57 protein-coding genes (2 of these 57 only partly in view) are annotated in these 55774 nt (G+C 63.4%); 35 read left to right on the top strand and 22 right to left on the bottom strand.

Annotated features, from left to right (window positions below):
- A protein-coding gene (locus ACLRGI_RS07825) for an ROK family protein (protein ID WP_419201104.1) crosses the window boundary here: on the top strand, positions 1 to 500 show its end. It extends 655 nt beyond the left edge of the window; the window shows 500 of its 1155 coding nt (coding positions 656–1155); its start codon lies beyond the left edge, outside the window; its stop codon occupies positions 498 to 500.
- 39 nt (positions 501 to 539) lie between these two features.
- On the opposite strand, the gene ACLRGI_RS07820 is transcribed toward ACLRGI_RS07825, so the two are convergent.
- Positions 540 to 2555 carry an outer membrane protein assembly factor BamB family protein gene (locus ACLRGI_RS07820; RefSeq protein WP_419201103.1) on the bottom strand — a complete coding sequence of 672 codons (2016 nt, stop codon included), beginning with the start codon at positions 2553 to 2555 and terminating at the stop codon, positions 540 to 542.
- Positions 2556 to 2782: 227 nt separating this feature from the next.
- Here ACLRGI_RS07820 and ACLRGI_RS07815 point away from each other — a divergent pair, with 227 nt between their 5' ends.
- The 4 genes from ACLRGI_RS07815 to ACLRGI_RS07800 all read left to right on the top strand — a co-directional run bounded on the left by ACLRGI_RS07815 (position 2783) and on the right by ACLRGI_RS07800 (position 5665).
- A complete protein-coding gene (locus tag ACLRGI_RS07815) occupies positions 2783 to 3718 on the top strand; it encodes a formylglycine-generating enzyme family protein (RefSeq protein WP_419201151.1) in 936 nt (311 codons plus the stop codon).
- A 203-nt stretch (positions 3719 to 3921) separates the two neighbouring features.
- On the top strand, positions 3922 to 4326 hold the full coding sequence (locus ACLRGI_RS07810; RefSeq protein WP_419201102.1) for a VOC family protein: 405 nt from the start codon (positions 3922 to 3924) through the stop codon (positions 4324 to 4326).
- Positions 4323 to 4619 (top strand): winged helix-turn-helix transcriptional regulator, encoded by a 297-nt coding sequence (locus ACLRGI_RS07805; protein ID WP_419201101.1) that lies wholly within the window; start codon positions 4323 to 4325, stop codon positions 4617 to 4619. The genes ACLRGI_RS07810 and ACLRGI_RS07805 overlap by 4 nt, the downstream gene beginning before the upstream one ends.
- A 122-nt stretch (positions 4620 to 4741) precedes the next feature.
- Positions 4742 to 5665 carry an alpha/beta fold hydrolase gene (locus tag ACLRGI_RS07800; protein WP_419201100.1) on the top strand — a complete coding sequence of 308 codons (924 nt, stop codon included), beginning with the start codon at positions 4742 to 4744 and terminating at the stop codon, positions 5663 to 5665.
- Between the two features lie 45 nt (positions 5666 to 5710).
- Here ACLRGI_RS07800 and ACLRGI_RS07795 read toward each other — a convergent pair whose 3' ends face one another.
- From ACLRGI_RS07795 to ACLRGI_RS07770, 6 genes are all read right to left on the bottom strand, one after another.
- Positions 5711 to 6319 (bottom strand): Rho termination factor N-terminal domain-containing protein, encoded by a 609-nt coding sequence (locus ACLRGI_RS07795; RefSeq protein WP_419201099.1) that lies wholly within the window; start codon positions 6317 to 6319, stop codon positions 5711 to 5713.
- A gap of 176 nt (positions 6320 to 6495) precedes the next feature.
- Positions 6496 to 6792: a hypothetical protein gene (locus ACLRGI_RS07790; protein WP_419201098.1), complete on the bottom strand. Its 297-nt coding sequence runs from the start codon at positions 6790 to 6792 to the stop codon at positions 6496 to 6498.
- A 641-nt stretch (positions 6793 to 7433) separates the two neighbouring features.
- Positions 7434 to 8456: a glutaminase A gene (gene glsA / locus ACLRGI_RS07785; RefSeq protein ID WP_419201097.1), complete on the bottom strand. Its 1023-nt coding sequence runs from the start codon at positions 8454 to 8456 to the stop codon at positions 7434 to 7436.
- Between the two features lie 1148 nt (positions 8457 to 9604).
- Complete coding sequence (locus ACLRGI_RS07780; protein WP_419201096.1) at positions 9605 to 10372, bottom strand: SCO1664 family protein; 768 nt, start codon at positions 10370 to 10372, stop codon at positions 9605 to 9607.
- Entirely contained in the window at positions 10372 to 10920 is a 549-nt protein-coding gene (locus tag ACLRGI_RS07775; protein WP_419201095.1) for a DUF3090 domain-containing protein, read from the bottom strand. Before ACLRGI_RS07775 ends, ACLRGI_RS07780 begins: the two co-directional genes overlap by 1 nt.
- Before the next feature lie 24 nt (positions 10921 to 10944).
- Positions 10945 to 11637: a histidine phosphatase family protein gene (locus ACLRGI_RS07770; protein WP_419201094.1), complete on the bottom strand. Its 693-nt coding sequence runs from the start codon at positions 11635 to 11637 to the stop codon at positions 10945 to 10947.
- A 121-nt stretch (positions 11638 to 11758) separates the two neighbouring features.
- Here ACLRGI_RS07770 and ACLRGI_RS07765 point away from each other — a divergent pair, with 121 nt between their 5' ends.
- The gene (locus ACLRGI_RS07765; protein ID WP_419201093.1) at positions 11759 to 12793 is read left to right on the top strand and encodes an AAA family ATPase; all 1035 of its coding nucleotides are present in this window, start codon (positions 11759 to 11761) and stop codon (positions 12791 to 12793) included.
- A 61-nt stretch (positions 12794 to 12854) separates the two neighbouring features.
- Here the strand turns inward: ACLRGI_RS07765 and ACLRGI_RS07760 are convergent, their stop codons facing one another.
- Positions 12855 to 13877 carry a DUF808 domain-containing protein gene (locus ACLRGI_RS07760; RefSeq protein WP_419201092.1) on the bottom strand — a complete coding sequence of 341 codons (1023 nt, stop codon included), beginning with the start codon at positions 13875 to 13877 and terminating at the stop codon, positions 12855 to 12857.
- Between the two features lie 437 nt (positions 13878 to 14314).
- On the opposite strand from ACLRGI_RS07760, the gene ACLRGI_RS07755 reads away from it, so the two are divergent.
- Both ACLRGI_RS07755 and ACLRGI_RS07750 read left to right on the top strand, forming a co-directional pair.
- Entirely contained in the window at positions 14315 to 15415 is a 1101-nt protein-coding gene (locus tag ACLRGI_RS07755) for a ferredoxin reductase (RefSeq protein ID WP_419201091.1), read from the top strand.
- 13 nt (positions 15416 to 15428) lie between these two features.
- The gene (locus ACLRGI_RS07750; RefSeq protein ID WP_419201090.1) at positions 15429 to 16592 is read left to right on the top strand and encodes a fatty acid desaturase family protein; all 1164 of its coding nucleotides are present in this window, start codon (positions 15429 to 15431) and stop codon (positions 16590 to 16592) included.
- On the opposite strand, the gene ACLRGI_RS07745 is transcribed toward ACLRGI_RS07750, so the two are convergent.
- The 6 genes from ACLRGI_RS07745 to ACLRGI_RS07720 form a co-directional block, all read right to left on the bottom strand.
- A complete protein-coding gene (locus ACLRGI_RS07745; protein WP_419201089.1) occupies positions 16564 to 17559 on the bottom strand; it encodes a fumarylacetoacetate hydrolase family protein in 996 nt (331 codons plus the stop codon). The genes ACLRGI_RS07750 and ACLRGI_RS07745 overlap by 29 nt on opposite strands.
- 10 nt (positions 17560 to 17569) lie before the next feature.
- Complete coding sequence (locus ACLRGI_RS07740) at positions 17570 to 18646, bottom strand: amidohydrolase family protein (protein WP_419201088.1); 1077 nt, start codon at positions 18644 to 18646, stop codon at positions 17570 to 17572.
- A complete protein-coding gene (locus ACLRGI_RS07735; protein ID WP_419201087.1) occupies positions 18643 to 19767 on the bottom strand; it encodes an FAD-dependent monooxygenase in 1125 nt (374 codons plus the stop codon). Before ACLRGI_RS07735 ends, ACLRGI_RS07740 begins: the two co-directional genes overlap by 4 nt.
- 78 nt (positions 19768 to 19845) lie before the next feature.
- The gene (locus tag ACLRGI_RS07730) at positions 19846 to 20805 is read right to left on the bottom strand and encodes a cyclase family protein (RefSeq protein WP_419201150.1); all 960 of its coding nucleotides are present in this window, start codon (positions 20803 to 20805) and stop codon (positions 19846 to 19848) included.
- Positions 20806 to 20849: 44 nt separating this feature from the next.
- Positions 20850 to 21791, bottom strand: coding sequence for a fumarylacetoacetate hydrolase family protein (locus ACLRGI_RS07725; RefSeq protein ID WP_419201086.1), 942 nt, complete (start codon positions 21789 to 21791; stop codon positions 20850 to 20852).
- A gap of 4 nt (positions 21792 to 21795) precedes the next feature.
- A complete protein-coding gene (locus tag ACLRGI_RS07720) occupies positions 21796 to 22815 on the bottom strand; it encodes a VOC family protein (protein ID WP_419201085.1) in 1020 nt (339 codons plus the stop codon).
- 278 nt (positions 22816 to 23093) lie between these two features.
- On the opposite strand from ACLRGI_RS07720, the gene ACLRGI_RS07715 reads away from it, so the two are divergent.
- Both ACLRGI_RS07715 and ACLRGI_RS07710 read left to right on the top strand, forming a co-directional pair.
- Positions 23094 to 24308 carry an MFS transporter gene (locus tag ACLRGI_RS07715; RefSeq protein WP_419201084.1) on the top strand — a complete coding sequence of 405 codons (1215 nt, stop codon included), beginning with the start codon at positions 23094 to 23096 and terminating at the stop codon, positions 24306 to 24308.
- A gap of 29 nt (positions 24309 to 24337) precedes the next feature.
- Positions 24338 to 25294, top strand: coding sequence for a LysR family transcriptional regulator (locus ACLRGI_RS07710; RefSeq protein WP_419201083.1), 957 nt, complete (start codon positions 24338 to 24340; stop codon positions 25292 to 25294).
- 8 nt (positions 25295 to 25302) lie between these two features.
- On the opposite strand, the gene ACLRGI_RS07705 is transcribed toward ACLRGI_RS07710, so the two are convergent.
- Positions 25303 to 26082, bottom strand: coding sequence for a type 1 glutamine amidotransferase domain-containing protein (locus ACLRGI_RS07705; RefSeq protein ID WP_419201081.1), 780 nt, complete (start codon positions 26080 to 26082; stop codon positions 25303 to 25305).
- A 72-nt stretch (positions 26083 to 26154) separates the two neighbouring features.
- Here ACLRGI_RS07705 and ACLRGI_RS07700 point away from each other — a divergent pair, with 72 nt between their 5' ends.
- The 11 genes from ACLRGI_RS07700 to ACLRGI_RS07650 all read left to right on the top strand — a co-directional run bounded on the left by ACLRGI_RS07700 (position 26155) and on the right by ACLRGI_RS07650 (position 37988).
- Entirely contained in the window at positions 26155 to 26283 is a 129-nt protein-coding gene (locus tag ACLRGI_RS07700) for a hypothetical protein (protein ID WP_419201080.1), read from the top strand.
- A 223-nt stretch (positions 26284 to 26506) separates the two neighbouring features.
- Positions 26507 to 27571: a LacI family DNA-binding transcriptional regulator gene (locus tag ACLRGI_RS07695; protein WP_419201079.1), complete on the top strand. Its 1065-nt coding sequence runs from the start codon at positions 26507 to 26509 to the stop codon at positions 27569 to 27571.
- Between the two features lie 79 nt (positions 27572 to 27650).
- Positions 27651 to 29324 (top strand): ABC transporter substrate-binding protein, encoded by a 1674-nt coding sequence (locus ACLRGI_RS07690; protein WP_419201078.1) that lies wholly within the window; start codon positions 27651 to 27653, stop codon positions 29322 to 29324.
- A 134-nt stretch (positions 29325 to 29458) separates the two neighbouring features.
- The gene (locus ACLRGI_RS07685) at positions 29459 to 30436 is read left to right on the top strand and encodes an ABC transporter permease (protein ID WP_419201077.1); all 978 of its coding nucleotides are present in this window, start codon (positions 29459 to 29461) and stop codon (positions 30434 to 30436) included.
- A gap of 10 nt (positions 30437 to 30446) precedes the next feature.
- The gene (locus tag ACLRGI_RS07680; RefSeq protein WP_419201076.1) at positions 30447 to 31385 is read left to right on the top strand and encodes an ABC transporter permease; all 939 of its coding nucleotides are present in this window, start codon (positions 30447 to 30449) and stop codon (positions 31383 to 31385) included.
- Positions 31382 to 32344: an ABC transporter ATP-binding protein gene (locus tag ACLRGI_RS07675; protein WP_419201075.1), complete on the top strand. Its 963-nt coding sequence runs from the start codon at positions 31382 to 31384 to the stop codon at positions 32342 to 32344. The genes ACLRGI_RS07680 and ACLRGI_RS07675 overlap by 4 nt, the downstream gene beginning before the upstream one ends.
- Positions 32341 to 33435: an ATP-binding cassette domain-containing protein gene (locus ACLRGI_RS07670; protein WP_419201074.1), complete on the top strand. Its 1095-nt coding sequence runs from the start codon at positions 32341 to 32343 to the stop codon at positions 33433 to 33435. Before ACLRGI_RS07675 ends, ACLRGI_RS07670 begins: the two co-directional genes overlap by 4 nt.
- Complete coding sequence (locus ACLRGI_RS07665) at positions 33432 to 34982, top strand: glycoside hydrolase family 32 protein (RefSeq protein WP_419201073.1); 1551 nt, start codon at positions 33432 to 33434, stop codon at positions 34980 to 34982. Before ACLRGI_RS07670 ends, ACLRGI_RS07665 begins: the two co-directional genes overlap by 4 nt.
- 146 nt (positions 34983 to 35128) lie before the next feature.
- A complete protein-coding gene (locus tag ACLRGI_RS07660) occupies positions 35129 to 36553 on the top strand; it encodes a glycoside hydrolase family 32 protein (protein WP_419201149.1) in 1425 nt (474 codons plus the stop codon).
- Between the two features lie 29 nt (positions 36554 to 36582).
- The gene (locus tag ACLRGI_RS07655; RefSeq protein ID WP_419201072.1) at positions 36583 to 37527 is read left to right on the top strand and encodes a carbohydrate kinase family protein; all 945 of its coding nucleotides are present in this window, start codon (positions 36583 to 36585) and stop codon (positions 37525 to 37527) included.
- 227 nt (positions 37528 to 37754) lie between these two features.
- Positions 37755 to 37988 carry a hypothetical protein gene (locus ACLRGI_RS07650; protein ID WP_419201071.1) on the top strand — a complete coding sequence of 78 codons (234 nt, stop codon included), beginning with the start codon at positions 37755 to 37757 and terminating at the stop codon, positions 37986 to 37988.
- A 668-nt stretch (positions 37989 to 38656) separates the two neighbouring features.
- On the opposite strand, the gene ACLRGI_RS07645 is transcribed toward ACLRGI_RS07650, so the two are convergent.
- Positions 38657 to 40231 (bottom strand): multicopper oxidase family protein, encoded by a 1575-nt coding sequence (locus ACLRGI_RS07645; protein WP_419201070.1) that lies wholly within the window; start codon positions 40229 to 40231, stop codon positions 38657 to 38659.
- A gap of 430 nt (positions 40232 to 40661) precedes the next feature.
- Complete coding sequence (locus ACLRGI_RS07640; protein ID WP_419201069.1) at positions 40662 to 40880, bottom strand: hypothetical protein; 219 nt, start codon at positions 40878 to 40880, stop codon at positions 40662 to 40664.
- Positions 40881 to 41084: 204 nt separating this feature from the next.
- On the opposite strand from ACLRGI_RS07640, the gene ACLRGI_RS07635 reads away from it, so the two are divergent.
- The 6 genes from ACLRGI_RS07635 to ACLRGI_RS07610 all read left to right on the top strand — a co-directional run bounded on the left by ACLRGI_RS07635 (position 41085) and on the right by ACLRGI_RS07610 (position 46192).
- Positions 41085 to 42326 carry an NAD(P)/FAD-dependent oxidoreductase gene (locus ACLRGI_RS07635; protein WP_419201068.1) on the top strand — a complete coding sequence of 414 codons (1242 nt, stop codon included), beginning with the start codon at positions 41085 to 41087 and terminating at the stop codon, positions 42324 to 42326.
- A 151-nt stretch (positions 42327 to 42477) separates the two neighbouring features.
- The gene (locus ACLRGI_RS07630) at positions 42478 to 42759 is read left to right on the top strand and encodes a metal-sensitive transcriptional regulator (RefSeq protein ID WP_419201148.1); all 282 of its coding nucleotides are present in this window, start codon (positions 42478 to 42480) and stop codon (positions 42757 to 42759) included.
- A 23-nt stretch (positions 42760 to 42782) separates the two neighbouring features.
- Positions 42783 to 43121, top strand: a complete 339-nt coding sequence (locus tag ACLRGI_RS07625) for a heavy-metal-associated domain-containing protein (protein WP_419201067.1) — start codon at positions 42783 to 42785, stop codon at positions 43119 to 43121.
- 35 nt (positions 43122 to 43156) lie between these two features.
- Positions 43157 to 45442 carry a heavy metal translocating P-type ATPase gene (locus ACLRGI_RS07620; RefSeq protein WP_419201066.1) on the top strand — a complete coding sequence of 762 codons (2286 nt, stop codon included), beginning with the start codon at positions 43157 to 43159 and terminating at the stop codon, positions 45440 to 45442.
- Positions 45439 to 45834 (top strand): hypothetical protein, encoded by a 396-nt coding sequence (locus ACLRGI_RS07615; RefSeq protein WP_419201065.1) that lies wholly within the window; start codon positions 45439 to 45441, stop codon positions 45832 to 45834. The genes ACLRGI_RS07620 and ACLRGI_RS07615 overlap by 4 nt, the downstream gene beginning before the upstream one ends.
- A gap of 46 nt (positions 45835 to 45880) precedes the next feature.
- Complete coding sequence (locus ACLRGI_RS07610) at positions 45881 to 46192, top strand: hypothetical protein (protein WP_419201064.1); 312 nt, start codon at positions 45881 to 45883, stop codon at positions 46190 to 46192.
- A gap of 12 nt (positions 46193 to 46204) precedes the next feature.
- Here ACLRGI_RS07610 and ACLRGI_RS07605 read toward each other — a convergent pair whose 3' ends face one another.
- The gene (locus tag ACLRGI_RS07605) at positions 46205 to 46597 is read right to left on the bottom strand and encodes a hypothetical protein (protein ID WP_419201063.1); all 393 of its coding nucleotides are present in this window, start codon (positions 46595 to 46597) and stop codon (positions 46205 to 46207) included.
- Positions 46598 to 46847: 250 nt separating this feature from the next.
- On the opposite strand from ACLRGI_RS07605, the gene ACLRGI_RS07600 reads away from it, so the two are divergent.
- The 6 genes from ACLRGI_RS07600 to ACLRGI_RS07575 all read left to right on the top strand — a co-directional run bounded on the left by ACLRGI_RS07600 (position 46848) and on the right by ACLRGI_RS07575 (position 53151).
- Positions 46848 to 47912 (top strand): hypothetical protein, encoded by a 1065-nt coding sequence (locus ACLRGI_RS07600; protein WP_419201062.1) that lies wholly within the window; start codon positions 46848 to 46850, stop codon positions 47910 to 47912.
- A gap of 234 nt (positions 47913 to 48146) precedes the next feature.
- On the top strand, positions 48147 to 50300 hold the full coding sequence (locus tag ACLRGI_RS07595) for a heavy metal translocating P-type ATPase (RefSeq protein ID WP_419201061.1): 2154 nt from the start codon (positions 48147 to 48149) through the stop codon (positions 50298 to 50300).
- 82 nt (positions 50301 to 50382) lie between these two features.
- The gene (locus ACLRGI_RS07590) at positions 50383 to 50874 is read left to right on the top strand and encodes a hypothetical protein (RefSeq protein ID WP_419201060.1); all 492 of its coding nucleotides are present in this window, start codon (positions 50383 to 50385) and stop codon (positions 50872 to 50874) included.
- A gap of 143 nt (positions 50875 to 51017) precedes the next feature.
- Positions 51018 to 51662 (top strand): DUF305 domain-containing protein, encoded by a 645-nt coding sequence (locus ACLRGI_RS07585; RefSeq protein WP_419201059.1) that lies wholly within the window; start codon positions 51018 to 51020, stop codon positions 51660 to 51662.
- Between the two features lie 82 nt (positions 51663 to 51744).
- Positions 51745 to 52617, top strand: coding sequence for a F510_1955 family glycosylhydrolase (locus tag ACLRGI_RS07580; RefSeq protein WP_419201058.1), 873 nt, complete (start codon positions 51745 to 51747; stop codon positions 52615 to 52617).
- Positions 52618 to 52740: 123 nt separating this feature from the next.
- Positions 52741 to 53151, top strand: coding sequence for a four-helix bundle copper-binding protein (locus ACLRGI_RS07575; protein ID WP_419201057.1), 411 nt, complete (start codon positions 52741 to 52743; stop codon positions 53149 to 53151).
- A gap of 62 nt (positions 53152 to 53213) precedes the next feature.
- Here ACLRGI_RS07575 and ACLRGI_RS07570 read toward each other — a convergent pair whose 3' ends face one another.
- Positions 53214 to 53789, bottom strand: a complete 576-nt coding sequence (locus ACLRGI_RS07570) for a TetR/AcrR family transcriptional regulator (RefSeq protein ID WP_419201056.1) — start codon at positions 53787 to 53789, stop codon at positions 53214 to 53216.
- Positions 53790 to 53897: 108 nt separating this feature from the next.
- Between ACLRGI_RS07570 and ACLRGI_RS07565 the strand changes: the two genes are divergently transcribed.
- Complete coding sequence (locus ACLRGI_RS07565; protein ID WP_419201055.1) at positions 53898 to 54149, top strand: hypothetical protein; 252 nt, start codon at positions 53898 to 53900, stop codon at positions 54147 to 54149.
- A complete protein-coding gene (locus ACLRGI_RS07560) occupies positions 54130 to 54672 on the top strand; it encodes a DUF2269 domain-containing protein (RefSeq protein ID WP_419201053.1) in 543 nt (180 codons plus the stop codon). Before ACLRGI_RS07565 ends, ACLRGI_RS07560 begins: the two co-directional genes overlap by 20 nt.
- Positions 54673 to 55015: 343 nt before the next feature.
- Here ACLRGI_RS07560 and merB read toward each other — a convergent pair whose 3' ends face one another.
- The 3 genes in view from merB to merA are tightly spaced (at most 34 nt apart) and all read right to left on the bottom strand, a layout consistent with a single transcriptional unit that may run on beyond the window.
- The gene (merB, locus tag ACLRGI_RS07555) at positions 55016 to 55390 is read right to left on the bottom strand and encodes an organomercurial lyase (RefSeq protein WP_419201052.1); all 375 of its coding nucleotides are present in this window, start codon (positions 55388 to 55390) and stop codon (positions 55016 to 55018) included.
- The gene (locus ACLRGI_RS07550) at positions 55323 to 55685 is read right to left on the bottom strand and encodes a hypothetical protein (RefSeq protein WP_419201051.1); all 363 of its coding nucleotides are present in this window, start codon (positions 55683 to 55685) and stop codon (positions 55323 to 55325) included. The genes merB and ACLRGI_RS07550 overlap by 68 nt, the downstream gene beginning before the upstream one ends.
- A 34-nt stretch (positions 55686 to 55719) precedes the next feature.
- Positions 55720 to 55774, bottom strand: partial view of a mercury(II) reductase gene (gene merA / locus ACLRGI_RS07545; RefSeq protein WP_419201050.1) — the final stretch only. The gene runs 1376 nt beyond the window's last position; only the last 55 of its 1431 coding nucleotides appear in the window; its start codon lies beyond the right edge, outside the window; it ends in the stop codon at positions 55720 to 55722.

The raw sequence follows: 55774 nt of genomic DNA, 5'->3' as shown, positions 1-55774 counted from the left end.
CCGTCGTGGTTGAAGGCCGTATACAGCGCGGCTTCAACGGATCCGCTGGAGGCTTTGCCCACGCCCGTTCGCTTACGAGTAGCGAGGCCCCCAGGGAGTGCCACTGCGGGGCCGAAGATTGTTTTGAGACGCGCAGCAGTCTCTGGGGCATGCGCCAGGAACTTCAGCGACGAGGCCTTCAACGCGAAGTAGACCCCGACGCGGATTCGGACGTCATCGCTGACGCCGCATTGCACTTGGGCATCGGTATGGCCAATACAGCCAAGGTCCTTGGACCGCAGCAGGTGGTGGTGGCCTTCGCCCCGGAAGCAAATATAGGAAAATTTGCTGAGTTGAGCGGAGGGGCCTTCCAGCACCAGTATGCACATTCCAATACTCCCTCTCCGCTGCTGACCAACGCCATTGTGGATCATGAGGCCTTGGCCAGGGGTGCTGCCTGTTCGGTCATGGCGAGCCTGTTCTCCGCACGGGAATCCCAACCCAACGCTGAGTCGGCATAGGGCCGGAGCAGGACTGCGTACCTGCTCCGGCCTGGCCAACTACGCCGTCTCGATGCGGATGAGGTTCCTTTCCCGCATTGTGTACAGATCTCCGTGTTCATCCGCGCTGATGTGGGGCTGTCCGCCGTACCAGGCGCCGTTCACGTCGGCCAACAGGGTTGTTAGTTCAAAGGTCTTGGGGTCGATCTCGTAGACGGCCTTGCTTGAGACGCCGTAGACCCTTCCGTTGGCTGTTACAAGATTCGACCTCTTGCTGGCCGCGTCAGAGATGTCCGCGCTATGGACGATCCGACGTCGTGGAATATCGATAACCCTTAACGCGCCATCGTTCAGGGCCACGTAGAGATGACGGCCCCGGACGGCCATTCCGGTGACAGGTGCGGTGTGCTGAGGATCCAGCCGCCACAAAACCGTGCCCGTCATCGGGGCGATGGCGGCAATCTCGCCGGCGGGCCCTGTTCCTCCAGTTCCGCCACCAATGTAGGCAATCCCGTCTCGGCAAGTAACGGCGGGGACAGACTGGCCTGGCCCCAGAGGATGCTCGTGCACCAGAATGTCATCTGAGACGGGGTTGTAGACCCCAAGGCAGCTGCCACCGTTCGCGTCGGCGAGGGCTGCGACGAGGACTCTTCTGTTGTGGTCGTCCCACGCGACACATTCGGGCCGATTGAACTGCGCGGGCAACGGGGCCATCTGCGCGGGGTCTGCATCTTTGCCAGGATCATAGCCCCAGAGGCCGAGGCCGCTGTACTGGCCCATCCACAGTTTGCCGTTCGCCCAGGCCGCATCCTTGGTCTCTCCAGGCGCCACCAGGTTGATGACTTCCTTGCCGGTGAGGGAATGCCGGGCTATGGCGCCGTTTGCTGCAACGTAGGCGTAGCCCCCGCCAGCGGTAACGCTCATGGCCAGTTGGGCTTCGCTGGGCGCCCCCGCTGAAATCAGGTCTGTGCGTTCGGTGGTACCGGATGTTGGATCTATGGCGGCAACGAACCCGTAGGCTGAGACCGCGTTCAACCGGTTGTCAGACCAGCCCATTCCCCACACCTCGCCCAGATCAACGTCATTGGTCAGAAGCGGCGATACTTCCATCGTGGCCAGATCGCAGACCCTTGCGTCGCCGGCCTGTGCCATGAAATAGAGACGGTCCTCGTGGACGTGCATGGCTTTGGTTGTTACCCCGTCATGCGAAGCCACTTTGTAGGAAGACGGGTTCGCTACATCGATGACCGCCACGTGTGAAGCGGAGGCCCCGCCGACCGTACCGACGATCAGTCTGTCGCCGTCCAGTCGCAACTCGCGGACAGTGTCGTCGCCGGCAAGTTCGGGCGGAAGTATCGATGTGAAGGTTCCGGTAGCCCGGTTGTAGGCGGCCAGCGCGGCCTTGCTTGCCTGACCGCCACCCAGGGTGTTTCCAGTTCCGAAGTAGACGTGGGTGGCAGTGGCCGCGATGGCCCTGGCGCCCGTGGCAGTAGGAACGGGGATGCCCAAAGGAGTAATTAGTCCCGAAGCCGGGTCAAACTGCCACAGATTCCCTCCCGGTTCACGGCCGCCAAAGAAGACCATTCCATCAGGTGCTACGTCCAGTGCCCATACTCGGACTTCGCCTGCCCGTCCCAGTGCTTCGGCCGGTGACGTGGGATTCTCCAGGTCCCAGCGGTACAGCGTAGGAAGGTTGCCTGCAGCGTTCTCAGTCCCGAAATAGAGGTACCTCCCGGTGGGGTCGGCGCAGAGGGCCTGCGTTGACCTGCCGTCCGGGGCCTGTGTTTGACCTGTGACCCTACGAGACGGCACGTGGTAGGCGATTACGTACATGGGCTCGAGGTTTCCGGATCCGATGTAGATCATGTCACCGAATTGGTATGCGCTCTTTGAACCGAATTGGACTACTCCCGGACCGAGGTCTGTCACTCGAGGGCTGGTGGGTGCGGCATTCGCCGGGGAGGGGCCGCTCAGTTCCATGACGGAGAGACCCGTAGTCGCCAGCCCGGCGACGACGCTGAACTGGAGCAGGTTTCGTCGGCTCAGTGCTTGGGAAGTGTGGGTAGGTTTCGTCAAAACACTCCTGACGTTGAGTTTCATCCAGATGGGGGTGTGTTCACCGGGCTCTCTTGGCGAGTCCGATGTGAGTATTTCAGTCATTGACTAAAATATCTAGGGCGGGTTCAATAACACTCAACAACTAGTTGGCAAGAGGAAGTGACGCAGTGAAGAGTGAGGCAGTGAAGAGTTGCTGCGCCCCTGAGGGGCGTCTTGCCCAAGTCGTGAGCCGCCAATCCTTGACGATGGAGCGCACGGGAGTACCCGGTCCAAGGCTTTTTTCCGGGGTTAGTGCGCCGGGCTCCCGTCTTCAGTGCGACGTCGGGATCCCCGCGGGTACCTTCGCCATGGGCGACTCTTTCAATGAGGGCTATGCGGACGACGGTGAGTCGCCTGTGCACGAAGTGGCCGTCTCACAATTCCGGATCAGCGCTACCGCCGTGACCAATGAAGAGTTCGCCGAGTTCGTCGATGCCACCGGTTATCGCACAGAGTCGGAAACCTACGGAACCTCAGCGGTGTTCCATCTTGCCGTGAAAGCAGACGCCTACGACGTCCTCAACCGCGTCAGCAACGTTCCGTGGTGGCTGAACGTCCGGGGAGCCGACTGGGCGCACCCGGCAGGACCCCTATCGAGCTGGGCAGACATCACTGACCATCCTGTTACCCATGTGTCGCACAACGATGCCTTGGCATACTGCCGATGGGCCGGCCGCCGCCTGCCCACGGAAGCCGAGTGGGAATATGCGGCCCGCGGCGGGCTGACCGGGCAGCGCTATCCCTGGGGCAATGATCTGCACAACGACGCGCCCGGCCAAGCCGCTCATAACTGCAACATCTGGCAGGGGGATTTCCCTTCCCGCAACACGATCGACGACGGCTACCTCACCACGGCGCCGGCGAAATCATTCCGTCCCAACGGATACGGACTGTACCAAACCAGCGGAAATGCCTGGGAGTGGTGCAGCGACTGGTTCCTGCCCAAGTACTACAAGACGTGCCTGGGGCAAGGAACGGTGGACAACCCACAAGGGCCAACGATTGGCCGGGGCAGGGTGATGCGTGGCGGCTCGTACCTCTGCCACGACTCCTACTGCAACCGTTACCGCCTTGCAGCACGGAGCTCAAACACACCGGAGTCAGCCAGCGCCAACTTAGGGTTCAGGACTGTGGCGCTCTAGTTCCTACGTGTAGTCACGGATGACGGGGGAGCATCGCCCATAGCAGTGACCCACTGTTTCGCTGATGGAATGCAAGACCGTGCCTGCGAGGAAGGCGAAGGGGACTTGCATCACCGTGCATGTGGAATCGGCATCGGGGGTGTGATTTGGCCGGAGCCGGCCAAACCCTTGACGTGGCACTTGCATTTTGCAAGTATGGCGGCATGAGCCTGTTTATCACCTGCCCCGTTGATAACGTCGAGCGCGCGACTGCCTTCTATACGGCCCTCGGCTGGACCCTCAACACCGAAATGTCCGACCACAACGTCTCATGTTTCGCGATCGCGCCCGAGCAGTACGTCATGCTCGGCAGCCGCGAGATGTACGCGGGCGTCGGCGCCGACGAGGAGCTGGTCGGCGGGCCCGGGACCCCCTCGAAAGTCACGGTCTCATTCGACCTGGGCAGCCGGGAGGCAGTCGATGAACTCACCGAACGCGCCGGCGCCGCCGGCGGGCGGATCGGTGACACCGACGACTACCCCTTCATGTACCAGCGCCAATTCGACGACCCCGACGGCTACCACTACTCGCCTTTCTGGATGAAGCCGGACGCCGATCCGACCACGTGAGCAACCTCGCCGCGGCCCTCGACGTCGTCGGAGCGCGGTGGGCCCTGCTCATCGTGGAGCGGCTGCTCGACGGACCACAGCGTTACGGCGATCTACAACGCGACCTCGGAGTGCCCACCAATATACTCGCGACCCGACTGCGCGAGCTCGAGACCGCCGGCGTACTGTCCCGACTGCCACTCCGGCACAACACCAGGGCCTACGCGCTGACCGATAGAGGGCTCGCCTTGCGCGAGGCGATCGCCGCGCTGGCACGCTGGGGCGGCGAGGAGCGGCCTGGGAGCGGCAGTTAATTCTGATACGCTCCGGCCAGCTCTCGGGCAGAAGAAGCGCCAGCGCCAGCCTCGAAGACGGCAGCTTGTGCAGGCTCGCCGTGTCCCCGAAGCCCGGTTATGGCACGGTTCTGAGGGCGTAAGTGCTTCACTGGATTATGACCTTGGGTGAACTGCGCACCACGATGACCGAAGACCTCGAAATTGCATATTACGACGACGGCCCGGCGGACGGAGCAGTCGCGGTACTTCTCCACGGATTCCCTTATGACGTGCCCAGCTTCGAGGCAGTTGTCCCGTTATTGGCGGAGCAGGGGATCCGCTCAATAACTCCGTACCTGCGGGGCTATGGTGGTACCAGGTTCCGTAAGAACACGACGCTTCGCTCCGGCCAGCAAGCGGCCATCGGACAAGATCTGCTCAATCTCATCGATGCCCTTGAACTGCAGCCTCCGGTGGTCGCCGGGTATGACTGGGGCGGCCGGGCGGCCTGTATTGCCTCGGCCGTGCGCCCCGAAGGCATAGCGGGTCTCGTGACTGTGGGAGGCTATGCAATCCAGGACATCGCCTCATCGGTGGAGCCGGCGGCCCCGATAGACGAATACCGGGACTGGTACCAGTGGTACTTCAACATCGATCGCGGGCGCGCAGGGCTCCAGGCAAACCGCGACGAATTGTGCCGCCTGCTCTGGCAATTGTGGTCACCTGAATGGGCGGAGGCCGGCGATGCATACGCCTCCAGCAGTCCCAGCCTGCACAACCCGGACTTCGTTGATGTGGCGTTACATTCCTATCGCCATCGCCATCGTGCCGCGGATGGTGACGACCGATTCAACGAGCTCGAAGCATTTCTCGCGAAATCGCCGCCCATCTTGGTACCAACCATTTCGCTCGACGCCCTGGCCGACGGGTTCGGGCCGGACGACTCTGATCGGGACCGGCAGCATTTCGCTGGTCCTTTCGAAATCCGCCGGCTACCGGGAGTAGGCCACAACGTGCCTCAAGAGGCACCGCGGGCGTTCGCTAAGGCTGTCGCCGACCTTCTCCTACCTGCTTCGCGTCCTTAGGCCCGTAGGTCCGTCGAGTGCCAGTGCTAGTGCCTGGGCTGGTCCCTACGCGTCTTCCCGGTCCGGGTTTTCCAGCCGGAAGAAGTTCGATTGGTTTCCGTCGGAGCGTTGTTCCTGATAGATGAAGTTCAGGCGGCGTGCGTCGAAAGTGTTAAACCATTCTTCCCAGCTGACGCGCCGGAGGTTGCTGTCTTTGTCTTGGAAATCTATGCGCAGTACTCCCAAGTGATCGCCGTGTTCAGTGCCTTCAACGGTTGCAGGAACCCCGCCTCGTTCCTCCGCCCACTGCTTGATGACTTCGTGATGTGTTGTTACCAGGCTCCTGCCTTCCCGCTCGGGCTCGTCCTCGGGGGAGGTGACCTCCTGTGAATACTTCAACGAGCTGGACGACGCCTCGCCGGTCCGGATCTTGCCACCGTCCGGTCCGGCGCCGACCGGGTCAGGTTCGGAGGTTGCGCCACCCTCGCTTTGCTGTCCTCCGGAAGAGCGTGCTTCGGCAACTTCCCGCACCAGCTCCTCCTTGCGCATGTTGGAAACGCCACTGATGTTCTCCTCCCGGGCTTCCTGGCGGAGCTCATCCACCTTCATTTCACGCAGCTCGGTCTCGCTAACGCCGGGCGTGTTGGGCGTCTGGTTGCCAGGTTTCTCGCTCATTGTCACTCCTTCATTGGGAACGTGATATTTGTAAGGTTACTTATTGTTTATTCATTTATGAAGATGCCGTCAAGATCCACCCGCCTGCCGATCCGGTTAACTGACCGTGCCCGCCGAGCACTTCAAATGGGCCGCCCGGAGTGCTTCCTAATGGCTGGTGACTCCTTTGGTGGACTTCAGCCGTGCTGGGATCCAGCGGTCCGCGGCGATGCCTGTGACCAGCGAATAGATGGATTTGTGGAGTACGTCCACGAGCTGCTCCTGGCGACTCCGCCGCGGATACCGGTTGCTGACCAGATGCCGCGGAGTGACCCCAGCAGGAGCCCGGTTCCCCAGTGCATGAGATGGTTCCAGAGCACAGGCTTGTCCCGCTGCGTCGGGTTATTTCCCAGGAGAGTCAGCAGGGGTCGGGCGGGCACATAGGAATCCTTGCGCTGCGTGAGGGCCTGCTCGGCCTTCTCTCCGACAGTCATGATCGCCACCCCGGCCAAGCCGCATAATGCGCCTTTAGAGGCCGCCATCAGAAGGGTACTGCCTCGTTTCCGGTCGATCATAAGGTGCTCCCGTCGTCGTTCCGTTGATTACAGGCTTCCGTCGAGCGTCGCCACGACGTTTCGCTGCGGCGACCCCTTCGGCCCTCTCAGCAGCTTCGGCCCCATATGAACCAGCGGCCAAAACCCCATTGCGGTGTTGAAGCTGCCGCGGACCTTCGAAAGGTCGGCGTCCATGATTCTGCCCCCGTCCCGTCGACGTCGCGTCTCGAGAGACATTGCTGCTGGTAACGAACCTGCAGATTGCTTGGGATTATCCCCGTTGTAGTAGGGGTGCCCACTTTTGAGATCGCGAAACGTTCTGATCGTTGTGATGCCCAGGAGATCCTTCACTTGCCACTAGTGATGGATCCTGTCGGCCGCCCTTAGAGGTGGCGCATGATCGGCAGCGTCCCTGATGCGGTTGTGGTCTGTCGAAACCCTGCCGCACTATCCGACCCAGGGGGTTGGGGATTTCGTGTGGGCGGTACTTAGGCAGCTTGGTGGGCGGGATACCGAAATCCTGGACTATTCCGCCCAGGGAGACCGGCCGGGCGGCGACGTTGAAGGACAGGAGGACTTGGCTAGAAGACTTTCGGGGACCTTTCGCTTGTTGCATGCGCTTGGGAAGCGAAAATGTTCAGGCCGAGTACCCGTGACAGGTAAGCGGTGGCTTGCTGGCCGCGGACGCTGTTTCCCGCCGAGTCGAGGCGGGGCGAGAAGGCCCCGATGCCGGCTTTGCCGGGTGAGACCGTAAGCAGTCCACCGGACACTCCGGACTTTCCCGGGAGCCCGATTTCGAACAGCCATTCCCCGGACCGTTCATAGAGTCCGTTCGCGGCAAGGATGGCGAGGGTGTCCCGGCATACCTCCGCGGAGACAACCCGTTCACCGGTCACCGGATTCACACCGCCATCGGCAAGTGTGGCTCCCATGACGGCGAGGTCACGGGCACGGACCCGCAACGAGCATTGCTTGGTATAAACATCCACGACGTCGAGCGGGTCGCGGTCCATTCTGCCGTAACTTTCCAGGAGCCGGGCAATAGCACGGTTGCGGGTATTCGTAGCAGTCCCGGAGCGGTAGACCTCCTCATCCAGCACCAGGTCACGGCCCGCGAAGGCGGACAATCCCGAGTGGATGGCAGCCCACTGCTCCTCAGGGGTGGTGCCCGGCATGAGGGCCGTGGTGGCCAATGCTCCTGCGTTGACCATGGGGTTCATGGGATGGCCGTCGTTGAGTTCGATCGCCATCACCGAGTTGAACGCCAGGCCGGTATTGTTCACCCCCACCAGGTCTGCCACGGCAGCATGCCCGAGTTCCCCGCACACCAAGGCGTAGACGAATGCCTTTGAAATGGACTGGATGGAGAACTCCACATTGGCATCGCCCGCCATATGCACTCCACCATCGACTTCCACCACGCAGACGCCGAACAGTTCAGGGTCCGCCCGGGCAAGAACTGGAATGTAATCCGCCACCGCACCGTCTTGGCAGGCGCGGTTCCGTTCATGGGAAGCGATTACCAGCGAATCAACCTGTTCCCATCCGGGCAATACTCCCGTGGAGACCGACTGTTCCACGCCCTCAATGTTCGAATCCAACACCACTACCCCCAAAAGATTGTTCGTCAGTTTCGCGCAGAGTCGTCTGTCTTGGGTGAACGCAGGTAGCTACCGGCCCTCTGGAGTCCTCCCATTGGCGGCGGGTCGACGGTCCTTTTGTTGCACCTCGACAGGACCCTTATCTGAGCCATGCGGTCAGTCTAAGCCTGGATGCAGCGCACGACGGCGGGTGGTTCCCGCCGTCGTCCGCTCTATTCTTGTTTCTGCTCGGATACGTCCTCATTCGAAGTGGCGCGATTACGCCGGCTTCGCCTCCGCTTCCGAAGGGGAGTTCCCGACCACGGGCCAGCCCGTCAGCAGGTGTATTTGTAGAGGGCGTAGGTAAAGTGCCCGTCCAGTTGGAAGTCGGTGTTGCCTCCGCTGTCCACGCCAGCTTCGGCCACCCGTCCTGCGCGCAGGATCGGTTCAAGTTTCAGTTGCTTGCCCTAAGTTTCCACTGCCGGTAGGGCTGTTCGGATTCCGGGTTGTGTTCCTCGAGTATCAACAAGTACCCGGAATGATCAGATGTTATGGACTGGAAACCTGTCCTCGAGGCGTCGTTCGGCTCGTCACCGAGGGGCAGGACATGGCCGGACAGGATTTCGCTTTGAACTTCTCTATATCGGGGAACGATGCGGGCCCAGTGTGTTAACGGACTCCTCATCCAGCCCCGTCTGTTCCATCCATGCGAGGCGATTGGCGAACAAGGTTAGGGCCAGTACATATTCGAGCCCGCAAACACCGGGAGCCAGGGGATCGTCGGGGTACAGATCCTTGTTTCTTTGGACATTGAGGAACTCCGCTTGCAGCCGGTAAGTGGGGTAGTACCGCGACAGCATCCAGATTTTTCGCAACGTGCGGTGGGGATAGTAGTTCGGCCAGCCTGCGAATTTCCCAGTGAAACGGTTAACAAGGAACAAGGAACAAGGAACAAGGAACAAGAAACAAGGAACCAGGAACCATACTGCAGTTGGCCGAAGTAACCGCTCCGGATTCCCGCTGTGACATCCATATTGAAGAAAACACCGCCGTTGGTGCCGGCAAGCACCCGCTGCATCAATCTGGTGAGGTTCTCTTCGCCGATCTTGGAGGTGAACTCCATCCCATCGAGCATCAGCTTGAGCTAACGAGGATCCGTCGAGTAAATTGCGCTAGAACAGCGGCCAAGGCACCGCTGGCATCTCACCGCTCGGAGCGGGGAATCGCCCTTCCAGGCGCAGTCGGGCGCAGCGTGTGGCGATCGATTCGATTTCTTCGACGCTGAGCAGGTCCGCCAGGTTTCGGCCCAGCCCACCGTTCAGTCCTTCGGTGACACGATCTATACCATCGCGTTCCTCGGCGGTAAGGGGGTCTCCCAGCCATCCCCACAGCACCGTACGCAGCTTGTGGTCACTGTGAAAGGTCAGCCCATGGTCCACGCCGTGCCGGTGTCCGTCAGTCATGGCAAGAATGTGGTTGCCTTTGCGGTCCGCGTTGTTGACCACCATATCGAACACTGCCATCCGTCTGAGCGCCGGCGAGTCTTCGTGAACCAGGGCTACCATCTGCCCGTCCTCGTCTTGTCCTTCCAGAACTTGTTTCCAGCCCTTTTCCGGAACCTGGTTCGTTGCGATCAGGTTCACGGCGGTTTGGACGGGATCCTGCTCTTGCCAGAGCTGCACCATTCCTTCTCCGAAAGGGCCATCGCGCAGCCAAGTGCGTGGCACGATGTCCCAGCCGCAGACCTGCGAGACCATGTACGCGGCTACTTCCCTGCGGGCAAGGGTGCCGTGGGGAAAATCCCACAGCGGACTTTCGCCTGCTATCGGCTTGTAGACGACTTCCACCTCGCCGATGCTGCCCAGGAACGTAGCGTTTGAAGCCGTCGTGATACGGCCGGTGAGCGTCAGCTCGGCGGTCATCAGGTCCGGGGTTGGCATCAGACCTCGGGAAGGGTGCAGGTGTGCCCGTCCGCGTCTATGGGGTAACCGCAGAGCGAGCACGTCGGACGCCCTGCCCCAAGGATCTCGCGGGTGCGCTTGGCGAATGCTCGGGCGGTGCCCACCGGCATTCGCACCAGCAGCATCTCCGGCACGTTTGCGGCGTCGTCATCAAGCCCCTCGTCATCAACATCGGCATCGGCAATGGGGTAGGCCTCAATGACAACCTGGGCCGTGGTTGGATCCCAACCCAAGCTCAAGGCACCGGCTCGGAACTGCTCCTGAACGCCCTCAAGGGGGTCGTTGTCCACCAGCTCAATGGGAGTGCTCGTGGGGACACTGAACGGGTTGCCGTCAACGGTGATCAGTTGGTCGAGAACTTCGTCGATCTTCTCCGCGAGCAGAGCCGACTGCTGCTTCTCCAGGGCAATACTTACGATCTGTTTCCCTGCGCGCACCTGCAGATAGAACGTGCGCGCCCCGGGAAGGCCAATGGTGCCAACTACAACCCGATCCGGCCAGGCAAACTCGTGAACACGTGTAGGCATGTCAGTATTTTAGGCACATAAGGTTCATGGCGCTTTTTGCCCTGCACCGCCGCCCACGGGTGCATCGCCGGAGTGGATGCCGTTCGAGAGCCACGACAGATCACCCGCGTCCGTGTTCGTTGCATAAACGGTCGGCCTATCAGTGCCGTAGCGCACGATCGATACGGAGGCCGGACCCACGCTAATACGCTGGAACAGGTCAAGGTGCATACCGAGCGCGTCCGCGAGGACCGACTTGATAATGTCACCGTGACTAACTGCTGCCCACACAGCCCCCGGCCCGTACTCGGCTTCGAAGGCTGCATCGTGGCGTCGAATGGCCGCCACCGCCCTGGCCTGCATTGCAGCCATGGATTCACCACCGGGAAACACGACGGCGGATGGTTGCGATTGCACCACCGGCCACAAATCCTCAGTGGCGAGATCGGCGAGCATGCGGCCCTGCCACTGGCCGTAATCGCACTCGGTGAGATCCATGTCCACAGGCGCGTAAGGCGAGCCGGCTTGCTGGTCGAGGATGAACTGAGTGGTTTGCCGGCAACGCTCAAGAGGGCTCGATACCACCCCGACCAAGGGCACGGCTGCGAGCCGCCCTGCCATCAACGCCGCCTGTTCGCGCCCGACCTCATCCAGGCTCACGCCGTCAGACCGACCGGCCAGTAGCCCGGTGGCATTGGCTGTGGTGCGGCCGTGCCGCACGAGAATCACTGTCGCCATCCATCCAGCCTAACCACCAGCACGACGGCTGCGGGAACCAGGCCGCGTCCGGCGTCGAACCAGATGACCCGGACTCCATAAAATCTGCCGTGGTTAGAAAGCAGGGGACTACAGTGGATGTATGGCTGCAAGCCGGAATCCGCTTGATGACCTCCGCGAAACCGTAGGCCATCTGGCCAATCAGCTCAAGCTGTCAGGCTCGGAACGTGTAGATGACCTGATGGGCGATCTTGTCGGTGCCAGGCCAGGGCCGGCCCGGCCGCTTTCCGAGGTGCAGGCCGAGCTCGATGCTCTGGTGGGACTGGAAACCGTGAAGGAACAAGTACGGGCCCTCGTCGCATTGCTCCAAGTCCAGGCTCGCCGTAAGGCGCACGGCCTGCCGGAGGTGGCCACATCCCAGCATCTGGTGTTCCTCGGAAACCCTGGCACGGGCAAGACGACCGTGGCGCGACTCCTCGCCGAGATGTACCGCGCTGTCGGTTTGCTGCAGAAGGGCCACCTCATTGAGGTCGATCGTTCAGGCCTGGTAGGTCAATACGTCGGAGCCACCGCCATAAAGACGGACCGGGTGATCCGGCGTGCGCTGGACGGTGTCCTGTTCATCGACGAGGCCTACGCGCTGGCCCCGGAAGACGGCCGGATGGACTTCGGCCCCGAAGCGATTGAGGTCCTGCTCAAACGGATGGAAGACCACCGTCACCGCCTGGTCGTCATCGTGGCAGGGTACCCGCGGCTGATGGAATCCTTCTTGCTCTCGAACCCCGGACTACGCTCCCGGTTCGCCCGCGAGATAACTTTTCCTGATTACTCAGTGGACGAACTCCAGACGATCTTCCACCAGATGCTGGCCCAGCACGAGTACACGCTGGAGCCAGGTGCGGACCAGATGCTGCGTCGCATCCTCACCGGGCTCCATGCCGGCGAGGACTCCGGCAACGCGCGGTTCGCACGCACCCTCTTCGAGCAGGCGCTCAACCGCCAGGCGCTGCGTCTCTCGCTCGACGAGGAACACAGTCTCGACGCCCTTGATCGTGAGGCCGTCATGACGCTCACCGCGGATGACATCGTCGAGGCCGCGTTGGCCCTGGGCGAGGAGCCGGAGGACGAGCCGACGCCGGAACCGGACCGGCAACGCTGGTGGCGCTGGTTGGCCTGACCCAAGACTCCAACGCGCCCTTCCGGATGAAGCCAGGGCGATGTGCTCATGGTCAGGCCTGCTAGGAAGCTGGGTGATCATTACCTTTCGGCGGCCGATGCCCCGCGGTGGCGGCGCGGACGTCACCCTCCTCGTGACTTTCCTTCTTCTTGCCGAACGGCAGCACCTTCAGCAAGGGATGCAGAACGAGCATGATGACCAGGCCCCAGACTGCTCCGAGAATTGCTGAGCATAACGTGTTCACGAGCCAGGTGAGGAAGCCGCCCACCACGGGGATTCCTGCGAAGGGTGATTCAAGTATATGAACCAGGTCGTAGGGGCCGTGCCAGCCGAGGTCGTATGCACCTTGCAACATGATGTGGCCACCAACCCACAGCATCGCGATGGTCCCGATGAGGGTGATTGCGGCCAGTACAGCCGGCATTCCCTTGACGAGTAGACGGCCGAAGCGCTGCGATCCCGCGGACGCCTTGGTGGTCAGATGGAGGCCGATGTCGTCCATCTTGACGATGAGTCCGACGGCGCCGTACACGATAACCGTAATCGCGATCGCTACGACCACGAGGATGAACGCCCGGACCCACAGCGACTCGTCGGCTACCTCGTTCATGGCGATGACCATGATCTCGCAGGACAGGATGAAGTCGGTGGTGATGGCACCCTTGGTAACCTTTGCCTCCGCTTCGGGGCCCCGTTCGACAGCCGGCGCCTTCTCTGTGGCGGCATGGCCGCGGAGCTTGTGCCAGACCTTTTCGGCGCCCTCGTAGCAGAGGTAGGTACCGCCGAGCATAAGGATGAACGGAATGATTCCCGGAACGAAGGCGCTGACGAGCAATAATGCCGGCAGGATGATCACGAGTTTGTTCCGCAGCGAGCCCCAGAAGATGCGCTTGATCATGGGCAGCTCGCGGGACGGGTCCGCCCCGGAAACGTACTGGGGAGTGACGGCGGTGTCGTCGATTACCACGCCGGCGGCTTTGGCCCCGGCCTTGGCGGCTCCTGCGGCGATGTCGTCCACGGAGGCGGCCGCTATGCGGGCCAGGGCTGCGACGTCGTCCAGCAGTGCGACGAGACCCCCGCTCACAGAGCGACCCCGTACTGCTCACAGGCGGACAACTGCGTCTGGATATCTGGGGTGAGGCGCGTGAATGGCATGCTTGGAGTATATGTCGGACGGGACAACGGACAGGAGCGTGACGGCTGTAGAGGGACGATCCCAGCGCAAGGCAGCGCGGAATCACTGATTGCGGGTTTGCGTGGAATCCGGTGGGCGTATTACTGTCTTGCTACTGAAACCGGCAGGGGAAGCGGGAGCCCGGACGAGGAACGAATCACCGCTGAGCGTTCCAACCTTCCCGTCTGATGCCCGTTGAGAGCCCCCTTTCGAGGGGCTTTCCCGCTTTCCAGTGATAGCCCAGGGGCCAAGGGGCATCGTAAGTGTGCTTATGATATTTGAAAGTTCGGATGTCCGGACAGATGCGGCCGGGGTCTTCGTTCTCGGTCGTTGAGAGGAGTAGCCCCATGGTCAGCTTTCGGCCCCTGGCCCGCATAGCTTCAGTTTTGACCAGCCCGCTTGCGCCGGAGGACGTCCTTGCGCTGTTCAACCCGGTCTATTCGTCTCGTCAGTTACGTGGAGTCGTCACTAAGGTAGTCCAGGAGACAGCCCAATCAGCCACTATTTTCTTCCGGCCCGGCCGCGGTTGGCATGCCCACCTCGCCGGTCAGTGGGCGCGCATAGGGGTTGAACTCAACGGGGTCCGCCAATGGCGGTCCTATTCGCTGAGTGCACCGGCAGGTAAGGATCCGGCCATCACGGTCTCTGACGTTGGAGCCGTGTCCGGGACCTTGGTTCGTAACACGAAGGTGGGTGACGTCCTCTTCCTTGCGCCGCCTCAGGGCGATTTTGTCCTCCCCGAGCATCCCCGGTCACTTCTGATGCTCACTGCGGGAAGCGGCATCACACCCGTCATGTCAATGATTCGGACACTTGTCCCAAGCCGCCCCGACGCAGACGTTGTTCTGATCCATTCTTCCCGCGATGAAGGCGACAGCATCTTTCGTGAGGAACTGGCTGAACTTGCTGACCAGTTTTCCAACTTCCGCCTGGTGCAGTGGCACACCAGCGGCCGTGGCCGCATGAACTTCACGTCCACGGCCGTTCTGGAAGAAGTCTGCCCGGACTGGCGGAAGAGGGCAGCCTATGCGTGCGGCCCTGAGTCCTTCCTGAATGATGCCGAAGCCATGTGGAACGAAGCTGCGTTGACTGCTGCCGCCACTTCAGGGAAGGAGCCCGATGGTGGAACGGGGCACGGTTCGCTCACCATCGAACGGTTCAGCACCGAACTCCTGGGGGGTGAAGGCAGTGAAGGCGGTCTTGTCACGTTCGAAGCTTCCGATCGCGAGGTCCAGGCCGATGGCGGGGTCCCCATCCTCGACGCCGGTGAGGATGCAGGGGTGCTGATGCCCAGCGGGTGCCGCATGGGCATTTGTCACAGCTGCCTGACCCCCTTGCTCGCCGGAAAAGTGCGCGACCTGCGCACCGGTGAGATCCATGGGGCACCCGGGGAACTGATCCAAACCTGTGTCTCGGCAGCCGCCGGGCCAGTCAACCTCGAAATCTGAGGAGCACAACCGCATGTCAGCAGTTTCAACCGAAAGCTCCACCGCCGCCGTCGTAGGGTCCACGACACGTCCCGGCGCCCTTGCCGAGGCGGGCAGCCCTACGGTGCGGCCACCGGCGGCCGCCCACCTGAGCGACGAGCAAGTGGCTGAACTGGGCCGTGAGCTCGATGCTATCCGCGACGAAATCCTCGCCAAGCGGGGCTCCAGCGACGCCGCCTACATCAGGCGCATGATCAAGATCCAACGAGGTTTGGAAATCTCCGGTCGTGCCGCGCTGCTGGTAGGCAGGAACAAAGCCGCTTGGGTCACCGGAACGACGCTTCTCAGCGTGGCCAAGATCCTGGAGAACATGGAACTTGGCCACAACATCCTCCACGGCCAGTGGGACTGGATGCGTGACCCGGATATCCACTCAACCACCTGGGAGTGGGACTTCGTTACCCCGTCGCGTTCCTGGCAGCACACCCACAATGACCTTCACCACCGCTGGACCAACGTGGTTGGCAAGGACCGCGACGTCGGTTACAACCTTCTGCGCATGGACCCCGATCAGGAGTGGAAGCCCTTCAACCTGGGCAATCCGCTCTACAACGCCTTGCTCGCGCCCGTTTTCGAATGGGGCATAGCCATCTACGACCTGGAGATCCCCGAGTACAAGGAAGGCCTGAAGTCCAAGGAGGCCATGAACAAGGACCTCAAAGCGCTGGGCCGGAAGGCGCTCAAACAGTTCGCCAAGGACTATGCGGCCACTCCTGCCCTGGCCATGCTTACAGGTTCCGGGAAGCAAGCCCTCTACGGCACGCTTACTGCCAACGCCGTCCGCAACGTCTGGGCCCACGCCGTCATCTTCTGCGGCCACTTTCCCGAAGGAACGGATACGTTCACCGAGGAAATGGTGGAAGGCGAAACCCGCGGCGACTGGTACGTCCGCCAAATGATCGGATCCGCCAACATCTCCGGGCCACGGTTCATGCATCTCATGACGGGAAACCTTTCCCACCAGATTGAGCACCACCTCTTCCCGGATCTTCCCTCCAACCGTTACGCGGAAATTGCCCCCAAAGTCCGTGACATCTGCGAACGTTATGGCCTGAAGTACACCACGGGGCCGTTGCTCAAACAGGTGGGTTCCGCGTGGGCCAAGGTCTTCAAGCTGGCGCTGCCCCCAAAGCAGTAGAGTCCACACGTCGGTTCCGCGCGGGAACCCTGGTCACAGCTTCACGGCGCTGACCCACGGTGTTCTCAATGCTTCCGATGCCCTCCACGGTCATCCGAACAATGTCGCCGGTCTTCAGCGGCTGGGGAGTCTTGGAACCGTTGCGTCCCCAGAGCTCAGCCAGGCAGCCGCTGCCGCACGTTCCGGAGCCCAGGACATCTCCCGGCCGCACCACCGAGTCCTGGGATGCGTAGGCTACGAGTTCGGCGAACGGCCAGCCCATGTTGGACAGAAGATCCTGACCGATAGCTTCGCCGTTCACCTCGACAGACATGGAGATGGGAAGGAAGCCTTCCTCATCGTGCAGGTGCTCGAACTCGTCGGCCGTCACGATCCACGGACCCAAGGTGTTGGCGAAGTCCTTACCCTTGCACGGACCCAGGCTGACCTTCATTTCCCGCCGCTGAAGGTCTCGTGCCGACCAGTCGTTAAGCACGGTGTAGCCGAAGATGTGACGGTGCGCATCGGCGGCCGACAGGTTCCTGCCGTCACTCCCCGGAACATGCCCGACGACGGCGGCTACTTCCGTTTCGAAGTCGAGTTCGCTGCAACCTGCCGGAATGCCGATCACCTCGCCCGTGCCGGTCACGGTATGAGGATTGGTGAAGTAGAACGTGGGTGCCTCGTACCATTCGGCCACAACGCCGGCCACGCCGTCGATGCTCTTCCGGACGCCTTCCACATGTTCCTCGAACGCCACGAAGTCCCGGATGGTGGCCGGAGCCAGCGGTGCCAGCAACTGCACTTCGAAGAGGGCTATGGAAGGCGCCGCGCGGACAGTTTCCGCAGCGATTTCCAATGTTCTTCCCAGCCCGGCATCCAAGAGCTGGTTGACGGTATGTCCCTTGGGCATCGGGAAGCAATTGCCGCCGTCCACGAACCCCGCGCGGATACCGCCGTCGTGCTTCCAGCGGGCGATTCTGACCATGTCTTCGTCCTTAAGCGGTGGGGTGGGCTGCGAGGGCTGCCGCAGCGGTGATGCCGAGGGCCGCAGCGTTGCCGGCGAGGATCCTGGCCGCGTCGGCTGAGGAGAGAGCAACTGCGCGGACTTCATCGACAGGGTCCTCGGAGCCCATGTCGAACGGGTAGTCCGAGCCGAGGAGCACTTGCCCGGATCCCGCCACCTCCACCAGGGCGCTAAGCTCGCGGGGACTGTGCACCAGGGAGTCGAAGAAGATCCTCTGAAGATAGGACGACGGCGGTTCGGCGCACCTCTGCGCCTCGGGACGAACCTTCCAGGCGTGGTCCGATCGGCCAATGGTGGTGGGCAAGTAGCCACCACCATGCGCGGCGAGGATCTTCAGATCCGGGTGCCGGTCCAGGACCCCGCTGAAGATCAGGTGGGAGAGTGCTACGGCGTTCTCAGCGGGTTGGGAGACGGTGTTGGCCAGGTAAAAGCGATCCAGTCGCTCATCCAGGGAGCAGCCGAACGGATGCAGGAATACCAGGGCGCCCAGTTCCTCGGCGCGTTTCCAGAACGGTTCCAGCCGGGAATCGGAGAGTTCCACCGTGCTGCGTCCGGGGTCTCCTGGAGTGGCAGCGAAGGACCCGATCTCCACGCCCAACAGGCCGCAGTCAAGAACGGCATGTTCCAGGGCTCCGACCATAAGCTCCGGGTGCTGCAACGGAACCAAGCCCAGGCCGTTCAACCGTTCAGGCGCCTGCTGCACAACATCGCGGACTGCCTCGTTGGACTGCCTGGCAAGCTGGAACGCGAGCTCTTCACCGGCGAAATAGTAGAAGTGCGACGGTGAAGGCGAGACGAGCTGCACGTCCACTCCTTGACTGTCCATATCCGCCAGCCGTTGTTCAATGTCGGTGAGCCGGGACCAGCGCTCTTTGATCATGAGGCCGGAGTTGGCCATGGACTCCGGCCCGTTTCGCCGGACTTCCAGGGCCTGCAGATCTGCGAATCCGTTTGGATCGTTTTCGGCCACCAACTGCTGGAGTGCGGGAATGAGGACATGGGCGTGGACATCCACAGTAGGGTTTTGGCCCTCGGAGACGTTGTTCATGCGGGTTCCTTCAGCAGGGTGGAGAGTGAGTTCATGAGGCCCGGGACGTCCGCGTCCCGGACGCCGTCCAGCATCCACTGGCCCAACTGGACGGACGCTTTCACCACTGCCGTTGCCCTGTCCAGGCGACGGTCCTGGAACTCCTTCCACAGGGTCTCAGTGACGTGGTCCGCGGAGATCAGCAGCTCCGCGAGTACAGCCGCATCTTCCAACGCCATGGCGGCACCCTGGGCAACAGTGGGCGGACAACTGTGTGCTGCATCGCCGATCACGACGGTGCGCCCGCGGTTCCAAGGGCCCTCCACCAGATGCGAGGTGAACCACGTGTAGTTGATGCGGGCGCCATGGTCCAGGTTGGATCGGATCTCGTTCCAAGGGCCGCCGTAGGCTGAGGCGAGCTCGGCCATCACCCTGGGACCATCCCCGTGATTGCGTTCCTGGGCTTTCTCCACAAGGTAGGCGTAGATGGTGTCAGGTCCCGTGGGGCAGTATCCGGCGATGAAACACGGCCCACCGTAGGTGAGGTCCGTCCTGACCACTTCCTGGGGCCGCTCTACGAAGGCCCGCCAGATGCCCATGCCGGTGGGTTGGGGCTCCACCTCTATGCCGATGGCCTTGCGGACAGCTGAGTGAAGTCCGTCGGCGCCGACGAGAAGGTCATAGCGTGAGCTGCCGCCGTCGGCCGTGACGACGGTGACGTTGCCGCCGTCGTCCGCTATCTCTGTGACCGTCTTGCCGTAGCTGATCCGGGCACCGGCGGTTTTGGCGCGTTCACGAAGGATGGCCGTTAAGTCGGGCCGGTACATGCCCAGCGTGGCCGGGAGGTCTTCACCACCGGTTTTGATGTCCTCCAGCACCGCCAGGACGGTTCCATCGGGATTCGGCGCCCGAAGGCCGAGGGTGCTGAACCCATAGCCTTTCGCTTCCACCTGTTCCCAAACGCCGAGTGTTCGCAGGATGCGCAGGGCGTTTCCTTGCAAGGTGATTCCTGACCCCAGGGTTTGCGGTTCGGCGGCTTTCTCCAGGATTTCCACCTCGACGCCGGCATCGGCCAGAAGAATGGCGGCGGCCAGCCCCGCAGCTCCTGCTCCTACGATTCCGACCCTCTGTACTGCTGCCATCTCTGACTCCTTTGTGGTGACGGCGTTACTGCCTATTGTGCTGCCTTTTGGGGGACGTGCCGGGTTTTAGGGGACGTGCTAGCGAACAGCAATGGGATTGACCGGGGAACCAACAGCCCCGGTGATGGGAAGCGGGGCGGCGGTAAGCATGAAGTCGTACCTGCCATCGGACGCGCACGCCTGAGCCAAGGCATCGGGATCCCACATCTCGCCCAGGAACAACCCGAGGTTGGGAATGGCGATTTGGTGAAGGGGCTGGAAAGCCCCGTCGAACTCATTGGGCCGAACCTCGAATCCCCACGTGTCCGTGGCAATCCCGGAGATTTCCGAAGCGTACAGCCACGATGCCGTGGTGAAGGAAAGACCCGGCGCGGAACCGCCCGCATAGTCACCCCAGCCTTCGCGGCGGACCCGCGTGTACTGGCCTGTGCGAATCACCACGATGTCACCTCGGCGTACTGCCGAGCTGTTGCCCTGACGTTCAATGGTCAGTTCCAAGTGCTCGGGGGTGATGGCGAAACCATCGGGCAATTCTCCGTCAGTGCGTCCAAGCTCGGGGCCAAGTGCACGACCCACATCCAGCAAGACACCACGGGTGACGATTTTGGCTGCGGCGGTTTCGATCCCTGTCACGAGATCGCCCTCGGATGTTACGACGTCGCCGGCTGCCCGGCCGTTCCAGGCTTTGCCACGATCAAAGATATGGCCCAGCCCGTCCCATTGCGTGGAGCACTGCAGGGGCATGGCGATCACGTCATCAGCCCCGCCGAACCCGTGGGGGAATCCCTGGTTGCCGCGCTCCGCGTCCACTCCGGTGTCGGTCATGGTGTGGACGGGGTTGGTGCGGCGACGCCACCCTTTTTGCGGGCCGTTGGTGTCGAAGGGTTGGGACAACGAGAAGGCCTCGCCGGATTTCACCAGCGACGCCGCCTCCACCCGCTTGTTATCGTCAATGAAATTCAGGGTGCCAAGGACATCGTTCTCACCCCAGCGGCCCCAGTTGTTGTACTGTTCGGCAGCAGCAGTGATGCTGGCCATGGGGTCCGCTCGCTGAATCAGTGGCGCGTCCACGGCGTCGGTGGTCACTGTTCGTCCTTGCAACGAATGAGCTGGGTGCCCAATCCGGTGATGGTGCCCTCCATGACGTCGCCGTCCTCCAGGAGCCTGCCCCAGTGCTGGCCGTTCCCTGAGGGGCTGCCGGTCAGCACCAGATCGCCTGGCCGCAGCGGCATGATTTGGGACGCTTCGCTGACCAGCTTGGCAACGCCGAAGATCATGTCCTGCGTGGACTCATCCTGCATGGCCTTGCCGTTGAGCTTTAGCGTGACCTGGACGTCCTGGGGGTCGCCAAAGAACTTGGACGGCACCAACAGGGGACCGGTGGGCAGGAAACCGGGGGCGTTCTTGGCCCTGTACCAGTCCGAACCGATGGCCGGCATGTCCTTGCGGAAGACGTACTCCCGGGTGGTGATGTCGTTGACCATGGTGTAGCCGAAGACGTGCTCAAGGGCTTCCTCGGGGCTGACACGGAAAGCTTCCTTGCCGATCACGGCGGCGAGTTCCAACTCCCAGTCGTGGGACTTGCTGTAACCCGGCAGGGTGAGGTCCTCCGTGGCTGAGGCGATGGCTGTGGGGAGCCCGATGAAGAAGTACGGCGTTCCCTGGCCGGCCCGCTGGTCCATCATGGCCGCCGTCCTGGCCCGCACCTCTTCCGCGTCCTGGCCTGCTTCCCGGTGTGCCACGGCAAGGTCAATGACGTGCTTGCGGTAGTTGGCTCCGGTCTGCAGCACCTGGGCGGGTTCCACGGGTGCCAGGACCTCGACGTCGGCGAGCGCCAGGCCTGCCCGCTCACCGGCTGTGGCGGCAATCTGATCAAGCTCGTCCTCTGTGGTTGCCCAGTGCTGGATCAGGGAGTTGATGTCACTGTCCAGTGGCAGGACACGGTCCCCCAGCAGCAGGCCTGCCTTGGCTTTGCTGTCGCCGGGTTCCTGGAAGCGAATGAGGGCGTATGTCGTGTTTGCCATTGACCTAGCCCCGACCCTGCTTTGCGTAGGGGTTAAGGAGTGCTTCCTTCATTTCGGCGGAGGCACCTTCTTCGGTGGCCGTGAAGCCTTCGGCCGGCGGGAAGGATTCTGTCATGGAGTGCGGCATGGCACCGTTCTTGTAGAAGTTGTTGGAACCTTCCGAAGGCTTCCAGGTGTTGGCGTCCCAATCCGGGACATAGTTGCGGTAGCCGCCGGAGTTCAGTTCCACACGCAGGCCTGAAGGGTCGCGGAAGTAGAGGAAGTTCTGTTCGCCCACGCCGTGGATGGACGGTCCGTATTCCATGGGGGTTCCGTTTTCCATCATGACGTCAGCGGTGCGGAGCAGGTCTTCGGTGGCGTCCACCCAGAAGGCTATGTGGTTGACGCGGCCAGCGCGCTTGGAGGTGTCAAGGACGACGCCGAGGTCGTGCGATTTTTCGTTGGTGGTCAGTACTGAGAAGACCGTGATGGGTGCTTCGTCCAGGTCGACGAAGGCCATGACGCGGAAGCCCAGAGCCTCGTTGTACCACTTGGCGAATCCCCGGACGTCAGAGGAAGCTACCGTGACGTGGTCCAGGAAGCGGGGGGCGGCTGCGTGGCTGCTGCGGCGCTCGGGGCGGTCCGGGTAGGTGGATTCGAAGCCGGGCTCTGCAACGAACTTCTCCACGTCGTAGAAGAGGCGCATGTGGTGGCCGTAAGGACCGGTGAACTCGAAAGCCTTGCCGAAGCCGTGTCCGCCGGGTGTCCATGTGCCCTGTACCCCCGTTGATTCAACGCGGGCAGCTGCAGCCTCCAGTGCGGCCTGGGAGTTGGTGCGCCAAGCCATGCGGCCAAGCGTTGCCTCCGCACCTTCGGTGATCACCAGGCTATAGCGGTAGTAGTCGCCCCAGCAGCGCAGGTACACGTTGCCATCCACGCGGTCGATGACGCGCATACCGAACTTTTCCTCATAGAAACGTGCCGAGGCTTCGACGTCCGGAGTGGTGATCTCGAGGTGGGCAAGATGGGAGAGGGGAGTTTCCACGATGAATTCCTTCTGGGTGCTCTGGTTGCTCGGACAGTATCTGCAGGTCCTGTAACCACCATGAGCCACATCACGTATTTGGAGAAGGGCAATTACGTGATAGCAACTATCCGTCAAGCAAATACGTGCCGGGTGCCCTGAAAGGTATCGACCGGACAAATACCTGCTATACCAAAGCAGCTATTCTCCACCTGCAGAGCCCTTGCCACAGTGAATGGAGTCCCTCCCGGCGCTTCCGCCATCCTCGGGGATGATCTTCAAAGGCGAAGGAACACCAAATGAGCACCATAGATCCAGCTGCAACCCGGACCAGTCCGCCAACTGTCAGCCGAACTGCCGGAAAAACCCAAGCGGCTTTGCTGGTGGCGGGAAGTTGCATGCCCGTCCTGGGCGCTGTACTACTGGCCCCCGTCCTCCCCACACTGAACCAGGTCTTCGCCGACACCGCCGGAGTGGCCATCCTGGTTCCCTTGGTCCTTACCCTGCCTGCCCTGTTCGTGGCATTGTTTTCCCCACTGGCCGGATACGTGGCTGATCGCGTGGGGCGCAAGCAACTCCTGATCATCGCGATGCTGGCGTACGCCCTCTTCGGCACCGCCCCCCTGTGGTTGGACTCCCTGGGCGCCATTGCATTATCGCGAGTAGGCGTGGGTATTGCCGAAGCGGCCATCATGACCTGTTGCACCACCCTGATCACCGACTACTACGCTGGCCAGCAGAGAAACAAGTACCTGGGGCTCCAGACCATGGTCAGTGCTTTGGCGGCCACTGCTTTCTTTGCACTGGGCGGAGCTTTGGGCAGCATCAGCTGGAGAACGCCGTTCTGGCTGTATGCCGTCAGTGCCGTTTTGATGGTCCCCATGATTTTCAAACTCTGGGAGCCGGCCAAGAGCCAAGCGCATGGCCCAATGGCGACGAAGCAGCCGGTGCCTTGGCGGCAGATTGGTGCGCCGGCCGCGGTGACGCTGTTCGGGGGCATCGTGTTTTACGCGTTGATCGTCCATTTGCCCTACGTCATCACCGGGCTCGGTGTAACCGATAGCGGGCTCATCGGTGCTGCTGCCGCCATCGCCTCGTTGGCCACTGCAGCAGGTGCCATCTCCTTCCGTTACCTCGCAAAGCTGGGTACCCGGAAACTGCTGGCGGGTGCTTTCGGTCTTGCCGCCGTCGGGCTCTGCCTGGTTTCCGTGGCCGGCAGCGTTCCCGTGGCGATACTGGGCGCCGTGGTGGCCAGCGCCGGAACCGGTGTGCTGCTGCCCACGCTCCTGACGTGGGCGGTCAACGGCCTGGAGTTCTCCCAGCGCGGCCGCGGCACCGGCATCTGGACCGGAACCTTGTTCATCGGCCAGTTCCTGACGCCTATTGTCCTTGGTGCAACCGCTGCCGCCTTGGGGAACCTGGCCCTCGCGCTTGGGGCCTTGGGCCTGGCATGTGCGCTCGCGCTGCTGCTGGTCCTGGTCCGCGGTCCGAGGTTTGTGAGCGTCTCCCGCTAAAGTCTTCGGCTGCTGGATAACCTAGGGGCATGAAGAACCTGGACCTTAACCTGCTGCCACAACTCCAGGTTCTGCTGGAGCTGCGCAATGTTTCCCGGGCGGCCGAACGGCTCCAGCTCAGCCAGCCGGCCACGAGTGCTGCGATGGCCAGGCTGAGGAGGCATTTCGACGACGAACTTCTGGTCCGTACCGGACGCAGCTATGAGCTCACTCCTTTCGCGCAATCCTTGGTCCCGCTGGTTGATGAAGCCATGCTTCACATCCAGCGGGCCACGCGCGTCCGGTCCGGCTTTGATGCCGCAACGAGTGAACGTGAGTTTGTGATTGCAGCATCGGACTATGCGGCGGCACTTATTGTGGGTCCCTTGCGCGGGATCTTGCAGCAGGAGGCGCCGCAGGTGATGGTGGATTTCGTCCCCACGTCCGGACTGCAGGGAACCATGGCCGAGTATTCCAGGATGGACCTGCTGGTGGGACCCACTGGCTACAAGATGCAGGGGGAGAGCAAACAGCTCTTCCGGGACAGTTTCGTGGTGGTTGCCGATGCCCGAAACCCGCTTCTTCGCCTGCCCCGGTTGACGTTGCAGGACCTGGTTGGGGTGCCGCACGCTGTTGGGTATTTTGGCGAAGGAATCAGCACGCCGGCCGACAAACTATTTGAGTCCCGGGGCGTTCGACGACGGGTCGCGGCCGTGGTGGCCGGCTTCCTTTCACTGCCGCTTCTGGTAGAGGGCACCGACCTCGTGGCACTGGTTCCCCGGATGCTGGCCTCAAGGGCCCGGCGCGGTGCGGACATCGAGGTTCTGGAGTTCGCCGGAGAGCTGGAAGCGGCGCTCGTGGAAGCGATGTACTGGCATCCTTCCCAGACTGAAGATCCCGCCAACCTATGGCTCCGTTCCGTGGTGCAGCGCGCCTGTTCACAGCTCCATGAGATCTTTCCCGTGACGGCGCATCCGGTGACGGTGTCGGCAGGTCTCAGCGCCTAACCGGTGGACTAATGTTCGGTGTCCGCCGCTGCCTTCTGTTTGGCGGATTTTTCCGCGTCCTTCTCAGCGCGCAGGGACTCCGCCTCGTGCTGCTCGTCGGCCTTTTCCTGGTGGATGACTTGGGCGAAGAGCTTCTCCATCTCCTTGGCTACACCTGCAGCCGAGGCAGGGTTCTGGCCCGTGACCAGCCGGTCGTCAACGGCCACCTTTTCCTCGAAGACGCCCGCAGAGACGTGGCGCGCTCCTTGTTCCTCCAAGCGGTCTGCCAGGAAGAAGGGAATCACTTTGTCCTTTCCGGCAGCCACTTCCTCGTCATTGGTGAAGGCTGCCACGTCCCGACCCTGGACCAGGCGGAACCCGTTCTCCAATTCCACATTCAGAAGCCCTGCTGGACCGTGGCAGACCGCGCCAACCAAGCCGCCGGCGTCGTAAACGCTGGCCACCAGGCGCTGTAATCCTTCGCTGTCCGGGAAATCCCACATGGTGCCGTGACCTCCCACGAGGTAGACGGCATCGTACTGTCCGGGATCAACGACGTCCACGCGCGCCGTGTTGTACAGTCCGGCGCGAGTGGTCTCGTCCTTGGTGAAGGCAACCTGGATGGGATCGTCGGTGTCTACCTCGTCGCTGGGAGGCTGGCCGCCCTTGATGGAGGCGAAATCGACAAAATGCCCTGAGTCTTTGAAGACCTTCCAGGGATGTGCGGCCTCGGCCACGTTGTAGCCGGTCTTCTCTCCCGTATCACCGAGCTCGGACACGCTGGTCAGTACCATGAGGATTTTCTTCATGAAGTGCTCCTTTCGTCCAAAGTCCACACTACGCCCCGCCATTTCCAGCCCCACCCCACCTATGCTTGGCTCATGTCTACTGATGAAGAGAAGGACCCGCCCGTACCAGCGGATGTGGAGGGCAAGATCCCCAAAAAGGTACACGACACCCAGAGCACCGAAGCGCAAGAAGGATCCGTCGAAGAGCCCCGGGAAAATTAGCTGCCCCGGGAGCGCTGTTCCGGGCGTTCCCGGGTCCGGGCACACCTGTTGACAGACCTGAAGTAACGCGGGTAACCTAAGTCACATGCCCAGCAAGTAACGCGCGTTACCAATGGTGTTTCCTGCCGCATAGCCAGACAAGCCGACTAACCATTCAAGCCGCCTAACCAGACAAAGAGCGTCTGGCAACATGCGGATCAACCAAGAACACCCGGAGCATTCAATGGCGAAAACCACCCCTGGCGAGGCCGTACCCGTACGGCGGGGAGTCACCATGAAGGACGTCGCAAAACATGCCGGCGTCTCCCGAACTGCAGTGTCGTTTGTACTGAGCAACCGGGAAAACGCCAGCATTTCCGAGGAAACCCGCACCCGGATAGCTGACGCCGTGCAGGAATTGGGCTACCGCCCCAATGCCGGCGCCCGCGCGCTGGCCTCCCGGCGCAGTGATTGGTACGGGATCGTGACGGAGATCGTTACGGCGCCGTTCGCCGTCGACATCATCAAAGGTGCCCAGGATCAAGCCTGGCTTGACCGCCGGTTCCTGCTCATCGCGCCCTCCGACCAGGCCGATGCCGTAGGACCCAACAAGGGCCTGGAAGATGCGGCAACGGAAAAGCTGCTGGAACAACGAGTGGAAGGACTTCTTTACGCAGCGACCTTTCACCGGGGGGTGCGCGTTCCACCGAGTGCCAACGAAGTACCAACCGTCTTGATCAACTGCTTTGACGCGGACGGCAAGCTTCCCTCGATCGTCCCTGACGAGCGTGGGGGTGGCCGGGTAGCCGTGGAGCGCTTGCTCCAAGCCGGCCACACCCGGATCGGGGTCATCAACCTTGACCCGGTTATTCCGGCTGCAGTAGGGCGATTGGAAGGTGCACGCGAAGCACTGGCCGCCGCTGGACTGGAGCTGGACCCGGAACTGGTGGTGTCCGGATACGCAACGGCCGACGGCGGCTACGAAGCCGCTTGCCGGATCCTGGACCGGTATCCACCCAAGGACAGGCCAACGGCACTGTTCTGCCTCAATGACCGCATGGCGATGGGCGCTTACGACGCCATCAAGGAACGGGGCCTGACCATCCCCGGGGACATCGCCGTGATCGGCTTCGACAACCAGGAACTCATCGCGGCCTACCTACGGCCAAAGCTGACTACGGTTGCCTTGCCATTCGAAAAAATGGGCGCCTTGGGCGTCCAAACGCTCACCGCACTAACAGCAGGACAGCCGATCCTTGCCGACCAGCAATTGGTCGACTGTCCGCTGCTAGAACGCTCTTCGGTCTGACCGCGAAATCAACGTCGAAGAGCAACCCCTCACCCACCCCTTCACCTTGGACGATGAAGATAGGAAAGAGATAACCATCATGACACAACCCCGATACTTCCGGGCTGCCCGGATGACGGCGGCAAGCCTTGCCATAGGCGCAATGCTGCTCACCGGCTGCACCGCCAATGTCACCAAGACAAGCACGTCAGACGCCGGCGCGAATGCCAGCGCATTCCTCACCATCCCGCGTGAGGACATGGGCACGTTCGTGCAGAACTTCAACCCGTTCGCCCCCACGGTGAACCCCATGGTTCAGCAGTCGATATACGAGTCCCTCCTGATCTTCAACCCGGCCAAGGGAGACACGGTGCCGTGGCTTGCTACCGAATGGAAGGCAGCGGAGGACGGCAAGTCGGTCACTTTCACCCTTCGTGACGGTGTGAAGTGGTCTGACGGTCAGCCCTTCGTGGCTGACGATGTCGCCTATACTTTCGAGCTCCAGAAGAAGATCAAGGGCGGCTTCGAGTATCTGGACACCGTCACCGCCGAGGGTAACAAAGTCACCTTCAACTTCAACAAGCCGTGGTCGCCGGCCCTTTACGACGTCGGTCAGCTCATCATCCTGCCCAAGCACATCTGGTCTGCGTTGCCGGACCCCGAAAAGGACGCGAACGCCAAGCCCGTGGGCACCGGACCCTACACCGAGGTGGACAGTTTCCAGGCCCAGTCCTTCGTGCTGACGAAGAACCCCAACTACTGGCAGCCGGAAAAGCAGAAGATCGCCGGAATCAAGATGCTCGCCTTTGCGGGAAACGACGGCGCCAACCTGGCCGCCGCGAACGGCGACGTGGACTGGGCTCCGCAGTACATCCCGAACATAGAAAAGACCTTCGTCTCCAAAGACAAGGAACGCCGCCGGTACTGGTTCCCGGCTACCGGCGCCATGATTAACTGGCAGCTCAACACCACCAAAGCTCCGTTCAACGATGTTGATGTCCGCAAAGCATTGAGCATGGCCGTGGACCGCGACCAGGTTACCAAGATCGGCATGAGCGGCTATGCCAAGCCAGCGGACTGCACCGGACTCTCCGGCAACTATGAGAAGTGGAAGAACGCCGCAGTCAAGGACAACTGCACCTGGACCAACCGTGATGTCCAGAAGGCCAACGAGCTCTTGGACAAGGCCGGTTATGCCAAGGGAGCGGACGGGAAGCGCACGCTCAAGGACGGTAAGCCCTTCGAATTCAAGATCTCCGTAGGTGCGACGTCTTCTGACTGGCTGTCCGTGGCCAACGTCATTTCCCAGAACCTGGCCGAGGTTGGAGTCACTGCCAAGGTTGAGTCTCCGGACTGGGCCGCAGTTGTTGCCGGCTATGAGACAGGTGACTTCGACTCCGGCATCGTGTGGAGCGCCAACGATCCCAGCCCGTACAAGTACTTCAACACTTCCATGGGTACAGCCACTGTGAAGCCAGTGGGCACCAAGACGTTCGATAACTACCACCGCTTCGGCGACACGAAAGCCGATGCCCTGCTTGCCGACTTCGCCGCAGAAAGTGATGAGTCCAAGCAAAAGGACCTGGTCAACAAGCTGCAGGAAGAGTACAACGACGTCGCACCGCTGGTACCCCTGTTCTCCGGCCCTGAATGGGGTGCGTTCAACGACACCCGCTTCACCGGATGGCCCACCGAGGAGAACCCTTACGCTACGCTCTCGGTCCGTTCACCCACCACGGTGCTGGTGCTGACAACGCTGGAACCGCGCAAGTAGCGATTCCCGCTGGGGCCCCTTTCCGGCCCCGACACCGCACGCCGCCCGGCGGCATTGGCCGATCGGCAAAAATCCGCCGGGCGTGCCGTCCTTACTTTCCGCAATTCCCGCAATTTCCCGAATGGAGGGAAACCGTGCGCTTCATCCTGCGCCGCCTGGGTTTCTACCTGATCGCCTTCTGGGCATCCATCACCCTCAATTTCCTGCTCCCGCGCTTCATGCCCGGAGACCCCGTCTCCCGCATGTTCGCCCGCTCCCAGGACCGAATGCAGCCCGAACAAATCGAGGCCCTGCGCAAGCTGCTGGGTGTTGACGACCGGCCCATTTGGGAGCAATACATCGACTATCTGCACAACATCTTCACCGGGCAGATGGGTGTATCCATCTCCCGTTTCCCCACCCCGGTCACCGAGGTCATCTCCTCGCAAATCGGTTGGACGCTCCTGCTGGGTGGAACGGCGCTGGTAACTGCCGCCGTCGTGGGTAACCTGCTGGGCATCCTGGCCGCCTGGCGGCGTGGCGGCGCGATCGACTCCGCGCTTCCGCCGGTGTTGGTTTTCATCGGCTCGTTCCCGTACTTCTGGCTTGCCATGGGTGCGCTGTATTTGTTCGGCGTGGTGCTCGGTTGGTTCCCCATCCGGCATGCGTTCACTGACGGTTTGGAGCCTGCATTTACTTGGGAGTTCATCGGCGACGTCGGTGCCCACCTTGTGCTGCCGGCGCTGACGATCGTGCTGGTTTCCATCGGTGGCTGGATGCTGGGCATGCGCAACACCATGATCGCCACGAACTCCGAGGACTACATCACCATGGCCGAAGCCAAGGGACTCCGTCCGGGCCGCATCATGCTCCGGTACGCAGCACGCAATGCCATGCTTCCCTCGGTCACGAGCTTCGGTATGGGGCTGGGTTTCGTGGTGGGTGGTGCGCTGCTTACTGAGGTGGTGTTCGCCTATCCCGGCGTCGGCTACCAACTCCTCAACGCCGTCCAAGGCCTCGACTATCCGCTCATGCAGGGCTTGTTCCTGACCATTACCGCCGCTGTGCTGCTTGCCAACTTCCTGGTGGACATCCTCTACGTCCGCCTCGACCCGCGCGTGCGCAGCAACTAGAGGACTGATCATGACAACCGCACTTCTGAAGCAGCCCACTCCAACTCCGGCTCTCCGCAAGCCCAACGGCAGCTTCGTCCACGGGCTCCTCAGCAACAAGAAAGCCCTGACGGGCATGACCGTGATGTTGATCTTCATTGCACTGGCACTGCTGGCGCCGGTGCTGTTCCCCGGCGACCCGTCGAGGATCACGGCGATGGCCTCCCTGGAACCATCAGCCGAGCACTGGCTGGGCACCACAGCCAAGGGACAGGACGTGCTCGCATTGACCATCCATGGCTCCCGGAGTTCACTGTTTGTAGGGCTGACCGTAGGCATTGCGTCTACGTTCATCGGCATCCTGGTGGGCCTGGCCTCCGCCTACTTCGGCAAATTCATTGACGAAGCCCTATCCCTGGTCACCAATGTCTTCCTGCTCCTGCCCGGCCTGCCGCTGCTGGTCATCCTGGCCGCGTTCCTTCCTCCAGGCCTCGGCACGGTCATCTTGGTACTCGTAGTCACAGGATGGGCCGGTTCAGCCCGTGTCCTGCGCTCACAGGCCTTGTCCATCCGCTCGAAGGACTTCGTGGCCGCGGCCGTGGTGTCCGGCGAACGGGCGGGCCGGATCATGTTCCGCGAAATCCTGCCCAACATGGCCTCGATCGTCATGGGCACCCTGCTGGCCTGCGTCATTTATGGAATCGGCGCGCAAGCGGGCCTGGAATTCCTGGGTCTGGGCGATGTCAGCACGGTCTCCTGGGGCAACAACCTCTTTTGGGCCGGCAACGAAGGCGCGCTGCTGACCGGCAGTTGGTGGGTCTTCGTACCCTCAGGCGTGTGCATCGCCCTGGTCGCTTTCGCCCTGGCCCTCATCAACTACGCCGTGGACGAGGTCACCAACCCGCGGCTGCGGAAAATCAAGACGCCTAAGACAACACCCCTGAATACTGAAAGGAGCGCCGACAAATGACCATCTCGCAAGTTTCCTTCGGTTCCCACCAGCCCGTCCTGGACATCAAGGACCTCACCGTCAAGTACATCGGCGATACCCGCTCCACCACCGCGGTGGACCGCGTTTCCTTCAGCATCGGCACCGGAGAGGTATTCGGCCTGGCGGGGGAGTCCGGCTGTGGGAAGTCCACTATTGCCAACTCGATCATGAGGCTCCTGAAGGACCCCGCAAGGATTGCAGGCGGCAGCATCTCCTTCGGCGGCGAGGACGTTCTGGCCATGAGCCCGGAAGAGCTGCGGCGCTTCCGTTGGCAGGACGTGGCGATGGTCTTCCAGTCGGCCATGAACTCGCTCAATCCGGTGCTGACCATCGGCGAACAAATCGTAGACATCTTCACGACGCACGCCGGCTACTCACGCAAGGAGTCCATGCGGCGGGCCGGTGAGCTGCTGGAACTGGTAAGGATCGACCCCGCACGGCTCAAGTCCTATCCGCACCAGCTCTCCGGCGGCATGCGCCAGCGTGCCGTGATTGCCATGGCCGTAGCACTCAGACCGTCTCTGTTGATCCTGGACGAACCCACCACCGCCCTGGACGTGGTGGTGCAGCAGGAGATCATGGCGCAGATCAAGGAACTTCAGCGTGAGCTCGGCTTCTCCGTCCTGTTCATCACCCACGATATGTCCCTCATGGTGGAACTGTCCCACCGTATGGCCGTGATGTACGGCGGCCGGATGGTGGAGACCGCGAAAGCCCAGGACGTCTACGCCAACCCCCGGCACCCTTACACCCAGGCCCTCATGGGCGCGTTCCCGCCGCTCAGCGGTCCACGCGTTCCGTTGACGGGACTGCCCGACGGCGTGAAGTTCCGGAACATTCCGGATCTCGCGGAGGTGGCACCCGGCCATTTTGTGTCCCCGTTCGGTGGCGACGTCCCTGAGACTGATCCAGCAAAATTGGAAGGAGCTGCACGATGAGCCGCTCACTCATGACGCCATCGGCCGTGGCCGGCACCGGCACTCCCGCACTTGAGATCCGCGGCCTGGGGAAGTCCTTTCCCGTTGGCGGGCTTTTCTCCCGCGATTCCGTCCGTGCCCTGCATGGCGTCAACCTGACCATTGGCCGCGGTGAAATCGTGGCTCTCGTAGGGGAGTCCGGTTCCGGCAAGAGTACCTTGGCGCGCTGTGTCGCCCGGCTCGAAAAGCCGAGCTCCGGCGCGATCCTGATCGACGGCGTCGACATCCTCAAAAGAGACCGGTTCCATGCCTCACGCGCCTTCCGCTCACAACTGCAGATGGTGTTCCAAGACCCCTTCGGTTCACTAAACCCGGCCCACAGGATGGACCATTTCCTGCGACGCTCGCTGGCCATCCACGGCAAGAGCGGCGGCTCCGGGGAAGAGACCCAGCGGCGGCTCGCAGAACTCATGACCACTGTTGGACTGCAGGCCGATATGTTGAACTCCTATCCGCACGAGCTCTCCGGCGGCCAGCGCCAACGCGTTGCCATAGCCCGTGCGCTCGCCGTTGAGCCGCAGGTCATCCTGGCAGACGAGCCTACTTCCATGCTTGACGTTTCCGTCCGGATCGGCGTGCTGAACCTGATGCGCAAGCTCCGCGACGAGCAGGGCATCTCCATGCTCTACATCACCCACGACCTCGCGTCCGCCCGCTATTTGGCAGACCGGACCGCGGTCATGTTCGCCGGTGAACTCGTTGAGGAAGGAGAGTCCTTGGACCTCTTGGCCAATCCTGCGCACCCCTACACGCAACTGCTGGTTTCTGCAGTACCGGACCCCGCCCGGGCAGGCTCCTATGATCCCGTCCGCAGGGCAGAACTCCGGCAGGCGGTGTTGGCCTCGACGCACTGCGCTTTCGACGGCGATCCGAACCAGGCCTGTTCGGCCCAAGCACCTGTCCGCCACCAAGTGGGTGACCCCGCAAACCGTCACTGGGTGCGCTGCCACCTTTACCGACCGTGGGCCGCTGCCAGTGGCCACGCCCTGGCGAGTGAACCCATCGAATCCAGCCACCCGGCGTCGAACGCTCAAGAAGAGGCCTCCGCATGACTGAACTTACACATCCGCTGGCCACCGTTCCGCGGGGCGAGCTGCTGTCCCGAGCAGAGGCGGACCCGCTTCGCCCACGATTCCATTTCGTCTCGCCGGCAGGCTGGCTCAATGACCCTAACGGCGTCAGTCAGTGGAACGGCACGTACCATCTCTTTTACCAATACAACCCTGAGGGTGCTTTCCACCATCGCATCAAGTGGGGCCACGCCACCAGCACCGACCTCGTCACCTGGACGGACCAGCCTGTCGCCTTGGAACCTTCCGATGGGCCGGACGCCGATGGCTGCTGGTCGGGGGTGTTGGTGAATGACGCCGGCACGCCCACGTTGGTCTACTCGGGACGACTCGATGGCAGGGAGCTGCCGTGCGTCGCTGTAGGCTCCCCGGACCTGTCCAGCTGGACCAAGGATCCCGGAAACCCTGTTATTGCTGCCCCGCCCCTTGGAGTGGAGATCACTGCATACCGTGACCACTGCGTATGGCGCGAAGGAAGCAAATGGCGGCAGTTGGTGGGTTCAGGCATTCGTCACCGCGGCGGTACGGCGTTCCTTTATGAGTCCTCAGATCTGCGTTCTTGGGACTACATCGGCCCCTTGCTCATCGGCGATGCTTCCCAGGGCGATCCTTCAGACACAGACTGGACCGGGACCATGTGGGAATGCGTTGACCTGTTCCGGGCGGGAGCAGGATCACTGGGATCGGCGCCTGCTGAGGATTCGCCGGACGTGCTGGTCTTCTCAGCATGGGACGACGGTGAAACCCGCCACCCGCTGTACTGGACCGGCCGCTACGCCGGGGATACCTTCGAGCCGGAGGCGCTGCACAGCTTGGACTACGGTGGCCGCTTCTTCTACGCACCGCAGTCTTTCGAGGACGAGTCCGGCCGCCGGGTCATGTTCGGCTGGATGCAGGAAGGCCGCAGTGACGCAGCGATGGTCGAGGCCGGCTGGTCGGGTGTCATGAGCTTGCCGCGCCTGACCACCCTGGCCAATGACGGGACCTTGGAGTTCGCGCCGGTCCCCGAAATCGACAAGCTGCGCAGGAACCACGTCAGCGTGCCGGCCCAGGCGCTGGAGAGCGTAGGGCAAACCGTGAATACCGGTGTATCAGGCAACCAGCTGGACCTTGAGCTGGAGGTGCACCTCGCGGCGGGCTCGGAGGTGCGGTTGGGCGTGCTGGCCTCCACCGATGGTGCTGAGGAGACGGCAATCGTGCTGAGCCGGGCAGCTGACGGAACCCCCACCGGCACTCTTCGCCTGGACCGTACGCGCAGCAGCCTCAACCCTGGCGTGGATGTGGAGGACAAGTCCGGACCAGTTCCCATGCCCGACGGACGGGTTCGCCTGCGCGTCCTGGTGGACCGTTCCGCCGTCGAAATCTTCGCCAACGGGAAGCCGCTCACGGCCCGTCTCTACCCCACCCTCGGCGGCGAGCGCGTCACGCTGGGTGCCACTGCAGGTTCGGTGCGGCTCCTGTCTTTTGATGCTTGGACCATGGCTGGGGTGCTCGAAGAGAGCCGCAGCCTCCTGCCTAAAAGGAAGTGAAAAACTTGGAAAAATCACCATCAGTCTCACGCCGCGGACTTCTGACCGGCGCCGGTGCGGTTGCCCTCGGCGGTTCCATAGCGCTGTCCGGCCCCGCTGTCCCCGCCACGGCGACAAGTGGTTTGCCTTCGAAAGGATCATCCCGGATGCGCCCGGTCTATCACTTCAGCGTGACCGACAACTGGAAGAACGATCCCCAGCGCCCCATTTACCTCGATGGCGAGTACCACTACTACTACTTGTACAACGCTGACTACATCAATGGTGGTGGAGGCACGTCCTGGCGCCGGGCTACCACCACCGATCACGTCGCCTTCCGGGACCGCGGCGTCGCCATCCCGAAGTTCAGCAACGGCAACGGTGACTGCTGGTCCGGATGTTTGGTAGTTGATGAGGAAAATACTGCGGGATACGGTGCGGGCGCGGTCATTGCCCTTGTGACCCAGGCCCCGGAAGGCCGTCAGGCGCAGTATCTCTGGTATTCAACGGACAGGGGTCGCTCTTTCAAACCCGGCGGTGATGCTCCCGTACTGCCTAACCCGGGGGTGCACGATTTCCGTGATCCCAAAGTAATTTGGGATCACGACCGCGGCCGGTGGTTCATGGCCAATGCGGAGGGGCAGAAGCTGGGTTTCTACACCTCCGCGGACCTGCGGTCCTGGCAGCGTGTTGGCGAATTCCTTCGCAGCGATTTAGGGCTCTTGGAGTGCCCTGACCTTTTCCGGATGACGGCCGACGACGGCACCCCGCATTGGGTCCTGGGCACCAGTGCGAACGGCAAGGGCCGCGGACTGCCTGCAACGTATGCCTATTGGATCGGAACCTTCGACGGCAGTTCCTTCACCCCTCACCGTCCCGAGCCGGAATGGCTCGATTACGGCTTCGATTTCTACGCCGCAGTGACCTACCCGCATCACGACGCATCAGGTACAGAGGACCCGACCCTCCGCCGGGCGATCGGTTGGGCAAATTTCTGGGACTACCCCCACAACACTCCCACCCTTGCCACTGAGGGCTACAACGGCGATGACATGATCGTCCGCGATATCCGGCTGAAGGGAAGTAATGGCGCCTATTACCTCGCCTCCGCGCCCACGTCCGGATTGGGGGGCCACGTAAAGCGCACACATCGCCTTGGAGATGTGGCCGTTGCAGGCACTCACGATCTGAAGGTCCGATCGAACGCCTACGACCTTAGCTGTGAGGTGGTGTGGGATCCTGCCGCGCCCCCGGCTAACCTCGGGCTGGAGGTCTGCCGTGCGCCAAGTGGCGGCAGGCATGTCGCTGCGGGGGCCTTCCTGCGAGGCCCGTTCACATATCTCAACCGGCGCCCCACGATCAACCCCACCGCAGGCGAAACCCAAACCCCGATGGACCCCTCCACCGGGCGTCTCACTCTGCGCGTCCTGGTGGATCGCGCCAGCGTGGAGATGTTCGTCGGGGATGGGCGTGTGGTGCACTCGCACCGCGTTTTCCCCCTTGAAGGCGATGACGGCATCCGCCTCTACTCCCATGAGGGAGCGGCCACGTTCCGGAACCTGACCATCCGTGAACTCAACGTCACGCCATAACCCGCTTCCTCACTAACGGGAGATATCCAATGAATTACCCAATATCCGCGTCAAACCAGACGCGTTCAGCGCTTGACGTCATGGTGGTCGGCGAAGCGCTGATCGACGTCGTGAGTGCAGACGGCCGGCGGGCGGAGTATCCCGGCGGGTCCCCGGCCAACGTCGCATACGGTCTTGCCCGGCTCGGCGTAAACACCGGACTACTCACGGCCATAGGCCCGGACGCCTGGGGTAGTCGCCTTGAGGATCATCTTGGCAACGCAGGAGTTCGGGTCCTGCCGGGCTCCCGGTCCCTCACCCGTACGGCGTCGGCAACGGCGACCCTCGCGCCGGACGGCTCCGCGCACTACGACTTCGACATCGTCTGGGATCTGGCGCCGCAAACCCCTTACTGCTTCCCGAAAATACTTCACACCGGCTCCATTGCCACTTTCCTGGATCCGGGCGCCGGCGTGGTGAAGTCCCTGCTGCAACAAGCCCACAGGCACTGCGTGGTCACGTACGATCCGAACATCAGGCCCGCCCTTCTTGGGAGCCACAGGGAAGCGACATCGATCTTCGAGGAGCTGGTGACCTTCACCGACGTCGTCAAACTCAGCTCCGAGGATGCGCAGTGGCTGTATCCGGGAAAGAGCGTTGATGAGACGGCCGCGCACATTCTCGGGTTGGGTGCGGGCCTGGCAGTGGTCACCCTGGGCTCAGAAGGTTCCTACTTCAGCACTGCGGGCTTCGACGCCGGCATCCCAGCCGCCGCAGCCAAGGTTGCAGACACCATCGGCGCCGGAGACGCTTTCATGTCAGCGCTTATTTTTGGATTGTTGAACCGCGGAACGGAAGGGTTCCCGCCGGCCGTTCTCGAACAACTTGGGCGTACTGCAGCTGCGGCCGCGGCGATCACTGTCCAGCGCCCGGGGGCAAACCCGCCAAGCCTGGCGGAGCTGAACGCCGTGCTGGAAAGTCAGCGGGTTGGATGAGGAACAGACGCCACCGCGGCACCTGCGGGCCGGCCGGGGCTGTCCCGCGCTGGGGGCGGGCGTTGCCGTCAGGCTTCGGGGTCGCCCAGACATTCGTCGATGCAGTACGCCGTGCAGGCCGGAAAAGTTTTCCCCTTCAATCCCTTTCGTAGATTGTTGACAATTGATAAGCTCGCTTCACGTCTTCCTTTCATCCCCAAGCCCGCCAAGCGAACGAAGGACATCTCGTGAAGAATCGACGTCTTGCTGCCTCCACCCCGGACCGCTTTGCGACGGCCAGTACGGGTCACCACTGCCCGAAAACGGGATGGTGGTCTCTGGAGCGGAAGGAAGAGGCGACCACGTTCATCACCGAGGGCCAGGTGATGCCAGCCGTGGGCGGAGTGCCGACCGTGTGGATTCTGCGTGAGACAGCCAACTATGGCCACGCAGGCGTAACGTCGTTGCCTGCGGCGTCCTAGAAGATCATCCGCACGTCATCGACTCATCCGCACGTCATCGACGATGCCCGGATCGCGTCTTGATGGAACACCATCACATCCGGCGGCACCTGCACTCCGGGCACCGAATCCTTAATGGCGATGGTTGGAGCTGCCGTCCGCCATGCCGGCGGACACGAATGATCAGCGTTTTGGAATCGACCTCGCAGCTTTTACTCCCACTGCGTCCGAACGCACTCTTCCTTCACCTCGAAGACTTCGGCGAGGTGAGAAGCTACGTTGATCGCGATGAGGCAACCCGAGGGTTTCTCCTTTGGAGCTCCTTGCCCGGCGGCGTGGACCAAACCTGAAATTGCGTTAGCTCGGGTGGCTTGTGAAAAAGGAAAATATCCGACGTTGAGCTTCGGCACTGGGGGCGGCATAGTTTTTAAGGCGTGTCACGAGTCTTTCTCAGGCTCGACTGACGTTCTCTGACCGCCGTGGCTGTTTTCCCCTGCCGCATCAGCCTTTGAGCAGGTGTTCTGGATACTTCGCCGGCCACTTTCAACGGCCGTGGGCCACGTACCGGTCCCGATGCCCGGTCTCTGGGCAGTGCGTAGAGGCCGCTGGTCACCGGCCGGAGTTTGAAGGCACTGATCGTCGGGACGGTATGAAGAAATCCGTGATGGCTGAAGGTCGTGGGGTGTGTGTCACTTGAGGTAGGAGAAGAGGGCCATCATGCCGCGTTCGGCGTGGTAGGCGTTGTGGCAGTGGGCGAGCCATTGGCCGGGGTTGTCGGCGTCAAAAATCACGGTGACCGTTTGTTTGGGCCGGACGATGACGGTGTCCTTACGGGCTCCTTCCGGGCCGATCTGGAAGGTGTGTCCGTGAAGGTGCATCGGGTGCCACATGTCGGTGTCGTTGGTGAACTTCACCTCGACGCGTTCACCTGTCTTGAGCTCGAAGGAGGGGTGTTCGAAGGGTTTGGTCATATCGAAACGGTTGCCGTTAATACCCCAGTCGTATTTGTCCATGCCGCCGGTGAGTTTGAGTTCGTGGGTGCGGTCAGGGGTCCTGGCCTTTAGGGTTACCGCCGGGTCAGCCTTGAGTTGCCCGCCGTCGAGGACCGTTCCGTCCAGTTCGTTGGGCAGCACGGCCGGCAGGGGCTGTTTGCCCGTACCGGTGCTGATGAAGCCCAGGGCCTGCCCGGTTTTTCCCTCGGGCAGCGCCAGTACGGGTGTGTAGCCTTCCCGGACCATCAGCAGCGCGTCGATGCGTTCGCCCATGCCCAGCACGACGGCGTCGACGTCCTGGTGCTGGACGGGGAACCCGTCGGTGTGCGTGAGGGTGAGTTTCTGCCCGGGGATCCCGACACGGTAAGCCGTGTCCCCGGCGGCGTTGATGATCCGGAGCCTGATCATGTCCCCGGCCTTCACTGCCAGGATCTCTGCCTGTTCGGGGGCTTTGCCGTTGAACAGGTGCAGCGGGTAGCTCACGTCGCCGGCGTCCCCGCCAAGGAAATCGCTCCTGGATCCCATCAGCATGTGCTTCATCCCTGTATCCGTGGACCCGGATGATGGTGCGGGGGAGGAACCCATTGAGGAATGGTCCATGCCGGACATGCTGCCCCCACCGGACATGTTCATCCCCTGGGAAAGTTCTTTCAGGACGTCCTCGGGGGTGCCCGTGATGCCGTCCAGCCAGTCATCCAGGACGATCACCCATTCCCGGTCGTACTTGAGCGGTTCCTGCGGGTCTTCCACGATCAGGGCGCCGTAGAGGGCGCGTTCGCGTTGCATGTCCAGGTGCGAATGGTACCAGTAGGTGCCGGGGTGGGAGAGCTTGAAGTCGTAGGTGAATGCTGCTCCGGCGGCGATGGGGTCCTGTGTGATGTGCTGGACGCCGTCCTGGTCGTTGCGCAGGGCCAGTCCGTGCCAGTGGACGGCGGTCTGCTCTTTCAGTGCGTTATCCAGGGTGACCGTCAGTTTGTCGCCGGCCTTGGCCCGGATCGTGGGGGCGACAAGATTGCCGTTGTAACCCCAGGTCGTGACCGTTTCACCGGCCACTTCGGAAGTGAAGGAACCGGCTTTCAGGTCCTGGCTGACGGCGGTTCCGGAGAAGGCCCGGCGTGCTTCGAACTCCGCCACGGCACGATCGGCGGGCATGATCCGGTCAATCGGAGCGGTGGCCGGGGCCGGGGTGTTCGAGCAGGCGGCCAGCGCGGCGGCAGCCGCACCGGCCACCGACAGCCCCATAAACCGGCGGCGATTCAGGTCAATGTTCATAAGAGGTTCCTAGATGCTGCGGATGAGCAGGTTCCGCGGTTGTCAGATGGGGGTGATGAAAACGTCCCGGAGAGGTGATGCAGCCGGTAGATCCACTGCACCAAGTCACTGCGGCCATGAGAACGCCCGAAACGATGTTCATGGCTGCCCGGCGATGTTGATTGACGGCACGATGTGCCGGCGCACGAAGGACCGGGGCCGAAGCCCACTCGGGATGCTCCCCCTGGTCTGGGCGCCCTTGGGCTCTCGCCGATGCAGTCCTGTTTGGTCCGCATCGGCGAGAGCCTGGATGGGATACCGGGCCGCCGGACCTGGCCGGCCGCGCCCATTACTGTCAGGTAGCGGGACGTATGGCCGTTCCGCCGCCGGCCAGGCCTGCGTCGGTCCTTTCAGGGGAGCCCCACGCCGAAGGCTTGCCCGGGCGGGGCTTTCAGACGCGCGCGTACTTCTCGGGTTCTGCGTCGAACATGGGGCCGCAGGTGTCGCAGCAAAGGTAGTAGCGCGTTCCCTCGTGGTCGCGGTACAGGCCCTCGGCCACGGCCTCCTGCTTGTTGACGACGACGCCCCTCATGACCGGGCACTCCGCGGTCTCGCTCTCCTCAGCGGCCTGAGCCTCGTTCTGGGCGTTGTGGTTGTGAAGCTCGCACATCTTGTGATCCTTTCTAAAGACCGTTAGTGGCTACGGGTATCACACTGGGATGGATACCCGGCCGTGGTGGGTGTACACTCCCAGTAAATATACCCCTACCGGGTAACGGTATGTAAACAATGTACACTTACCCGAGGAGTATACCCATGGGGGGTACCGGTATCCTACACCAGGCGTTTGGGTGACGGGCAAGAGGAGGAACGGATGAAGCGGGAAGACCGGGTTGTTGTGGTGGGAGCCGGTGCTGCCGGGGCGGCGTGCGCTGCTGCGCTGCGTGCTGGCGGGTATGGCGGTGAGGTGATGGTCGTGCGTGGCGAGGATGCCATGCCCTACAACCGGACGGCGGTGAACAAGGCGATGCTGTCCACGGCGCTCTCCCACGTCGAATTGACCCTGCCCGAAGCGCGGACAGCTGACGTTGAATGGCTGTCTTATGACGAGGCGGCGGCTTTGGACCCCGTGCGCCGGGAAGTCCGGCTGGCCAGCGGGAAGCTCCTCCGTTACCGCGCCCTGGTGATAGCCACCGGCTCCCGCCCTCGGCCGTGGCCGGGGAGTGCCTTCCCGTCACCGGACCGGGTGATCACCCTGCACACCTCAGAGGACGCGTCACGGCTGAGGGCACTGCTCGGATGGAGCGGCAACACCCAGGGACGCCGCGCGCGTGTGATCATCCTCGGTGCCGGTTTCATCGGAGGGGAAACGGCAAGCCTGCTCAGTGGGGCAGGAGTGGAAGTGGACCTGGTCGCGAGGCAGCCGGTGCCCATGTCACACCGGCTCGGGCGGAGTGCGGCCCAGTGGCTCCTCCAGAGCCATAGCGCCCATGTGCACCTGCATGCGGGGCGGACCGTTGCCGGCTGTGACATCCGGGACGACGGGGTGCTGGTCCGCCTGGACGACGGGCGCCGGCTGATGGGCGACCTGCTCCTGTTGGCTACCGGCGCTCTTCCCAATACCGCATGGCTCGCCGGCAGCGGGCTGGATGTGGAGGACGGGGTGGCGGTCGATAAGTCACTGCGTGCCCTCGGCGCCGAAGGGGTCTACGCGGCGGGCGATGTGGCCAGGCCCCTGACGACACCGGACGCCCGGCGTGCCGAGAACTGGGCCAGCGCTGTAGGCCAGGGCCGGCACGCAGGCCGATCAGTCCTCCACGACTTCGGACTGGGCGAAGCCCCGGGGCCATTTTCGGAACTGCCGGTCTACACAACCAAGATGTACGGCACAAAGCTCACTCTCGCCGGGCAGACCGGGGGCGCCCTGCACGAGACCCCCGTCCCCGGGGAAGCTGCAGGCCTGGTGTCGGTCTTCTCTGACGAACAACAACGCCTCCGCGGGGCCGTCGCCGTGGGCGTCCCCCGGCTGGAGGACTCGCTCCTGGAGGCTGTGCGGGACCGGCTTCCGCTCAGCGACATTCTCCCCGCGGCCGCCGTCGGCAGCGTTTTCCGCTGAACACCGGCGCCGGCGGCGGCCAATCCCCGGAACCGCTGACCCGGGTCCCCGTCACAGCCCAGCACTGGCGGTATGATACCCCGGTAGGGTATAGTTGAACCTAGGATCAAGGGAAGGGACCGACATGGACCACGCCACGCACACAAAGGCAATGCCCGGCTACATCGATAACAAGGAAGACCAGCTCCGCCGGCTGCGCCGGGTTGAGGGGCAGGTCCGCGGGCTGCAGCGGATGGTCGAAGGTGACACGTACTGCATCGACATCCTGACCCAGGTTTCGGCCGCCACGAAGGCCCTCGAGGCGGTGGCCCTGTCCCTCCTTGACGATCACCTGCGCCACTGCCTCACCCACGCCGCCGGCGGCCCGGCCGGCGAGCTCGATGACAAGGTCAATGAGGCGTCCGCTGCCATCGCCCGCCTCGTACGCTCCTAGCCACCCGAAAGACAACAAGGACCATGACAAACACAAACATCAAATCCTCGCAACATCTGCCCCTCATCGAGACCGCACGGTCGGGCTGCTGCTCCAGCCAGCCCTCGACCACCGCACCGACCACCAACCAGGAGATCCCCGTGAGCACCCAGACCTTCCCCGTCACCGGCATGACCTGCGGACACTGCATAGGTGCTGTCAGCGCCGAGCTGGGGGAGATCTCCGGCGTGACCGAAGTAAGCGTGGACCTCGTCCCGGGCGGGTTGTCCTCCGTGACCGTGACCGGCGAAGCGCCACTGACGGATGAACAAATCGCCGCTGCCCTCGATGAGGCCGGCAACTACCAGCTCGCCACCAAGTAAGCGCCGGCCCCACAGGCAGCGGAAGGAACACAATCATGACAGTGCCAGCAGGCCTCAAGGACGACGTTCGCGACGTCGAGCTCGTCATCGGGGGCATGACCTGCACCTCGTGCGCGGGTCGGATCGAGAAGAAGCTCAACAAGCTGGACGGCGTCACGGCCACCGTGAACTACGCCACCGAGAAGGCGAAGATCAGCTTCACCCCGGCGATGAGCCTCGAGGACCTGATCGCTACTGTCGAGGCGACCGGCTACACCGCTGTGCCGCCCGCGCCGCCGGCCGAAGAGGCCGCGGGCGGCCCGGCTGAGCCGGCCGACTCCGAGGCCGGCGCCTGGCGTCAGCGGCTGCTCGTCTCAGCAGCCCTGACCGTCCCGGTGCTGCTGATGTCCATGGTGCCTGTCCTGCAGTTCGATAACTGGCAGTGGCTGTCCCTGGCCTTGACCGCGCCGGTGGTGGTCTGGGGCGCCCTGCCGTTCCACCGCGCGGCCTGGACCAACCTGCGGCACGGCGCCGCGACGATGGACACCCTCATCTCCGTCGGAGTCGGCGCGGCCTTCCTGTGGTCGCTGTGGGCACTGTTCTTCACGCACGCCGGCATGAACGGCATGCGGATGCCCTTCACCCTGCTGCCCGGCGGCGGCGACGGCTCGGAAGCCCACCTGTACCTCGAGGTCGCAGCCGCGGTGACGACCTTTATCATCACCGGCCGATACTTCGAGGCCCGCGCCAAGCGCAGTTCCGGCGCGGCCCTGCGGGCCCTGCTCGACCTTGGAGCCAAGGACGTCGCCGTCCTCCGCTCCGGGCCCGGCGGCGACGCCGAGGTCCGCATCCCCGTCGGCCAACTCGCCGTGGGAGACCGGTTCGTGGTCCGTCCGGGAGAGAAAATAGCCACCGACGGCACCGTCGAGTCCGGCACCTCCGCCGTGGACGCCTCCATGCTCACCGGCGAGTCCGTCCCGGTCGAGGTCGTCCCCGGCGACCCGGTCGTCGGCGCGACCGTCAACGCAGGCGGTAGGCTCGTCGTGCGTGCCACCAGGGTCGGCTCCGATACCCAGCTGTCCCAGATGGCCAGGCTCGTCGAGGACGCCCAGAACGGCAAGGCCCAGGTCCAGCGCCTCGCAGACCGGGTCTCGGGAATCTTCGTCCCGATCGTCATCGGCCTGTCCATCGCGACCTTCGCAGGCTGGCTGCTCACCGGGAACGCCACCACCGCCGCGTTTACGGCCGCCGTCGCGGTACTCATCATCGCCTGCCCCTGCGCGCTGGGCCTGGCCACCCCGACAGCCCTGCTCGTCGGCACCGGCCGCGGCGCCCAGCTCGGGATCCTCATCAAAGGCCCGCAGATCCTGGAATCCACCCGCCGCGTCGACACCATACTGCTGGACAAGACCGGCACCGTCACCACCGGCCACATGGACGTCGCCGCGATCCACACCGCAAACGGTGAGGACCACGAGAAGGTCCTGGTTCTCGCCGGAGCGCTCGAGGACGCCTCTGAGCACCCGATCGCCCGCGCCATCGCCACCCACGCCCGCAACAAGGCCGAGCCGCTGCCCCCCGTCGAGGGCTTCACCAACCACGGCGGCAACGGTGTCAGCGGCACCGTTGAGGGCCACCTGACCCTGGCCGGACGCCGGTCCTGGCTTGCCGCCCAGTGGTCGCTGACCGCGCCGGCGGACCTTGTCAAGACAGCCGAGAAGGCCGAGGGCGAGGGACGAACCCCCATCTGGGTCGCCTGGGACGACCAGATCCGCGCCGTCATCGTGGTCTCCGACACCATCAAGGAGACCTCGGCGCAGGCGATCGCCGAGCTGCGCGGACTCGGCCTGCGCCCGGTGCTGCTCACCGGCGACAACACCCGCGCCGCCCACGCCGTCGCCGCCAGCGTCGGGATCAGCCCCTCGGACGTCATCGCCGAGGTCCTGCCCGAGGGCAAGGTTGACGCGGTCAAACGGCTGCAGGACCAGGGCGCCGTCGTGGCCATGGTCGGGGACGGCGTCAACGACGCCGCCGCGCTTGCCCAGGCCGACCTCGGCCTGGCCATGGGCACCGGCACCGACGTCGCGATCGAGGCCTCCGACCTCACCCTCGTCAGCGGCGACCTGCGGGCCGCCGCTGATGCGATCCGCCTGGCACGGGCCACGCTGCGCACCATCAAGGCCAACCTGTTCTGGGCCTTCGCCTACAACGTCGCTGCACTGCCCCTGGCGGCGCTGGGCCTGCTGAACCCGGTCATCGCCGGCGCGGCAATGGCCTTCAGTTCGGTCTTCGTGGTCACCAACAGCCTCAGGCTCCGCCGCTTCACCCCCACCCGCAAGTGACCGTTGGCCGGGAGCACCTGCAACGGCTGCTCCCGGCCCGCTCAGACCGCGAAATCATCAAGACAGCCGAACCGGTGACCACCGGCCGACAGGCGGTGTCCGCAGTCAGCGGGCATGTCCTTGGACGTCGCAGCCCACCCTTCCAGCGCGAAGCCGCCGGAGACGAAACAGGAACCCACAAATTGACCGGACCCCACCCCCTTCCTCCGGGCCAGAACAAGTCCGCGCCCGTTGCCACATCCTCCTGCACGGATGGATGCCACACCCGGACACGTCCCGCCGACCCCGATGCCGCCTGGAACAGGTACGCCCGTTTTTTGCGGCTGCTCATCGTCGCCGCCGTCGCCGTCAAGGAAGGCCGGGAAGCGTGGCGAGGGGAAGACTGCTGCTAAGCCGCGGGAACCGCTCCGCCCGCACCCCCGGGCCGACAAACCGTTAGTGTCAGCTGCGGGCGGGGCTTTGTTCCACGCGGCAAGACTCGCCGCCTGGTTCGATGAGAACGCACACGCTATGAAGGGCGTCATCAAAGCGCGGGCGGCCTCTTTAGCGAAGGACGAAAGCAGGGACGCCGGCGCCAAGCCAGCCGGGCAAGCGCCCTCTACCGGGGTCGCCGGCCCAGGTCGCCGGGAAGAAATGCAGCGCGTCCGCGTGGTCTACGAACACGGCGAGCAGCATGGCGCTGACAGCAACCTCCAGACCTGCCGAAGCGTGGAAGCCTCCTGGCGGAACCCGTCGATGAACGAAGGGTGACGGCCAAAGGACCTAGTGATGGTGTCCGTTGTCCTCGGTAGGAATGCCGGAGGTTTTCGCCAGATAATTCCACCCGGCGTCGCTCAACGCATGGTACGCAATATGAAGTTCCTTCGCGGGCTCCGCGACAATGCTGGTATCGCGTTGGTCCAGTGTGTCAGCCAGGTGATCGGCTGCTGCTGTAAACCTTTCCGCCATTGCCTGGATCCCGGTGGGCCAGCCAATCACAGCGACGGCGATCCGGGCATTGCGGATGAGCGCGGACCAGTTTCGATCGATCGTCGGTGAGGCCCCCGTGAGGTTCGTGGCGATGCCGTGGAATCCGACATTGTCGATGTGGGTGAGCGCTGCGAGCACTCCTGCTGTCCGGGCCGCCGCCCCGGGGTGGGTCTCCGCGTGCTCCATTGCAATCTCCTCCGTACTGTCCGGCTGCTTCCAAGGATGGCCCCCACTGGGCTCCCGCTCAAGGCCCCTCCCCGGGAAGCGGCGTCAGAAAGGCGTTGTCCGGCTTGAAACAGGTTCAGAACCGCGGGCAGGATCAGCGGAGAATGATATGGGAGCGCCATTTAAGAAATCCCGGCTTCGCACGAAGCGACCTTTAGAGATAGTTGCCAAGGGGACAGTTTTGGTTTTGAGCAGAGGACGCAGGCGCAGCGTGGAAATCGCTGCACGCCTTACGCAGGAAAGATTCCGTGATGCTGTCACCGAGGCTCTGGGGACATGGCTGCTGCTGGGCGTTTTCCTGGACGGCTGGGCGCACCTGAATCTTCCTGGGCCAGAGACGTTCTTCACACCGTGGCATCTGGCCCTGTATTCCGGTTTCGCGCTCCTGTCATTGTGGACGGCGGCAGTGATCTACGCCCGGCTCAGGCGTGGCGCCTCCTTCTGGAACGCGATTCCCCGGGGGTATCGCGCAACTGTTGCCGGGGTGCTGATCTTCGGTGTCGGTGGGCTGTTGGATTTGTTCTGGCATGAGGTGTTCGGCCTTGAGATTGCGCTGGATGCCTTGGTGAGTCCGACGCATGTCATCCTCGGTGCCGGCGGGGTGCTGATTCTGAGCACGGCAGTTCGCAGCGCACGTCCCGGCCAGCGAGTGAGCCTGCTTGCCGTTGCGCTGACGACCGCGCTCGTGAGTTTTTTCCTCGTCTACGCCTCTGTGTTTGCGGCGTCTGCGGCCTCGGAGTCGTTCGTGCCGACGCCCGAGGGAACTCCAGGTCATGCAGAGGCCGAACTCCCCGTTATCGCGGGCCTGGACGGCTACGTTGTGTCGACGGTTCTCATCACGGCCCCCTTGCTTTACGTTCTGGGGTCCGGCATCCGGCCGCTGGCGGGCACGGTGACGTGGATCGTAGGCAGTCTTGCCTGGCTTTCTGTGGGGATGGTCGGCTTTCCGCTTCCCGCTGTCGGGGGAGCTATCGGCGCCACGGCCGCGGGCATCGTCGTTGACCTGGTTCTCTGGCGGCTGTCCCCGTCCGGCATTGTGCGATGGCTCCCTCTTATCGCAGGGGGCACGGTCGCCCTGGTGCGGTTTGGCCAATTGACGGGCCTAGCGCTCACTGACGCTGTCCGCTGGCCTGTTGCCCCTGTGGCTTGGGGTCGTGGTGCTCAGCGCATGTCTTGCGGCAGGTCTGGGGATCCTCGCCAAGGCTTTCGGGGGACGTTGGAAGGACCACTCGGACGCTCAACCCCTTCCCTGATATACCCCCCTGGGGTATATTAGGGATGTTTCAGGGAACGCTCTGTCCCGGCGGGGAAGTTGTGCATGCCCGCCCCTCAGGGCCGTTCAGCCCGGCACCCATCGCACCGTCTGCACAAGGAATGGAAACTGAGATGTATTGAACGGAATCCGCAGGGAAGTCCCTCTGAACGGCCGGATACGGCCTGACCCACAGATAAGTCCACACACCGGCGGGGGCGCCAGCCCATCGCCGGATGCGCATTGGAGGAGCAATTCATGGACGACCACACACATCACCACCACCCCGGACCGGTCCAAGGCGCCGGTCATGGGATCGCCGGACGCAAACACCAGGTGACGGCTACGGATCCTGCCTCTGCCTCTGGGCGCCATGATCATCATGGGGCCGGGGACCGCGACGATGAGCATGTGGTGCACAGCCACGGTAAGCACGCCGGGCACAGCACGGCGATGTTCAAGGACAGGTTCTGGCTGACCCTGGCGTTGTCCGTGCCGGTGGTGTATTTCAGCCCGATGTTCGGGCATCTGCTCGGGTACATGCCGCCGCAGTTTCCGGGCTCGGCGTGGATCCCGCCCGTCCTGGGCACGGTGATCTTCCTTTACGGCGGCCAGCCTTTCCTGAAGGGAGGCCTGGATGAGCTGAAAGCCCGGGCGCCGGGAATGATGCTGCTGATCGGTATGGCCATCAGCGTCGCCTTTGTCGCTTCCTGGGCGACCACCCTTGGCATCGGTAATTTCGACCTGGACTTCTGGTGGGAACTTGCCCTGCTGGTGGCCATCATGTTGCTGGGACATTGGCTAGAGATGCGGGCCCTCGGTTCCGCGCAGGGCGCCCTGGATGCTCTGGCCGCGCTGCTGCCGGATGAGGCGGAGCGGATCACCGCCACGGGCACGGAAACCGTCAGCGTGTCAGAGCTGCGGACCGGGGACACGGTCCTGGTCCGTTCCGGAGCGCGGATGCCGGCCGATGGAACCATCGCTGACGGTCAGGCCGAATTCGACGAATCGATGATCACGGGCGAGTCCAAGACCGTGCTTCGTGCGCCCGGCGACTCCGTGGTGGCCGGAACAGTCGCCACAGACAACACCGTCAGGGTCAAAGTCACCGCCGTTGGAGAAGACACCGCGCTGGCCGGGATCCAGCGCCTCGTGGCCGAAGCCCAGGCCTCGTCCTCGAAGGCCCAGGCTTTGGCGGACAGGGCCGCGGCATTCCTGTTCTACTTCGCCACCGCGGCCGGCGCCCTCACCTTCATCGCCTGGACGCTGCTGGGCAGCGTTCCCGATGCTGTCACCCGCACCGTCACGGTCCTGGTGATCGCCTGCCCGCATGCCCTGGGCCTGGCCATTCCGCTCGTGATCGCCATCTCCACCGAACAGGCCGCACGGGCCGGTGTGCTGATCAAGAACCGGATGGCGCTGGAGCGCATGCGCACCATCGACGTCGTCCTGTTCGACAAAACCGGCACACTGACCAAGGGAGAACCCGAACTCAAGGACGCGGCCGCCCTGGACGGCGTGAGCCGTGAGGAACTGCTGGCCCTGGCTGCGGCGGTGGAGTCCGACAGCGAGCATCCCGTGGCGGCTGCGATCGTCCGCGCCGCCCGCAATAAGGGCCTGGAGGTCCCCCGCGCCACCGGCTTCACGTCAATGATGGGCCGGGGCGTGCGCGCGATGATCGAGGGCCGAACCATCCAGGTGGGCGGTCCCGCCCTGCTGCGTGAACTGGGAATCACCGAACCCGAATCCCTGGCAGATACCACCCGCGCCTGGATGAACCGCGGCGCCGCCGTGCTGCACGTGGTGGACGGGGGCCGGATACTCGGCGCAGTGAGCCTGGAAGATGCCATACGTCCGGAGTCACGGCAGGCCGTTGCGGCCTTACAGGCCCGGGGCATCAAGGTCGCCATGATCACAGGCGACGCCCAACAGGTTGCCCGGACCGTGGCATCAGAACTGAAGATCGATGAGGTCTTCGCCGAAGTCCTGCCAGCGGACAAGGACAAGAAAGTGGCCGAACTGCAGGGCCGCGGCCTGAAGGTCGCAATGGTCGGGGACGGCGTTAACGACTCCCCGGCACTGGCCAGGTCCGAGGTCGGTATCGCCATCGGCGCCGGCACGGATGTGGCGATGGAATCGGCCGGTGTGGTCCTGGCCGGCAACGACCCCCGGGCTGTCCTGTCGATGGTGGACCTGTCACGGGCCAGCTACGCCAAGATGTGGCAAAACCTCATCTGGGCCACCGGCTACAACATCATCGCCGTCCCACTGGCAGCCGGGGTCCTGGCCTTCGCCGGGGTCGTGCTGTCCCCGGCAGCCGGTGCCGTGCTGATGTCCGTGTCCACAATCGTGGTTGCACTGAACGCTCAGCTGCTGCGGAGGGTGAAACTCAATCCCTCCCCGGCCCGTTGAACAAGAGGCTGTGACCGGCAGGAATACTCCTGCCGGTAGGCTTAAGGCACTGAACAACCTGCACGGAAGGGAGGAAAATGTTGTGAGCTCACCATCTCGTGGACCCTTCAGCGCGTTCTTCCTTCGTGCAGGCTTCCTAATAGCGGCCATGGCCATCATTGCCGGTATCTTCGGCATGCACATCATCACCGGCACGCACCATATGAGCACCGGCACACACGATATGAGCGCCGTGAACAGCACGCCGGCACCAGCGGCCGAGTCAACCGTGCACCTGGAAAGCCTTCCCGCCAGCCACTCCCAACCACCGGGGACGTCCACGGACGGGGCGGCAGTTACCCAACCGGCAGCTGGCTCGTCTTCGTCCTGCGCACCTGACGGGTCCTGCCCCGAGATGTCCGCCGGAGGCAACGCCTGCGTGCTTTCCCCGGGAAACACAACGCTTTCGGCCCCTGCGCCGGGAACAGCACCCTACGCCTTACCGGACTTCGGTGCGGCGGCTGCAGCCGGTACCCACTATTCCTACTCACCGGCCAGCCCCTCTCCCGGTGACCTCTGTATCAGCCGGACGTAAACCAGCACGACGCGCCGTGTCCTGCCCGGCGCGGCTTCGAGCTACATCGGCACGCTCAACAGGCGCCCCCGCTCGGGGGCCGTCAATGCATACAATCCCAAGGCGCTACGCGCCGCTGATACTTTTGAGGACCCTGATTTTTCATGAAGAAAAAAGCCCTGACCATTTCCGCTGCCGCGATCGCAGCGGCAATCGCCCTCGCCGGCTGCGCGGCCGGCACTGAAGCCGGAAGTCCGGCGACCAGCAGCATGCCCGGCATGAACCACGGCGGCTCGGCAATGCCATCGGGTTCCGCGTCGGCAACGTCACCGGCAGCCTCGGCTGACTTCAACGACGCGGACACCATGTTCGCGCAGATGATGATCCCGCACCACGCCCAGGCCGTGGAGATGAGCGACATGATCCTGAAGAAGCAGGACATCCCCGCCGAGGTGATGGCCCTGGCCACCAAGATCAAGGCGGCCCAAGGCCCGGAAATCGAGAAGATGACCGGCTGGCTTGAAAGCTGGGGACAACCCACCGCGATGCCCACCAACATGCCTTCCGGGCACAGCATGTCCGGGATGATGGGCGAGGAGGACATGAAGAAACTCGAGGCCGCACAGGGCACCGAGGCCGCCAAACTCTTCCTCACCCAGATGATCGCCCACCATGAAGGCGCCGTAATGATGGCCAAGACCGAAACCACCGACGGCAAGAACGCCGACGCGGTCAAGCTCAGCAAGGACATCGTCACAGCGCAGGAAGCCGAAATCCAGGAAATGAAGGACCTGCTGGCAGGTCTCTAACGCCCGCCGATCAGCATCCCGGCACCGTGGCCCTCCGGGGCCGCGGTGCCTGCCCATCTCATCCCCGACATCTGGAGTTTCCATGCCCTTCCCAATCCCCAACCGTTCATTCTCCGCAGCCCTGACGGCCGGTGTCCTCGTCCTGGCCCTGGCCGCCTGCACCCCGCCCAACGCCCCCTCCACCGAGGCACCACCGACGGCAACAAGCGGGCTGCCCAGCGCCCACATCCACGGACTGACCGTCAGCGGCGACAGCAGCCAGGTGCTGATGGCCACCCACGACGGCCTTTTCGACGTCACGAAGGAACCGGCCACGAAGATCGGCGCCACCAACGACCTGATGGGCTTCACCACAGGCAAGGGCCAGGGCGTCTTCTATGCCTCGGGCCACCCCGGCCCGGGATCGGACCTGCCCGAGCCTCTCGGGCTGATGAAATCCAGCGACGGCGGCAAGACCTGGGAGCCGCTCTCCCGGCAGGGCGAGTCGGACTTCCACGCCCTCACCACGACCAGGTCCGGAATCGTCGCCTCCGATACGGAGCTGCGCACCAGCCCCGACGGGAAGACCTGGAAAACCGTCGCCGCAGGTTTCGCCCCGGCCGCCCTGGCCGGGCACCCCGACAGCGACACCGTCCTGGCTACCACTCGGGAAGGAGTCCAGCGCTCGACCGACGGCGGCAACACCTGGACCCTGCAGAAGCAGGCCCCGGTCATCCAGTTCGCCACGTTTCCCCGCCCCGCCGAAGCCGTGGGCGTTGAACCGGACGGCACCGTACACTATTCCTCCGACGCCGGCGCGACGTGGGCACGGAAAGGCCGGATCGACGGTCAGGTGCAGGCCATAGCCGCTGCCAAGAGCGCCGACGGAAACCTCTCGGTCTGGGCAGCCACCGCCGAGGGTGTCCTCGTCTCCAATGACGGCGGCGCCACCTTCAGATCCGCCAACCCATCCTGACTCCTGACCTCGGGGACGGCTGGCGGCCACGGAGGGGCAGACACGTGGCCTCCCCCGGTCTAGGGTAGGGCCGGAGGGCCGGTAACAGCCGGCCGCCCCGTCACCGATGACAGGAGCAGGACCATGACCCACCACATCAGTGCAATGATCGGCGCGCACCCCAACGGGGCGGGCAGCCTGGACAAGGAGAAGCTGGCAGAATGCATCGCCGCCTGCTTCGAATGTGCCCAGACCTGTACGGCCTGCGTCGATGCGTGTCTGGGTGAAGACATGGTTGCCGACCTCGCTGTCTGTATCCGCACGGATCTGGACTGCGCCGATGTCTGCGGCGTCACCGGCAACATCCTCACCCGGCTGACGGGCGCCAACACCGACCTGACCCGGGCGGCGCTTCAGGCCTGTCGGACCGCGTGCGCCGTGTGTGCTGAGGAATGCGAACGCCATGCCGGGATGCACGAGCACTGCAGGATCTGCGCGGAAGCCTGCCGCCGCTGTGAAAACGCCTGCGCAGCCCTGCTCGACTCGATGGTCTAAGGCCGCTGGACCCGGGCCCGTGACTGTCTGTCCGAATCAAACCCATGGGGGCTTCGGGCTAGCTAGGCGGGCGTCGGCCTCAGCCCGGCCATCGTGACTGTGACGAGCCGCAGGACCGCGTCCCGGCTGCTCAGCCCGGAGGCTGCCTCCAGGGCATGCAGACAGTATCCGGCGAGCTCATCGGCAGCGACGTCAGCGCGGAAGATCCCTGCCCCGGACCCCTCGGCCAGCAGCTCGGCCAGGAATGCCTGCAGGTGCCGCTGGGCCCGGCCAACGTATGAACCCTGGTGCAGCCGGGCGCCCTGGTCCCCGCCATGTCTGGAGTGCCTGATCAGCCCATAGGCCTTCAGGACGGCCTCAAGTTTCCGGTCCGGGCCACCTGTGGTGCTGTCCCTGACCTGGGCCAGATGATCCAGGTGGGCGTAGATCTGGCGCTCGTGCCAGGCATCCAGGACCGCCTCCACGTCCGGGAAATACTTGTACAGCGTGGCCCGCCCGATCCCGGCGGTCTGGGCAAGCTGGGACATCGTGACAGACGAGGGCCCATGGCCGGCAACTAGGTCGGCCGCAGCGTCCAGGACGGCCGAGCGCACGGCGCTTCGATGGGTCTCAATCGTCTCATTCCACAGCTTCGGCATCCACGAATTATACGACGCGTCATGGCTTGAACACACTGACAGTTCCAAGACATACTGTCTCGTAAAGCACTGTGCCGTCGTGTGGGCGGACGTGAGAGGAAGCATCTCATGAACAACGAACCAAACCTCCCGAAGAACGCGGCGAAACCGAATCGGGAAACTTTCACCGACCCACCCCGATGGGTCAAGATCTCCGCGATCGCCGCCGGCATCCTGATCCTCATCGTTATTGCCGTGATGCTGCTCGGCGGGGGCGAGCACGGACCGGCAAGGCATGGCTTGGGGATGGAGGCACCGGACTCTGGTGCGGGTACGAGCCAGGCAGAGAACGGGTTTCCTCATGGCTTTGCCGGGGAGTGAAGCCAGGATGGTCCTCTCCTACGGCCTCCGTAAATTCCTGCTTACCCTGCACTTGTTGTCCTCGCTGGGTTGGGCCGGAGCCGTGGCCGTTTTCATCGTCCTGGACGTCATGACGCTGACCGGCAACGATCCCCGGCTGGAACAGCTGCTCTGGCTCGCCCTTGCGGCGACGATCTGGTCCCTTCTCGTCCCGCTGGCTTTTGCATCCCTGGTGACCGGCGTCCTTCTGGCGCTGGGGACCACGTGGGGATTGTTCCGGCACTACTGGGTGCTCTTCAAGCTCGCCCTCACGCTCATCGCGACAATCGTGCTGGTCCTTTACAGCCGGACAATCGACGCGGTAGTGGCCATGGTGGCAGACCCCGGCAGCTCAGAGATGGGGCTCCCCACGGCGCTGCTTCACACCGGTGGTGGTCTCGTGGTTCTGCTCCTGGCCACAGTTCTGGCCATCTACAAGCCCCGTGGAATGACCAGGTACGGCCAGCGGAAACGCCTTGAACAGCGCGGACAACCAGTGACTTGATGCCCCCGGCCCCGGCCCCGCCGACCCCGAGCCGGCCTCGGCAGTCCCCGGTCATGATCGTGCCTTGCCCGGCTGATTGTGACAGGTGTTGGCCCGGCCCCGGTAGGACGGCTATTTCTGCCCCCCCTTCCTGACTCGCCGGTGTGGCTGCGACGGTTAGAAGTGGCCCCCGCCTTCAGTGTTGTTCCATCCGATTGAAACGAGGCTGCTGGAGGACCGGATGGGTGCACGGGTGGAAGTTCTTCGCGGGGACCCGCACGGGTGCCGGTGTCGAAGCTCTGTCGATCCGTGAGCCCGCGCTCCGTCATAACGGGCACCGCCGAGACAGCAGGGCGTTCAGCTGTCAAGGTGCGCAGCAGTCGTGCCGTGTGTCCGGGGCCGGATCCTCGGCAGTCGCGGCCGAGAGCATGGCAGCTGCGATGGCGGCACCGGCCCGGTGTGCTGCTTCGATGTCCAGGACTTCGCCCCCGGGGTGGGTTTCCAGCCAGGTCCGGGCGTCCTCACGGGAGGCGAAGTAGTGGACCTGGTTGCAGAACGCGGACCGGACCGGCCCCGTACCTTCTGGGTTGACCAGGGACACGCCGGCGGTGGCCGGCTGCACCGAGGTGACGGTCCCATCGGCGCCCGTCGTGATCTTGACGGGGGTCCCGCTACCCGGGGAGATCGACTCGATCGTCGCGGCTTTCCCGATCAGGGCGGGGAAGATGAGGGTGTCCAAGGCACACCAAGTGTAGAGCTGCTCCCCGGGCCACGGCGTAGCGGTGCGGGGTGGGCCGCAGCGTCAGGCCCAGGCCGAGGATGCGGCCCTCTTCGTCGTACTCGGTGTCCGGGACGGCCGCCAGCCCCTGGAGGACCGTCTCTTCGCTCAGTCCACTGGCGGTAGCCAGTTCGGCGACCGTGACGGGCTCGCCTTCGGCCAGGAGCCGCAGCAACGGCACGAACAATGCCGGGTCGATCCCGGACCGCGAAGGAGACAGCAGATAGGTGAGGGCCTGGTTGTCGGCGGTGGTCATGGGATTGCCTTCCTTGATGTTCGGGGCCGCTCTTTTAGGCGCAGCAGGAGAGCCTGGAGACGTCGGCGGTGAAGGCTTTGCAGGCGATC

Origin of the sequence: Paenarthrobacter sp. PPS72 (genome assembly GCF_048537125.1) — a bacterium.
In the GTDB taxonomy this organism is placed as follows: Bacteria; Actinomycetota; Actinomycetes; order Actinomycetales; family Micrococcaceae; genus Arthrobacter; species Arthrobacter nitroguajacolicus_E.
Note: the sequence above shows the minus strand (reverse complement) of the source record. Positions and strands in the feature narration are given on the sequence as shown.

Excerpts from the sequence above, each read along its gene's own strand:
- ACLRGI_RS07815 (WP_419201151.1), top strand. The coding sequence starts at position 2,783 with ATGGAGCGCACGGGAGTACCCGGTCCAAGGCTTTTTTCCGGGGTTAGT.
- ACLRGI_RS07810 (WP_419201102.1), top strand. The coding sequence starts at position 3,922 with ATGAGCCTGTTTATCACCTGCCCCGTTGATAACGTCGAGCGCGCGACT.
- ACLRGI_RS07795 (WP_419201099.1), bottom strand. The coding sequence starts at position 6,319 with ATGAGCGAGAAACCTGGCAACCAGACGCCCAACACGCCCGGCGTTAGC.
- ACLRGI_RS07790 (WP_419201098.1), bottom strand. The coding sequence starts at position 6,792 with ATGACTGTCGGAGAGAAGGCCGAGCAGGCCCTCACGCAGCGCAAGGAT.
- ACLRGI_RS07780 (WP_419201096.1), bottom strand. The coding sequence starts at position 10,372 with ATGCCAACCCCGGACCTGATGACCGCCGAGCTGACGCTCACCGGCCGT.
- ACLRGI_RS07775 (WP_419201095.1), bottom strand. The coding sequence starts at position 10,920 with ATGCCTACACGTGTTCACGAGTTTGCCTGGCCGGATCGGGTTGTAGTT.
- ACLRGI_RS07770 (WP_419201094.1), bottom strand. The coding sequence starts at position 11,637 with ATGGCGACAGTGATTCTCGTGCGGCACGGCCGCACCACAGCCAATGCC.
- ACLRGI_RS07765 (WP_419201093.1), top strand. The coding sequence starts at position 11,759 with ATGGCTGCAAGCCGGAATCCGCTTGATGACCTCCGCGAAACCGTAGGC.
- ACLRGI_RS07755 (WP_419201091.1), top strand. The coding sequence starts at position 14,315 with ATGGTCAGCTTTCGGCCCCTGGCCCGCATAGCTTCAGTTTTGACCAGC.
- ACLRGI_RS07750 (WP_419201090.1), top strand. The coding sequence starts at position 15,429 with ATGTCAGCAGTTTCAACCGAAAGCTCCACCGCCGCCGTCGTAGGGTCC.
- ACLRGI_RS07745 (WP_419201089.1), bottom strand. The coding sequence starts at position 17,559 with ATGGTCAGAATCGCCCGCTGGAAGCACGACGGCGGTATCCGCGCGGGG.
- ACLRGI_RS07740 (WP_419201088.1), bottom strand. The coding sequence starts at position 18,646 with ATGAACAACGTCTCCGAGGGCCAAAACCCTACTGTGGATGTCCACGCC.
- ACLRGI_RS07735 (WP_419201087.1), bottom strand. The coding sequence starts at position 19,767 with ATGGCAGCAGTACAGAGGGTCGGAATCGTAGGAGCAGGAGCTGCGGGG.
- ACLRGI_RS07730 (WP_419201150.1), bottom strand. The coding sequence starts at position 20,805 with ATGGCCAGCATCACTGCTGCTGCCGAACAGTACAACAACTGGGGCCGC.
- ACLRGI_RS07725 (WP_419201086.1), bottom strand. The coding sequence starts at position 21,791 with ATGGCAAACACGACATACGCCCTCATTCGCTTCCAGGAACCCGGCGAC.
- ACLRGI_RS07715 (WP_419201084.1), top strand. The coding sequence starts at position 23,094 with ATGAGCACCATAGATCCAGCTGCAACCCGGACCAGTCCGCCAACTGTC.
- ACLRGI_RS07710 (WP_419201083.1), top strand. The coding sequence starts at position 24,338 with ATGAAGAACCTGGACCTTAACCTGCTGCCACAACTCCAGGTTCTGCTG.
- ACLRGI_RS07705 (WP_419201081.1), bottom strand. The coding sequence starts at position 26,082 with ATGAAGAAAATCCTCATGGTACTGACCAGCGTGTCCGAGCTCGGTGAT.
- ACLRGI_RS07700 (WP_419201080.1), top strand. The coding sequence starts at position 26,155 with ATGTCTACTGATGAAGAGAAGGACCCGCCCGTACCAGCGGATGTGGAG.
- ACLRGI_RS07695 (WP_419201079.1), top strand. The coding sequence starts at position 26,507 with ATGGCGAAAACCACCCCTGGCGAGGCCGTACCCGTACGGCGGGGAGTC.
- ACLRGI_RS07690 (WP_419201078.1), top strand. The coding sequence starts at position 27,651 with ATGACACAACCCCGATACTTCCGGGCTGCCCGGATGACGGCGGCAAGC.
- ACLRGI_RS07680 (WP_419201076.1), top strand. The coding sequence starts at position 30,447 with ATGACAACCGCACTTCTGAAGCAGCCCACTCCAACTCCGGCTCTCCGC.
- ACLRGI_RS07675 (WP_419201075.1), top strand. The coding sequence starts at position 31,382 with ATGACCATCTCGCAAGTTTCCTTCGGTTCCCACCAGCCCGTCCTGGAC.
- ACLRGI_RS07670 (WP_419201074.1), top strand. The coding sequence starts at position 32,341 with ATGAGCCGCTCACTCATGACGCCATCGGCCGTGGCCGGCACCGGCACT.
- ACLRGI_RS07665 (WP_419201073.1), top strand. The coding sequence starts at position 33,432 with ATGACTGAACTTACACATCCGCTGGCCACCGTTCCGCGGGGCGAGCTG.
- ACLRGI_RS07660 (WP_419201149.1), top strand. The coding sequence starts at position 35,129 with ATGCGCCCGGTCTATCACTTCAGCGTGACCGACAACTGGAAGAACGAT.
- ACLRGI_RS07655 (WP_419201072.1), top strand. The coding sequence starts at position 36,583 with ATGAATTACCCAATATCCGCGTCAAACCAGACGCGTTCAGCGCTTGAC.
- ACLRGI_RS07645 (WP_419201070.1), bottom strand. The coding sequence starts at position 40,231 with ATGAACATTGACCTGAATCGCCGCCGGTTTATGGGGCTGTCGGTGGCC.
- ACLRGI_RS07640 (WP_419201069.1), bottom strand. The coding sequence starts at position 40,880 with ATGTGCGAGCTTCACAACCACAACGCCCAGAACGAGGCTCAGGCCGCT.
- ACLRGI_RS07635 (WP_419201068.1), top strand. The coding sequence starts at position 41,085 with ATGAAGCGGGAAGACCGGGTTGTTGTGGTGGGAGCCGGTGCTGCCGGG.
- ACLRGI_RS07630 (WP_419201148.1), top strand. The coding sequence starts at position 42,478 with ATGCCCGGCTACATCGATAACAAGGAAGACCAGCTCCGCCGGCTGCGC.
- ACLRGI_RS07625 (WP_419201067.1), top strand. The coding sequence starts at position 42,783 with ATGACAAACACAAACATCAAATCCTCGCAACATCTGCCCCTCATCGAG.
- ACLRGI_RS07620 (WP_419201066.1), top strand. The coding sequence starts at position 43,157 with ATGACAGTGCCAGCAGGCCTCAAGGACGACGTTCGCGACGTCGAGCTC.
- ACLRGI_RS07605 (WP_419201063.1), bottom strand. The coding sequence starts at position 46,597 with ATGGAGCACGCGGAGACCCACCCCGGGGCGGCGGCCCGGACAGCAGGA.
- ACLRGI_RS07595 (WP_419201061.1), top strand. The coding sequence starts at position 48,147 with ATGGACGACCACACACATCACCACCACCCCGGACCGGTCCAAGGCGCC.
- ACLRGI_RS07585 (WP_419201059.1), top strand. The coding sequence starts at position 51,018 with ATGAAGAAAAAAGCCCTGACCATTTCCGCTGCCGCGATCGCAGCGGCA.
- ACLRGI_RS07580 (WP_419201058.1), top strand. The coding sequence starts at position 51,745 with ATGCCCTTCCCAATCCCCAACCGTTCATTCTCCGCAGCCCTGACGGCC.
- ACLRGI_RS07575 (WP_419201057.1), top strand. The coding sequence starts at position 52,741 with ATGACCCACCACATCAGTGCAATGATCGGCGCGCACCCCAACGGGGCG.
- ACLRGI_RS07570 (WP_419201056.1), bottom strand. The coding sequence starts at position 53,789 with ATGCCGAAGCTGTGGAATGAGACGATTGAGACCCATCGAAGCGCCGTG.
- ACLRGI_RS07565 (WP_419201055.1), top strand. The coding sequence starts at position 53,898 with ATGAACAACGAACCAAACCTCCCGAAGAACGCGGCGAAACCGAATCGG.
- ACLRGI_RS07560 (WP_419201053.1), top strand. The coding sequence starts at position 54,130 with ATGGCTTTGCCGGGGAGTGAAGCCAGGATGGTCCTCTCCTACGGCCTC.
- ACLRGI_RS07550 (WP_419201051.1), bottom strand. The coding sequence starts at position 55,685 with ATGACCACCGCCGACAACCAGGCCCTCACCTATCTGCTGTCTCCTTCG.